We start from the raw sequence: 56,600 nt of genomic DNA on the forward strand, positions 1-56,600 counted from the left end.
CCGACCCGCTCACTCGTCGTCCCCGGTGAGGGGCTGGTCCGAGGGGGCGATGATGCGGGCGGTCAGGTCGGGGTCGGCCATCTCCGCGTCGAACGGGAACATCGGGCGGCGGATGCGGTGGTGGCCCAGGCGCACGAGGTCCTGGTCGACGCCGCCGGGGGTGAGCGCCATCTTCCAGTCGGCGGACATGTCGTAGAGCTCGGGCTCCAGGTAGCCGATCTTGACGATGACGACGTCCGCGCCGCGCGGGTCGAGCGCCAGGTCGGTGAAGTCGTGCTCGTGGTGGTACGGCTTGCGCAGCGCGGTGATGATCACGTGCACGCTGCCGACCCGCAGGACGACCTCGGTCTGGGCGTCGCGGTCGCCGTGGCGCACCGCGTGGACGACACCGGTCATGGTCAGCGGTCCGGAGTGGCGGTCGTCGACCTCGGCGCCCGCGGTCACCGTCACGGTCGCGCCGACGCCGGCCTCGACCGCGGCGCGCACCGCCGAAGGACCGGGCACGGACGCGTAGATGACGGTCGGGCCGTCGGCCTCGCGGAACTCCGGCCGGGCCAGCAGCTGGGTGAGCCCCCAGGTGACGTCGCCGGCGCCGCCGGCGGTGGGGTTGTCACCGGTGTCGCTGATGAAGTACGGGCGCGCCGAGGAGGCCAGGGCCTCGTCGAGGCACTCGGCGAGCGTCCCGGTGGGGGCGACGAACTCGAAGTCGCGCCGGGCCTCCCAGAAGCCGCGGGCCAGCCGCTCCGCGCCCTGGGCCACGGCCTCCTCCGAGGTGCCGGTGACCGCCACGACCGCGCGGTTGCGCGGCTCGTCGGCCCAGGCGTAGCCGACCCAGATCGCCGCGTCGATCACGCCGTCCATCGCCTCCACCTCTTCCACGGCCGCGTAGACGCTCTTGGCCGGCTCGATCCGGGTGGAGGTCTGCTCGCCGGCCAGCAGCACCGGCACCGGCACCCACGCCTTGACCGGGCGGGGCGCGCCCGCGACGAGGAGGTCCACCAGGTTGCGGACGGCCCGCTCCTTGGTCTCCATGTGGTCCTCGTGCGGGGCCATCCGGTAGCAGGTGATGAGGTCGCTGCGGTGCGCCAGCTCGCGCGAGACGTTGCCGTGCAGGTCCATGGAGGTGGACACGATCACGTCGGGGCCGACGGTCTCCCGGATCCGGGCCAGCAGGAGGGCCTCGGCGTCGTCGATGCCCTCGACCGTCATCGCGCCGTGGATGTCGTACCAGAGGCCGTCGAGGCGGGGCATGGCGGCCAGCCGCTCGATGAGCTCGTCGGAGAGCTCCGCGAACGCCTCGGCGGTGACCATGCCGCCGGGCAGCGACTTGCCGACGAGCGCGCCGTGCCACTCGGCGGCCTCGCGCAGCGGCGCGCCCTTGTCGAGGAAGGGGTAGCGGCCCATGACCTCGTCGCCGCGCGACGGGTGGAAGGCCGGTGCCTTGGTGCGGGCGGGCGAGAACGTCGACGACTCGATGCCGAGGCCGGCGATGGCGATCACGGGGCGGGCGACGGCGGTGCGGGGTTGCGACATGGCTCCTCCAGCGGGTGGTCGGTGAACGGGTGGGGCGGTCGGCGTGGGGGCGTGCCGCATGGGGGCGGTCGGCGTGGGGGTATGCGGCGTGGGGTGGGGGTGCGGAGTGGGACGGGCGGTTCCCGGGGCCCGCCGAAGGGGTTCAGACGCCGCCGGGTACGGGGCCGCGCTGCCCGGCGGGCAGCGGCGGGCCGGACGGGCCGGGTCGGCCGCGTCGTGCAGGGCCCGCGCGACGGCGCGCTGGAGAGCGAACAGGCCGGCGCCGAACAGGCCGGCGTCGGCGCCGAGGCTGGCCCGCTCGATGGCCAGGTGCTCGGTCACCAGGGGATGGCAGCCCTCGTAGAGCTGGCTGCGGACGGCCGCCACGAAGGGCTCCAGAGTGGAGAGGATGCCCCCGAGGTAGACGGCGTCGGGGTTGAAGAAGTTGACGTTCGCGGCGAGCACCGTGCCCAGGTAGCTGCCGGCCTGCCGTACCGCCCGGGTGGCCAGCGGGTCGGCGTCCGAGACCAGCCGTACGACGTCGTCCAGCTCCGCCACCGGGGCGCCGCGCTCGCGCAGGACGCGGACGAGCGAGGCGCCGGAGGCGACCGTCTCCAGGCAGCCGGTGTTGCCGCAGGAGCACGGGGTGTCGCCCGCCTCGGCGATCCGGACGTGGGTGATGTCGCCGGCCGCCCCCGTGGCGCCGCGGTAGAGCTTTCCGTCGGCGATGATGCCGGTGCCGATCGCGGACCCGATCTTGACCATGATCGACTGGCGGCGCTCGGCCGGCTGGACGGCGTGCTCGCCGACGGCCATGCAGTTCGCGTCGTTCTCCACCGCCGCCGGGACCCCGAACCGCTCCTGGAGCCAGCCGGCCACCGGGAAACGGTTCCAACCGGGCATCCGGGAGGGCAGGGTGACCGCGCCGGACTGCACGTCCACCGGGCCGGGTAGCGAGAACCCGATCCCGCGCAGCCGGTCCCGGCCGTGGCGCTCGGCCAGCTCCTCCAGCGTCCGCGCGAGCTGCGGGAGCGCCGCCTCGGGGCCGTCGGCGATCATGAACGGCACGGTGGCCACGTCGGTCAGCTCACCGCCGGGCAGGACCACGCCCACCCGCGCGTGCCGGCCGCCGAGGTCGGCGGCGACGGCGAACTCGTCCCGGGTGCCGATCCGCAGCACCTTGCGCGGGCGGCCGCCGGTGGAGGCCCGGGTGCCCTGCTCGGCGACCAGACCGCGGCCGACCAACTGGTTGACCGTGAGCGAGATGGTCGACGGGGAGGCACCCAGAAGATTGGCGAGTTCGGTGCGCGAGGTCCCCTGGCCGGAGGCGATGAGTTCCAGGACGCGCTCGGCGAGAGAGGCTGAGCCCTTGGCGCCGTTGCGCTGTACGGGACTTACGTCGGGCATGGACGGACTTACTTCCGACAAAGGGCGGGTGGATGGCCAAGACAGTACGCCCGGATCACGGAGCAAGGAAGTGGCGCACGCCACACCGACCCTCCGCCGTACCCCCGGAAACCCCGTAACCACGGCGTTTTCGGGGCCCGGACCGGTGTCGGCCGACCTTTCTTCGAAACGGCAGAAACATATTTGTTATCCAGGAAGGTTTGTTTTTTCGGCGGCGGAGGCCGTTGACTGTTCGGCACACCGCCCCTCGACGTTTCCCGTGCTCAACGGGCCCAGCGGTCGTCCGCGGTCGTCCCATCCTGAGGAGAATCATGTTCCCTGTTCGCACGGCGGACCACCGCCGCTGGGCTCTCGCTGCCGGCGCCACGATCGCCGCAGGTGCCCTGCTCGCAGGCTGCGGTGGAGCCGGCAGCTCGTCCTCGGCGTCGTCCGACTCGATCAACTACGCGCTCCCGGCGAACTTCACGCCGAACTGGATCCTGCCGATCGGAACGCCGGCCCACCTCAACACCAACAATGTGTCCATCGCGGCATCGTTGTGGGAGCCACTCGTCGCGTACGACGGGTCCACCGGCACCGTCGGCTGGAACAAGTCGTCGTCCATAGCCACCGCCGCGGACTTCGCGAAGGACGGCAAGAGCGTCGACATCACGCTCGGGAACCGGAAGTGGAGCGACGGCAAGCCGATCACTTCGCGGGACGTGCAGTTCTGGTTCAACCTCATCAAGGCCAACAAGGACCAGTGGGCGGGTTACAGCGAGGGCAAGGCGCCCGACAACTGGACCTCTTTCAAGGTCGTTGACGACCAGCACTTCACCATCACGTTCGACAAGTCCTACAACTCCCAGTGGATGCTGGCGAACGAGCTCAGCAACATCACGCCGATGCCGCAGCACGTGTGGGACAAGACCAGCGCCTCGGCCGCCGTCTCCGACGCCGACCTGACCACCGCGGGCGCCAAGCAGGTCTGGACCTTCCTCAACACGGCCGCGAAGAGCATCTCGAAGTACGCGTCGGACCCGCTGTGGAAGACCGTCAGCGGCCCGTACACCGTCAAGTCGTTCTCGACCGCCGGCAAGGTCGTGCTCACCGCCAACGCCAAGTACGACGGCGGCGAGAAGGCGCACATCTCCACGGTCAACCTGCTGCCGTTCACCACGACCGACGCCGAGGAGAACGCGCTGCGCTCCGGCCAGGTCGACTACGGCTACATCAACTCCACCGACCTGGACCAGAAGTCGTCCTTCACCTCGCAGGGCTACACGGTCAAGCCGTGGACCGGCTGGGCGATCACGTACATGCCCTACAACTTCAACGACCCGAAGATGGGCGCCGTCTTCAAGCAGCTCTACGCCCGCCAGGCCGTCCAGGAGTCCATCGACCAGGACAGCCTGACCAAGGTCATCTTCAACGGCACCGCGGTCGCCGGCTACGGCCCGATCCCGCAGGCGCAGTCCTCCGACTTCGTCTCGCAGGAGCAGAAGGACAACCCGTACCCCTTCTCCAACGCCAAGGCGAAGGCCCTGCTGACCAGCCACGGCTGGACCGAGCAGAACGGCACCATGGTCTGCGCGCAGCCCGGTACCGGCGCCTCGCAGTGCGGCGCGGGCATCGACAAGGGCACCAAGTTCCAGATGCAGGTGCTCTCGCAGTCCGGCTCGACCGTCACCGACAACATGATGAGCGCCGTCCAGTCCTCGCTGGCCAAGAGCGGCATCAACTTCACCATCAAGACCGCGCCGGTCAACTCGGTGCTGTCGCAGACCCCGCAGTGCACCTCGGACCAGTCGAGCTGCAACTGGCAGCTGTCCTTCTTCGGCACCGCCGGCAGCTGGTACTTCCCGGCCTACCCGACCGGTGACTCGCTCTTCGAGACCAAGGGCGGCTCCAACTTCGGCAGCTACTCCAACCCCGACATCGACAAGCTGATCAACGAGACGACCACCTCGTCCTCCACCGACGCCGTCCAGCAGTACAGCGCGGCGCTGGCCAAGGACCTGCCGGTGGTCTGGCTGCCGGAGCCGGACTACCAGATCTCGGTCATCAAGAACGGCCTCGGCGGCTTCGCGCAGGACTCCCTCGCCAACTTCCACCCGGCCCAGTGGCAGTGGACCGGTAAGTAAGCCCGCACGGCACCGGTGCCTCCCGCACCGGTACCGCCCGCGCCAGCGCCGTCCGCCCGCGGAACTGATCCGAACCGTTCGGGAAGCCCATGAACACCTTTCTCTACCTGACCAGGCGCGTCCTCCAAGCAGTCGTGGTGATCCTCATCGTGACCGTGGCGACGTTCTGCCTGCTCCACGCGCTGCCCGGAGGTCCCGCACGCGGAATCCTCGGCCCGCAGGCCACCGCCCAGCAGATCGCGACGTTCAACCACCAGCAGAGCCTGGACAAGCCGCTGCCGGTGCAGTACTTCGCCTACCTGGGCCGACTGCTCCACGGTGACCTCGGGAGCTCCTACACGCTCAACGAGCCGGTGTCGCAGCTCATCACCGAGCGCCTGCCGAAGACCCTCGTCCTGACCGTGCTGTCCGCGGTGATCGGGCTGGTCATCGCCATCCCGCTCGGCATGTGGCAGGCGGTGCGGCGCAACAAGCCGATCGACTACCTCATCACCACGCTGAGCTTCATCGCCTACTCCACCCCGGTGTACTTCCTCGGCCTGATGCTGGTGCTCCTCTTCAGCCACGTCCTGCCCTGGTTCCCGGCGCAGGCACCGCAGGGCGACTCCCTCGCCAGCGTCTTCTCCGACCCGGCCGGGCTGGTGCTGCCGGTGGTCGCCGGCGCCGCGTCCATCGTGGCCGTCTTCAGCCGCTACATGCGCGGCGCGACCCTGGAGAACCTCTCCGAGGACTACGTCAGGACCGCCCGGGCCGGCGGATCACGGCGCGGCGCCATCCTGCGCCGCCACGTGTTCCGCAACTCCCTCACCCCGGTCGTGGCGATGCTGGGCTACTACGTGCCGGTCCTCTTCGGCGGCGCGCTCGTGGTCGAGCAGCTCTTCAACTACCCCGGCATGGGACTGCTGTTCTGGACCGCCGCGCAGTCCTCGGACTACCCGGTGCTGCTCGGCTGCGTCCTGGTCATCTCGGTCGCCACCGTGGTCGGCACGCTCCTCGCCGACATCGTCCAGCGGTTCATCGACCCCCGAGTGAAGGAAGGCCGCGCATGAGTGCCGTACTCCAGTCCGGCCCGTCGGCCGGAGCCGGCGTCGACGGGGGCGGCGTCTCCGGACTGCGCCTGTCGGTCCGGAGGTTCACCCGCAACCGGCTGGCCGTCATCGGCCTCGCCGTGGTCGTCCTCTTCTTCCTGTTCTGCTTCGTCGGCCCGCTGCTGTACTCCACCGACCAGACGCACACCGCGCTGACCCAGGCGAACCTGGGCCCGAGCGGCTCGCACTGGCTCGGCACCGACGCCGTCGGCCACGACGAGCTCGGACGCCTGATGTACGGCGGCAAGGTCTCGCTCGTCGTGGGCCTGGCCGCGGGCGTCCTGGCCACCGTGATCGGCACCCTGTGGGGCGCCACCGCCGGTTACGCCGGCGGCTGGATCGACGCGGTCATGATGCGCGTCGTCGACGCGGGCATCGCCATCCCGGCGCTCTTCATCCTGCTGGTGGTCTCGGCCATCTCCACCCCGGGCGTCACCGGCCTCATCGTCATCCTCGGCCTGGTGTCGTGGCTGGTGCCCTCCCGCCTGGTGCGCGCTGAGACGCTGACCCTGAAGAACCGCGACTACGTCCACACCCTGCGGGCCATCGGCGGCGGCCACTCCCGGGCGATCGGCCGGCACATCCTGCCCAACTCGGTCTCCACGATCGTGGTCGCCGCGACCTTCCAGGTCGCCGACGCGATCCTGCTCGTGGCGTACGTGTCCTACCTGGGCCTCGGCCTGCAGCCGCCCAAGACCGACTGGGGCGGCATGCTCTCGGCCGGCCTCACCGCCACGTACTCCGGCCGCTGGTGGCTCATCGTGCCGCCGGGCCTCGCCGTCATCCTCGTCGTGTGCGCGTTCAACGCGATCGGCGACGGGCTCCGTGACGCTTTCGACGTGAGGGGACGCGGATGACCACCGACGACCGCACCACCGCCGCCGCCACGGCGGACTCGATCCTCCGCCTGGAGGACCTGGGCGTCACGTTCTCCTCCGAGACCGGCGACGTGCACGCCGTACGAGGGGTCTCCCTCCACGTGCGGCCCGGCGAGACGCTCGCACTGGTCGGCGAGTCCGGCTCGGGCAAGTCCACCGCGGCGCTGGCCGCGATCGGCCTGCTCCCGGAGAACGCCCGCGCCACCGGCCGGGCGCTGCTCGGCGAGACCGACGTCGTCGGCGCCTCCGAGGCCCAGCTCGTGAGCCTGCGCGGCCGCACCGTCTCCATGGTCTTCCAGGAGCCGGCCACCGCCCTCGACCCGCTCACCCGGGTCGGCGCGCAGATCGCCGAGGTGATCCGCAACCACCGCCAGGTCTCGGCCAAGGAGGCCGAGCTGATGGCCGTCGACCTGCTGCGCAAGGTCGGCATCCCCGATCCGGAGAGCCGCGTCGCGGCCTTCCCGTTCGAGATGTCGGGCGGCCAGCGGCAGCGCGTCGTCATCGCGATGGCGATCGCCAACGACCCGGCCCTGCTCATCGCCGACGAGCCGACCACCGCGCTCGACGTCACCGTGCAGGCCGAGATCCTCGACCTGCTGCGCAAGCTCGCCGTCGACGCGGGCACCGGCGTGCTGCTCGTCACCCACAACATGGGCGTCGTCGCGGACTTCGCCGACCGGGTCGCGGTCATGCTGCACGGCGAGATCGTGGAGACCGGGCCGGTCGAGCAGGTCCTGAAGCGGCCGACGCACGAGTACACGCAGCGGCTGCTCGCCGCGGTGCCGCGGCTGGCCGTGGCACCGTCCGGCTCCACGCCCGGCGACGGTGCCGGCGCCGGTGACGGCGCCGACGCCGTGCCCCGGCCGCGCTACGGCTCCCGGGCCAAGACCCAGACCGCGACGGCGGCCGGGACCGCGACCGCGGCCTCCGGCGACGGCGAGCGCGTGGTGGACCTGAAGGACATCTCCGTGGTGTTCGGCCGCCGCCGCGGCGCCGTCCGCGCACTGGACGGCGTGTCCCTGCACGTCCGCCCCGGCGAGACCGTCGGCCTGGTGGGGGAGTCCGGCTCCGGCAAGTCCACCGCGGCCCGGGTGGCGCTCGGCCTGATCCCGCCGACCTCCGGCACGGTCACGCTCTTCGGCTCCGACCTGCGCCGCACCGGCGCCCGCGCCCGCCGCACCCTGCGATCGGGCATCGGCGTCGTCCTCCAGGACCCGGTGGCGTCCCTCGACGCGCGGATGACGGTGCAGGAGTGCATCGCCGAACCGCTGCGCGTGCACCGCCGCGGCATGTCCGCGAAGGAGCGCCATGACCGGGTCGCCGAGCTCCTCGAACGTGTCCGGCTGCCCCGCGAGTTCGCCCGCCGCGCCCCCCGGGAGCTCTCCGGCGGCCAGCGCCAGCGGGTCAGCCTGGCCCGGGCCCTGGCCCTGGCGCCGCGGCTGCTGGTCGCGGATGAACCCACCAGCGCCCTCGACGTCAGCGTCCAGGAGGCGGTGCTGGAGGTGATCACCGAGCTGCAGGAGGAGCTGGGCTTCGCCTGCCTGTTCGTCTCGCACGACCTCGCGGTGGTGCAGCACTTCGCCGAGCGGGTCGTCGTCATGCGGTCGGGCCGGATCGAGGAGCAGGGCGGCACCATGGAGACGCTGCTGCACCCGGGCACCGACTACACCCGGCGCCTGCTGGGGGCGGTTCCCGTCCCGGACCCGGTGCTCCAGCGGGAGCGCCGGGCGGCCCGCCACGCCGCTGCCGCCGCCGCTGCCGGATCGGGGGCGCAGGCGTGACCTCCACCCCCGGACCCTCCGGCCCGTTGCCCGACGTCCTGGCCGGCGTGGACATCGGAGGGACCACGACGCAGGTCGTGCTCTGCTCCGACGACCTCACCGTCCTGGACCGTGTGGAACGCCCCACCCCCGCCCGCGAGGGCGGCCAGGCGATGATCGACACCGTGCTCGACGGTCTCCGGCAGCTGCTCGACCGGGTCCCGGCCCGTCTGGTCGGCGTCGGGGTCGGCGCCGCCGGAGTGGTCGACGCCGAGACCGGCCGCATCCTGGTGGCCAGCGACTCCTTCACCGGCTGGGCCGGGTTCGCCGTGACCTCCGCCCTGGAGGCGGCCCTCGGCGTGCCCGCGTTCCTCGACAACGACGTGAACGCGTTCCTGCGCGGCGAGGCCGCCAAGGGCGCCGTCGCCGGGGAGCCGCACGCCCTCGGGATGACCCTGGGCACCGGTGTCGGCGGCGCGCTGTGGATGAACGGCACCCTCGTCGACGGGCCGCACGGCGCCGCCGGCGAGATCGGCCACATCCCCGGCTTCGGCGACATCCCCTGCTCCTGCGGGGGCCGCGGCCACCTGGAGACGCTCGCCTCCGGCCGCTCGCTCGCCGCCCGGTACGCGGAGCGCACCGGCCGGACCACCGACGCCCGCGGGGTCGCCCAGGCGGCCGGGCAGGGCGACCCGGACGCCCTCGCCGTCCTCACCGCGGCCGGGGCGGCGATCGCCCGGGCCGTCCTCATCACGGCGGGGCTGATCGACGTCACCACCGTGGTCATCGGCGGCGGCGTCAGCCGCGCCTGGCCGCTGCTGGAGCCGGCGATCCGCGCGGCCCTGACGGCGGAGCCGCCGGTGAGCGGACTGCCGATCCGGCTCGTGCCCGCCCAGCTCGGGAGCGACGCCGTCGCCGTCGGCGCGGCGTCCCGGGCCCGGACGGAGCTCTGCGCCATGGCGGTGTGACCGCGCAGTGAACTGCCGTCCGCGACCGGGCCCGTGCCCGGTCGCGGACGGGTCGAGCGACGGCGGGAGGCCGTCGCCCCTGGCGGCGTCCGAGCCGCGGCCCGTCGCGCGAAGGCGCGTCGGCGGGAACCGCGGGGCCGAACACGCCCGTCGCCGTGTGCCCCCCTCCGGCATGCGGCAGCAGGGGCGGCACAGCCTCCCGCCGTCTCATCACCACTGCCCCCGCCCGGCAGCAGCGTGTGGAGCCGCCGGAGCCGCGGGGCGCGTGAGCGCCTCTGCCGGGACATCGAAGGGCTCACGGGGGGCGGAACGAGGGCCCGCCGGCGGCCTCTCAGTCGAGGCAGAACTCGTTGCCCTCGATGTCCCGCATGACGATGCACGAGTCGGTGCCGTCATACAGCAGCCGCACGCGTACCGCGCCGAGGGGGAGAAGGCGCGCGCACTCGGCCTCCAGCGCGGCGAGCCGCTCCTCTCCCACGAGCCCGGTGCCGACCCGCACGTCGAGATGGACCCGGTTCTTGACGACCTTGGCCTCGGGAACCCGCTGGAAGAACAGCCGCGGGCCCACCCCCGAGGGATCGACGCAGGCGAACGCCGACCCCTGGCGCTCCGGCGGCAGCGAGCGGTCGAAGTCGTCCCAGGTGGCGAACCCCTTCGGCGGCGGCGGTACGACATACCCCAACACCTCGCACCAGAAACGGGCGACGCGCTCGGGGTCCGCGCAGTCGAAGGTGACCTGGAACTGCCTGATCGACGTCATCGGCCAACCATAGTGGCGCGGGTGCGCGCCGAGACCTGAACGTCCGGCCGTGCCGGTCCAGGGCGCGCGGGGCGGCGGCGGCCGTTTCCCGTTCTCCGCGCCCTCCGATGTCACAGCGGGCGCCGCCGCGTCGTCTCCGGTGGTGGCGGGGGCGACAGCGATCGGGAGGGTGATGGGCGTGCGGGTGCTCGCGGCGGGCGGAGCCGGCGTGCTGAGGCGGTGGCCGGATCCGCGGCCGGAGCCGCCGGGCGCGGCACCGGTGGTTCGGACGGCGGCCTCGGCCCCGCCGGATATGATGGTGCGTCAGATCAGTGGCCGCCTGCTGGCGGTGCCGGTGGGAACGGGAGCGCCGGCCGGGCCGTCGGCGGGGGAGGAGCCGGCATGAGCAGGACCGAGGAGTTCGAGGAGCTGCGCCCGCTGCTGTTCGCCATCGCGTACCGCATCCTCGGCAGTGTCAGCGAGGCCGAGGACGCGGTCCAGGAGGCGTGGCTGCGCTGGGACGCCTCCTCGACGCGGCCCGCCTCGGCCAAGGCGTTCCTGTCGGCCGTGGTCACCCGGATCTCGATCGACGTGCTGCGCTCGGCCCGGGTCCGCCGGGAGGAGTACGTCGGGCCGTGGTTCCCCGAACCGCTGCTGACCGACCCCTACGAGGACCCGGAGCGGTCGGCGGAGCTGGCCGACTCGGTGTCGATGGCCGCCCTGCTGCTGCTGGAGCGGCTCAGCCCGCTGGAGCGGGCGGTGTTCGTGCTGCGGGAGGTGTTCGCCTTCGGCTTCCCGGACGTGTCGGCGGCGGTGGGGCGTTCGGAGGGCGCGTGCCGCCAGCTGGCGGTACGGGCGCGCCGCCACATGGAGAAGGGCCGGCCCCGCTTCGAGGCCGACCGCAGGGTGCGCGAGGAGCTCGCCGGGCGGTTCTTCGACGCCTTCCGCGAGGGCGACGTCGACGGGCTGCTGGAGCTTCTGGCCGCCGACGTCCACATGGTCGGCGACGGGGGCGGCAAGGCCCCGCAGTTCGCCGAGCGGATCACCGGCGCCGCCAAGGTGGCCTCGCTGCTGGCCGCACTCGTTCCGCCGTTCGTCCGGATCGGCGGCCTCGTGGAGCCCCGCGTGGTGAACGGGCAGCCCGGCGCGGTCTTCCGCGACCGGGACGGCAGGATCGTCAACACCCTGGCGCTCGACATCCTCGACGGGCGGATCCAGACGATCCGCTCGGTGATCAACCCCGACAAGCTCGCGCACATGGGTCCGGTGGCGGACGCCTGGGCGGTACTGCGCGAGACGCAGCGAGCGCTGCGGAAGGCGGAATGACCCGGACCGACCCACCCGGGGAAGCCCCGCTTCCGAGGCACCCGCGACGGCCGGGCACGGGCCGGGACGAGGCGGCTTCGGGGAGCGTGCGGGGACGCGGGTCGGGCGCGGGTGCGGTAGGTTGGGCCCGCGCGGGGCCGTACGACGGCCCGGGCGCGCGGGCGGCCCGCCCTGGTCGGCCGCACCGGAACGCGAGGCGAGGAGGTGGGACCGATCAACCGCAGTGCCCGACTCCCGCTCCCCGGCCGCCGCGCGGCCTGACCGGCCCGCCGCAGGACCGCCGGGGAAGCACCCACCGCTTCCCGGAAGGCACCATGCCGCAGCACCCTCTCCCGCCCGCCCCCGGCTCCGACCGGCCGGGCGCGCAGCCCTTCCCCCTCGAACCGGCGACCGCCCCCGCCGTACCGGCGGCGCCACAACCCCGGCCGGCGCCCGGCCCGAGCCCCGCACCTCGCCGCGCCGCCCGCACCCGGAGGCGGTCCGGTGGAGCCGCCCGCCGACCTGGTGGCCGCGCTGCGGGCGGCGGGGTGCGTCTTCGCCGAGGAGGAGGCGCAGGTCGTCTGCGCCACCACCGCCGACCCGGGTGAGCGCGCCGCCATGGTCCGGCGGCGGGCCGCCGGGGTCCCGCTGGAACACGTCGTCGGCTGGGCGGAGTTCGCCGGCCTGCGGATCGGCGTGGAGCCGGGCGTCTTCGTACCGCGGCGGCGCTCCGAGTTCCTGGCCGAGCAGGCCGTGTCGCTGCTGCCGGCCGGGAGCGGCGCCGTCGTCCTGGACCTGTGCTGCGGAACGGGCGCGATCGGCGCCGCGCTGGCCGCCCACGGCGACCGGGTGGAGGCGCACGCCTGCGACCTCGACCCGGCGGCGGTCGCCTGCGCCGCCCGCAACCTCGCCGCCGCCGGCGGGCGGGTGTACCGGGGCGACCTGTTCGGCGCGCTGCCGCCGGCCCTGCGCGGCCGGTTCCACGTCATCGCCGCGAACGTCCCCTACGTGCCCACCGGCGACATCGCGCTGCTGCCCGCCGAGGCCCGCGAGCACGAGGCCCGCCTCGCTCTCGACGGCGGCGGCGACGGCCTCGACGTGCTGCGCCGGGTGGCCGCCGAGGCGGCGGCCTGGCTTGCGCCCGGCGGCAGCGTGCTGTCCGAGACCAGCCCGGAGCAGGCGCCTGCGGCACTGGCCGCGCTGCGCGGCGCGGGCCTGGCCGCCCGCCGTGCGGCCGACGAGGACCGCGGCGCGCTCGTCGTCATCGGAACCCGGCGGCCCTGAGCCGGCCCCGAACCGGCCCTGAACCGGCGATGTCCGGTGGCCCGGCCGGGAAGGCCGGACCACCGGACAGCCGGGGCCGTGCGGGCGTGCGCGGGAGGGGCGTGCGGGGGGCGTTCGGACCGGGGCGGGGCGTCAGTCCGCCGGCTGCTCCGGACCGGCGTCGGCCGCGCGCAGGCCGGAGGTCCACTTCGCCTCGATGTCGCCGTACTTCCACACCATCAGCGCGACGGCCCACGTCAGTATGAACAGGCCCACGATCACGTACCCGACGGTGTTGAGGTCCAGGCCGCCCACCCAGTCCCAGAACGCCCCGTGCAGGTGCGCCTTGTCGGCGACCAGGCCGAGGAGTTCGACGGTGCCGATGATGAGCGCGACGGCCACGGACAGGCCGGTGATCGTCAGGTTGTAGTAGACCTTCCGGACCGGCTGGGAGAACGCCCACTCGTAGGCGAAGTTCATGAAGGAGCCGTCGATGGTGTCCAGCAGGCACATTCCGGCGGCGAAGAGCACCGGCAGGCACAGGATCGCGTACCAGGGCAGCCCGGACGCGGCGCCGGAGCCGGCCAGCACCAGCAGCGCGATCTCGGTGGCGGTATCGAAGCCGAGGCCGAAGAGCAGTCCCAGCGGGTACATCTGCCAGGGCTTGGTGACCGACTTCATCACCCGGCCCAGCAGCCGGTTCATCAGGCCGCGGTTGTTGAGGTGCTCCTCCAGCGCGGCCTCGTCGTAGAAGCCCTCGCGCATCCGCCGGAACAGCTTCCAGATCCCGCCGAGGATCAGCAGGTTGATGATCGCGATGGCGTACAGGAACGCACCCGAGACGGTGGTGCCGATCCAGCCGGTGACGTCGTGCAGCGTGGAGCCGTCGTCCTGCACCGGGCCGGCCAGGGACTTGACGCCGAACGACAGCAGCAGCGACAGGCCGAAGACGATGCTGGAGTGGCCGAGGGAGAACCAGAAGCCGACGGACAGCGGCCGCTTGCCCTCGTGCATGAGCTTGCGGGTGGTGTTGTCGATCGCGGCGATGTGGTCGGCGTCGAAGGCGTGGCGCATGCCCAGGGTGTAGGCGGTCAGGCCGATGCCGACGCCGAAGGTCTTGGTGCCCATCGCGTAGTGGTTGGGCGCGACGATGGCGACGAGCGTGAACCAGCCGATCACGTGGAGCGCCACGATGAAGGCGGCCATCCCGCCGAGCCTGCTCCACTCCGCCCGGGACATCGAGCCCTTGATCCGGTGCCATCGGGTCCCGGCCGGGGCCGGGGCGTCCAGAGTGGAGGTCATCGACGAGTCCTTCACGGTGGGGGCGGCCTCCTGATGCGGGCCATTGCTTGTTGCAATCTACTCGCAATAAGACCCGGACGTCACCCGGGGACCCCCTTTCACCTGGGGCGACCCGGAGTCACTCGGAGGTGGGGGCAGCGCGCGGGTGCACGTTGAGGGCGCGTGGGCGTCGCGGGGCCCGGGCGGCCGCGCGTGCGGAGCAGGTGCCGGCGGGTGAAGGGGGAAGCGAGGGGGAAGGCCACCCGGCCGCCCGCGCGGCGGCGGGCCGCCGCCACCGCGGCGCGAGGGGCGCGGCGCCTGCCCGCGGGGCAGCCGCCGGGAGCCCCCTCGCTGCCGGGGCGCGGAGGAGGGCGGCGCGCGGCGGTCAGACCGGGCGGGACGGCACCCGGTCCAGCGCGCAGTCACCGCACAGGGAGCCCGAACGGCCGGGGGCGGCCCGGTAGATCAGGCAGCAGGAGCGGCGCCGGAAGCCCCCGGCGCCGTCCCGCCCGCTGACGGCCGCGAGTGCCGGCGCGGCCAGCAGCAGCCCACCCAGCCGCCGGGCCCGCCGGGCCGCGTCCGGCCGGCCCGCGCCCTCGGCGGCCAGCCGGGCCGCGGAGTGCACCGCGGAGGCGGTGTTGCCCCACAGGACGTGCGGGGAGGCGCCCAGCGCGGCCGCCGCCCCGACCAGCTCGCGCACGGGCCCGTCCAGCAGCCGGGCGGTGAGCGCCGACGCGAGCCCGGCCAGCCGGTCGTCCCCGCCGGCCGGGCCGGTGCCGTCGGGTCCGGCCGGACCGTCCGGCTCCGGCGGTACGGGGCGGGCGCCCGCGGCGGGCCGGGGGAGCGACAGGGGGAACGGCCCGCCGAGCCGCGGGAGCCAGTACAGGTCCGCCAGCCGCAGCCCCTCGGCCGGCAGCGCGGCCTCCAGCGCGGCGAGCGCGACGTAGGGGGCCACCACGCGCGCGGCCAGGCCCAGATGCGCCACCGACGCGGCCACCCGCGGTTCCACGGCCGCCACCGGCTGCCCGCCGCCCGCCGCGAGCGCCTGCCGGACGGTGGCGACCCGCTCCGCGAGCGCGACGGCGCCGTCCCCGGCCAGCTCCGCCATCGACCGCCACGGCGGCCCGGGCGGTTCCTCCGGCGGGTGGACCTCGGCCGCGAAGAACGGCCCGAGCCCGGCGAGCACCGCCCCCGCTTCCGGGTACGGCGACGGCGGGCGGCCCCGGTCCGAACCGGGGCCGCCCGCCGTCGCCGTACCGGGTTCCGAGCTCACGCTCCGACCGGGTCCGCCGCCGGGACCGGCCCGGCGGAGCGCGCCGCCGGCGCCAGCACCCGCTCGGCCAGCGGCCCGAAGACCAGCGCGATCGCGCCCCACATCAGCAGCTGCGCGCCCACCGAGTACAGCCGGAAGGTGAACAGCACGTCGGCCGGGAAGCCCGGGTAGACGATCCGGCCCGCGGGGTCGGTCAGCGGCTGCGGCGTCTCCGTGGCGTGGTCGCCGAACTCCTCGCGGTTGACGGCGAGGTGGCCCAGCGACGGCAGCACCGCCATGATCACGCCGATGGCGACCACGAAGAAGGCCCCCGCCAGCAGCGTGGCGTTCCAGGTGCCGAAGCGGGCCTGGAGGCGCCGGCCGAGCCACGCCGTCAGCCCGAGCAGGGCGACGGAGCACACCACCATGACCAGGTACAGGCCGGTGCGGGCCTTGATGGTGTCCTCGTGGCCGATCGCCGGCGGGTTCGCCGGGTACTTCAGGAACGGCACCAGGTAGAACCCGAGGAAGCCCGCGCCGGCCACCAGCAGGGCCAGCGTGCGCGGCCGTACCCGGCCGACCCGGCCCAGGCACACCGCGTAGACCACGGCGAACAGGGCGCCCATGGCCATGCCGAAGAACACCAGCCCGACGCCGACTCCGACGTCGGCCTGCACGGTGCGGCTGAACAGGTCCGGCCCGGGCGCCTCGGGCGTCAGGCCCGCGGCGCGGTCGAGGGCGGCCTGCGCCGCGTCCCGGGCGTTCTCGTAGTCGATCGCCTTGGCGATCTGGGGCTCGGCGAAGATCCGCGCGAAGACGAACGCGAGCAGCCCGCCGACCGCGCCGGCGATGACGCCGCGCAGGATGAGTCGTTTCTCCATGTCGTGTTGTCCGTCGATCCGAAGCGGTGACGGAACGTCAGTGGCAGGGGAAACCGAGGAAGTGCCGCGCGTCGTGCACGAACTCGTGGATGTGCATGTCCCTGCCGAACACGGAGACGGCGCCCTGGTCGACGCCGATGAAGTAGTAGAAGGCCAGGGCCAGTACGGCGGTGCCGACCAGCCACAGCACGGCCTTGGAGACCGGCATGACGACGGGGGTGGCGGAGTCCGCGGACTGCGCGGCGGACGGAGCGGAGACAGAGCTCACGGTGGGCCTCCTTGAGGGATACAGCGTCCCTGGAACGATGGGGCGATGTGACAGGCGAGTGTCTGACTCGTCCTTCCGCGGCTGACCGCGGGACGGACTCACAGTGGCGCGACCGCGCCGGAGTTGCACCGGCTTCCTCACACCATCACAGCCAAGGAGCCTACGGGGTCGCGAACTCGCACGTCAACGCGCGGGACGGGGGCCGCAGGAGCCAGCGGGGGCGCGCGCCACGCCGCGACAGCGCCCCTTGCGCGCCCCTTGGGCCTGTTCGGGACGTCTTTTCAGCCGTCTTCCGGCCGAGACGACGGTGTGCCGGGGTTCCAGGACGACCCCGGCCGGGGTGCCGTCCCGGCCCGGTATCCGACGCCCGACGCCCACGCGCCGCCCCCAGGGCCGCCACGGACCTGTGCTTCCGGCGTGGCGGCGGGCGTCAGGGCGGTACGGGCTCCGGAGCGTCCGGCGCCCACCCCGGCGGTGTCCCTCCCGCGCGCCGGGCGGCGGGAACTGGCCGAACCGTCGCGCTCCGGCGCGTTGGCGGCGCCCACCGGAGGCGCGAACCGGCGGAACAGGGCATGATGGGAGGGATGCCCCTGGGGAGGTGTGTGCCCATGGACTACCCCGAACTCTACGAGCTGGTCTTCCAGGCGCCCGCGGTCGAGGACGACGTCGTCGTGGTGCACAGGACCGAGGCCTCCGGAGCCGGCGGCTACCCCGTCTACGAGGACGACACCGGCATCGTCCGCGCCGAGATCACGCCCGAGGGCGAGGTGCGGATGATGGCCAGCGGCGGCCACCAGGAGCCGGTGCCGCCGCTCGCGGTCCGCCGCCGCTGAACCCGCCGGTCCAGCCGGTCCGTGCCGGTCCGTGCCGATCCCTGAAGGTCCTTGAAGGTCCCTTTCCCCTCCACCTGACGCGGACGCGCCCCCCTCACCGGGGGCGCGTCCGCGTCTCGGGCAGCCCGCCGAGGACGGCCGGCTGCCCGCGACCGCCTCCGCGACCGCCTCCGTGGCCGCCGCCGCGACGTCCCGGCGGCGCGGGCCGGCGCAGCCGTTCAGGCCAGCGCGTGCCCCCGCAGGAGCAGCAGCACCACCGACGCGGCGGCCATCGCGATGGTCGCCAGGAACGGCACCCGGCCGCGGGCTCGGACGGCGCCCGGCACCACAGTGGCCACGGCCGCCGCGCCGGTCACGGCGAGCGCGGCCCAGCCGGCGGCGCCGGGCGGGCCGGGCGGGCCGAGGACGAGGACCGCGGCGGCGCCCAGCAGCGGCACCGGGGCCAGCAGGAGGCAGCGCCGGCGGCCCAGCCGCTGGGGCAGGCCGCGCACCCCGGCGGCGAGATCGGCCTCGATGTCCGGCAGCACGTTGGTGACGTGGGCGCCCGCGCCGAGCAGCGCCCCGGCGGCGAGCGCCCAGACCGGCGGGGCCGGACGGCCGGGCAGGCCGAGCGCCACGAACGCGGGGAGCAGCCCGAATCCGACGGCGTAGGGCAGCCAGGACCAGACCGTGCGCTTCAGGCCCGCGTTGTACGCCCACGCGGCCGCCACCCCGGCCAGGTGCGCGGCCCCCGCCGCCGGGCCGAAGGCCAGCGAGGCGGCCACGCAGACGACGAGCGCCGCGCCCGTGGCGAGCCGCGCGGTCCGCGGCCCGGGCACACCGGCCACCAGCGGCTTGTCCGTACGCCCGGCGGCAGCGTCCCGCGGCAGGTCCAGGAGGTCGTTGCTCCAGCCGACGGACGCCTGCCCGGCCGCCACCGCGACCGCCACCGCCGCGCACCCGGCGGCGGTCTGCCCCGACGCGGCGGCGAGCGCGGCCACCAGGACGGTCACCGCTGCCGTCGGCTCCGGGTGGCAGGCCCGGACCAGCCCGCGGACCGCCGCCCCGGCCGTCGGACGGCAGCCCCGCACCAGCCGACCGGCCGCGCCGTCCGTCCGTGCATCCACACCGGCCGACCCCCCGGCCGGCACCCCGCTGTCCGGGTTCGCGCTGTCCCGGTCCGGACCGCCCGGCACGGCAGCGCCCGGCGCGCCGGGGCCGGGAGCCCTCGCCGCACCGGACGCCGGCGCCGACCCGTCAGCCGACCCGTCAGCCGGCGGCGGCGCGCTGGTCCGCCCGACGCCGGTCCGCCCGACGTTCGCCGGCTCGATGCCCGTCAGCTCGACGGCCGGAATGCCGGCGGTACCGCCCTGGTCGCTGGACACCCGCCCGACTGTAGGGGCGCGATCGGGCTCAGGGCGGCGCGGCGCGGCGCGCGTCCACCCGATGTGACGGGTTGGCGGCTATTGGTGGACTTCGTCCCTATGCTGGCCGGATGAGTCGGATCGCTGGCGTGCACGCGGCCCTGCCGCGCCACCGCTACGGGCAGCACGAGATCAGGGACGCGCTGGCGGAGATGGCGGGGGTCGGAGCGGCGGGCGGGGAGGGGCGCGGGCTGCTGGACCGGATGCACGCCGCCTCCGCCGTGCGCAGCCGGCATCTGGCGCTGCCGCTGGAGCGGTACGCCGCGCTCGGCGGCTTCGGCGCGGCCAACCGGGCCTACCTCGCCGCGGCGTTGGAGCTGGGCGAGGCCGCGGCGCGCGGGGCGCTCGCCGAGTCCGGTGTGCCCGCGCGGGACGTGGAGCTGGTGGTGTCCACGTCGGTGACGGGCCTGGCGGTGCCGTCGATCGAGGCCCGGCTGGCGGGCCGGCTGGGACTGCGGCCGGACGTCAAGCGGGTGCCGGTCTTCGGGCTGGGGTGCGTGGCCGGGGCCGCCGGCCTGGCCCGGGTGCACGACTACCTGGCGGGCCGGCCCCGGGCGGCCGCGCTGCTGCTGTCGGTGGAGCTGTGCTCGCTGACGGTGCAGCGCGCCGACACCTCCGTGCCGAACCTGGTGGCCGGCGCGCTCTTCGGCGACGGCGCCGGCGCGGTGCTGGCGGTCGGCGCCGAGCATCCGGCTGCCGAAGCGGCCGTCGGCCCACGGGTGGTGGCCACCCGCAGCCGCCTGTACCCCGGCACCGAGCCGATGTTGGGCTGGGAGGTCGGCGACGGCGGCTTCCGGATCGTGCTGGGCGGCGATCTGCCCGACACCCTGGTCGGTCATCTCGGCCCGGAGGTGCGGGACTTCCTCGACGACCACACGCTGAAGACGGCGGACGTCACCGGCTGGATCTGCCACCCGGGCGGTCCGAAGGTGCTGGAGGCGGTCCGGGCCGCGCTCGATCTGCCCGCGCGGGCACTGGAGTTGTCCTGGCGCTCGCTCGCCGAGGTCGGCAACCTCTCCTCCGCGTCGGTGCTGCACATCCTGCGCGACACCCTCGACCTGGCCCGGCCGCTGTCCGGGAGCCCGGGGCTGATGCTGTCCGTGGGCCCCGGGCTCAGCTCCGAACTCCTCCTGCTGCGCTGGTAGGCCGCGATGACCCTCCCACCTACCGCCGTCCACGTCCCGGAGCCCCACGCCGCCTCCTGGCCCGCGACCGCCTACACCGTGCTGGTGCTGCTCGTCGCCGCCGAGCGGCTGGCCGAGCTGGTGGTGGCGCGGCGCAACGCCGCCTGGAGCACCGCCCGCGGCGGCACCGAGTACGGTCGCGGCCACTACCCGGTGATGGTCGCCCTGCACACCGGGCTGCTGGCCGGGTGCCTGGCCGAGACCTGGTGGGGGGGACGGGCGTTCGTCCCCGCGCTCGGCGGGCCGATGCTGCTGCTCGCGCTCGGCGCGCAGGCGCTGCGGTGGTGGTGCGTGCGGGTGCTGGGGCCGCGCTGGAACACCCGGGTGATCGTGGTGCCGGGGCTGCCACTGGTCGAGGGCGGCCCGTACCGGCTGATGGACCACCCCAACTACCTCGCGGTGCTCCTTGAGGGTCTCGCGCTGCCGCTGGTGCTCGGGTGCTGGATCACCGCGCTGTGCTTCACACCGCTGAACCTGGCGCTGCTCGCCGTCCGGCTGCGCTGCGAGAACGCCGCGCTGCGTGCCGGCCCGGCCCTCGCGGCCCCGGTGGCGGCGCCGTGATCGACCTGCTGGTGGCCGGCGGCGGCCCGGCCGGACTGGCCACCGCGATCCACGCCGCCCGGGCCGGGCTGGAGGTGGTGGTGGCCGAGCCGCGCCCCGGCCCGGTGGACAAGGCCTGCGGCGAGGGCCTGATGCCGGGGGCGGTCGCGGCGCTGGCCGAGCTCGGCGTGCCGGTCGGCGGCCGGCCGCTGCGCGGCATCCGGTACGTGGACGGCCGGCACCAGGCCGAGGCGCGCTTCCGCGCCGGGCCGGGGCGCGGGGTGCGCCGTACCGAACTGCACGCCGCGCTCGCCGAACGGGCCGCGCGGCTGGGCGTTCCGGTGCTGCCGCTGCGGGTGGGCGAGGTGCGGCAGGAGCCGGACCGGGTGCACGCCGCCGGGATCACCGCCCGCTACCTCGCGGCCGCCGACGGGCTGCACTCCCCGCTCCGGCGCGCCCTGGGCCTGACCGGGCCGCCGGGCCGCGGGCCTGCCCGCTACGGCCTGCGGCGGCACTTCGCGGTGGCCCCGTGGACGGACTGCGTGGAGGTGCACTGGTCCGGCCGCTCGGAGGCGTACGTGACCCCGGTCGGGCCGGGGCTGGTCGGCGTGGCGCTGCTGACCAGCGAACGGGCGCCCTTCGACCGCCAGCTCGCCGCCTTCCCGGAGCTGGCCGCGCGGCTGCCGGTGCCCGCCGACCCCCGCGCGCGGCGCCGGCCCGTTGCGGCAGCCGGTACGCGGCCGGGCGCTGGGACGGGTACTGCTGGTCGGGGACGCGGCCGGCTACGTCGACGCGCTCACCGGCGAGGGCGTCTCGCTCGCGCTGCGGGCCGCCGCCCACCTGGTGCGCTGCGTGCTCGCCGGCCGGCCCGAGGAGTACGACCGCGCCTGGCGGGCGATGTCGCGGCGCCACCGCGCGCTGACCGCCGGGCTGCTGCGGGCGCGCGCGAACCCGCTGCTGGCCGCGCGGATCGTGCCGGCGGCGGCCCGGCTGCCGGCGCTCTTCGGCGCGATGGTCAACGGCCTGGCCTGAGCACGCCCGGCGCCGCACCGTCCGGCACCGGACGGCGCGGTCCGACGAGGGCCGCTCCAGGCGGTCGCGCGCGGCGCCGTACCCGGGCCGTCAGGTTCAGGTGGTGGACAGGCCCGGCACGGAGTCCCCGTTCAGCGCCCACAGCGCGGCCGTGTACCAGAGCAGCGCGATGCCGACGACCAGCAGCGACCCCACGGCCGGCAGCAGCCAGCCGGGCAGCCTGCGGGAGCGCACCACCAGCACCTTGGCCACGAACGCGCCGTAGAACGCGCAGCCCGCGACGGAGTGGATCACCACCCGCGGGCTGGTGGTCTCGACGCCGTACGTGACCAGGCAGTGGTACGCGATCGGCAGGGAGAACAGGACGGTGAGGAACCCCAGGGCGCGGTGCCCCAGCCGGACCGGGCGGGTGCCGCCGCGCAGGCCGGGCAGCCGGCCGTACATCCACAGGGCGAGGCCGAGTTGGACCAGGGCCAGGCAGAGCAGGGCGCTGCCGAGGCGGGCCTTGAGCGTCACCGCGCCGGTGCCGTGCTGCCCGTACAGGCCGGTGTTGTAGTCGGGGGTCAGGTTGCGGCCCGCGAGGTAGATGCCGACGCCGACGGCGACCGGCACCAGGACGCCGAGGGCGACCGCCACCGCGCGCGCCGCGGGAGGGCGGCGCGGCGGTCGGGCGGCGCTGTGCGACCCGGTCAGCTCGTGACCTGCTTGCCCTTGGGGTTCACGACGTACCACAGGGCGCCGAACTGGTTGACGCCCTGCCCGGTGGTCTTGCCGGCCTTGCCGCCGTCGCCGACGTAGTAGTAGAGCGGGTGGCCGTTGTAGGTCACCTGCTTGAGGCCGGCTGAGCGCTGGGTGATGCCCAGGAGCTTCTTGTCGGCGCCCTTGCCGGCCTTGGCGTCGTTGACGGTCAGCAGCGCCGGCCAGGCCACGGCGCAGGCGCCGGTGCAGGTGGACTTGTTCTTCTTGTCGGCCACGAAGAGGTAGAGGGTGCGGCCCTTGGCGTCCACGAGGATGGTGCCGAGGTTGCCCACGGACTTCGTGGCCACGGTGGCCTGGGTCGGGATCGAGATCTTGTCGGCGGCCGGGGTGGCTTCCTGCCCCGAGGCGGTGGAGGTGGTGGAGGCGGTCGGAGTCGACGATCCGCTCGCGGAGGAGGAGCTACTGCCCGAACAGCCGGTCAGCAGCGTGGCCAGCAGGGTGACGGCGGCACACGAGGCCGTCGCGAGGGTGCGTTTCATCACAGCTCCGAAGGTGGGCGCAAGTGGGGGGTCCCAGCCTCCCTCCGCGCCCCCGCCGTACCCGGGTACGCCACACGCGGACGCCGCCGTGACCAGGCAGGATCAGCCAAGCGGCCCAGCGCCCGCGCGCCCCGGCGGGCTCCGGGCGCGGCGGCGCCACCCGGCCCGGACCCCCGGAGCCTCTCCGCGGACGACAGGGCCGGCGGGCCCCGGACCCCGGGGGCGCCGCTCAGCCCTGACGGGTGGAGCCGCTGTCCCCGCCGTCGATCAGCAGCGCCCGGTCGCGGGCGGCCAGCACCGACGCCGACAGGCTCGCGATGTCGTACGCCCCGTGGTGGCGGCGGCCGTTGACGAAGAAGGTCGGGGTGCCCGACACGGTGCTCAGGTCCGCCGACTCCACGTCCCGCGCCACCCGCGCGGCGCCCCTGCGGTTCTTCAGCGCGTGCTTGAACGTGTCCACGTCCAGGCCGACATCGGTGGCGTGCCGCAGCAGGTCGCGCAGCGTCAGCTCCTCCTGACGGGAGATCAGCAGGTCCCGCATCTCCCAGAACCGGCCCTGGAGCGCCGCCGCCTCGGCCGCCTCCGCGGCGAGCTGCGCGTGCGGGTGCACGTCCGTCAGCGGCAGGTGCCGCCACACGTACCGGATGTCGCCGAAGTCAGCCAGCAGCTCGCGCACCACGTCCTCGGCCTGGCCGCAGTACGGGCACTCGAAGTCGCCGTACTCCACCACCGTCACCGGCGCGTCCAGCGGGCCGCGGATGTGGTCCCGCCCGGGGTCCACCGGCTCGGCCAGGTCCACCACGCCCGCCGCCGTGCCCAGCAGCGCCTTCGCCCGCCGCGCGGGCGGCAGCCACGAGGTCGCCAGCGCCACCGCCGAGGTGCTCAGCATCGCGAAGACGACCGCGCTGAGCACGCCGATCTTCGCCTCGTCCAGCTGCTGCCCGTGGAAGGCGAGGGTCGCGATCAGCAGCGAGACGGTGAAGCCGATCCCGGCGATGGTGCCGCCGCCGGCGACCGCCGCCCACCCCACCGGCGGCCGGGTCCGGCCCCGGCTCGCCACCGTGGCCAGCGCCGTGGAACCGAGGATGCCGATCGGCTTGCCGGCACCGTAGGCCAGCAGGATGCCCAGCGTCACCGGCGAGGTGAAGGCGTGCGAGAGCAGCCCGCCGTCGATCCGGATGCCCGCGTTGGCCAGCGCGAACAGCGGCACGATCACGTAGCTGCTCCACGGGTGCCACAGCCGCTGCAGCCGGTCGTTGGGGGACAGCGCCGAGGCGATGCCCAGCCGCGCCTCCCGCTCCAGCTCCGCCGTCGGCTGCTCCCGGAAGGAGCGGAACAGGCCCGTCGCCCGCTCCAGCGCCTCCCGCGGCGCCGGGTACGCGAACGCCGTCAGGCCGATCAGCAGGCCGACCACCACCGGGTCCACCCCCGAGTGGACGAACGCCACCCACGCCGTGATCCCCAGCAGCGCGTACACCCCGCCCCGGCGGACGTCGGCCCGCCGCGCCACCAGGCAGGCCGCCAGCGCCGCGACGCCGACCGCCAGCGGCGTCCACACGATGCGGTCGCTGTAGGCGACGGCGATCACCGCGAGCGCCACGAAGTCGTCTACCACGGCCACGGTGAGGATGAACGTGTGCAGCCGGCGCGGGAAGCGCGAACCCAGCAGCGCCAGCATGCCGAGCGCGAACGCCGTGTCGGTGGACATCGCCGCACCCCAGCCGTGGCCGGAGGAACGGCCCGCGTTCACCGCCAGGTAGAGGACCACCGGCACCACCATGCCGCTCACCCCGGCCAGCAGCGGCAGCGCGATCCGGCGCCGGTCGCGCAGCTCTCCCATGTCGAACTCGCGCCTGGCCTCCAAGCCGACGACCAGGAAGAACAGCGTCATCAGGCCGCTGTTCACCCACTCGCGCAGGTCCATGTCGACGCCGTGCCCGCCCAGCCGCACCGACAGCCGGGTGGCCCACACCTCGGTGTAGTCGCCGGGCGCCGCGTTGGCCCACACCAGCGCCGCGACCGTGGCGGCCAGCAGTACGGCGGCGCTGCCGGTCTCGGTACGGATGTACGCCCACGGCGTCGCCGTACTCTCCCGGTCGCGCTCGCTGCGGTCCGTGAAAGGAGCCGTGAAGCCCCGGAACATCCAGCCTCCCACCATGTCGCGGACCCTGGCCGGACCCGCACCGCACCCCGGCTTCTCCAGCGGGCGGTGGACCCGATCATGCCAGGGCGCCGGGCGCGGCCGCCCGTCGGAGACACCGTGGCGCGCCCCGCGGAAAGCGACGCCGCGGAGACGGAACCGCGCCGCCGCCGCGCGCGTATTCCGTAGCGACCGTCGGAGATCCCGCGGCGCGCGCCGGTGGGAGGATGGTCACGGTCGGAAACTCGCACAACCACGACGACAAGGGGGCAGCCGCGAATGGCACGTGACGACGCCGTGGTCGGCTGCACGGGGGAGCTGCTCATCGCCACCCGGGGCCCGGCCGGTCCCGGTGAGGTCCTGGTGAGGGTGCGCGGCGGCTCGGAGACCTTTCTCGCCTGGTCGGACGAACCCCTGCCCAGGGGGACGACCGTGCTGGTGGTCGAGTCCCGCGGCAGCCGCCAGGTGGACGTCATCAAGTGGGTCGACCCCTTGGACGCCCTGGCCGGCTGAGCGGCGCAACTGAAGGAGAAGAAGAGGATGTTGGGTTACCGCGTGCCCGCCCCTGATGAGGCGATGCTCATCTCGGGCGGTCGGCGAGGGCTTGGCGGAGCGCCGTTCCGCGTCGTGACGGGGCACGGCAAGTTCGTGCTGCCGGTCTTCCGCAAGACCCGCTTCCTGACCCTGGCGATGTGCGAGGCCGAGGTCGCTGAGCGGTGCGTCACCCGGCAGGGCATCGGGCTCACGGTCAAGGCGGTGATCGCCTTCAAGGTCGGCAACGACCACGAGAGCATCGTCAACGCCGGCCAGCGCTTCCTGTCCGACCAGGACCAGATGGCGATCCTCACCGGGCGGATCTTCGCCGGGCACCTGAGGTCCATCATCGGCTCCATGACGGTCGAGGAGATCGTCACCGAGCGGCAGAAGCTCGCGATGGAGGTGCTGGAGACCTCCAAGGCGGAGATGGCCAAGATCGGGCTGATCGTGGACTCGCTCCAGATCCAGTCCATCGACGACGGGGACACCGGCTACATCGACGCGATGTCCGCGCCGCACAAGGCCGCGATCCAGCGGCAGGCGCAGATCGCCCAGGCGCAGGCCACCCAGGCGTCGGTGGAGGCCCAGCAGGTCGCGGCCCGCAACCAGGCCGAGTACGCCCGGCAGACCGCCGTGGTGCAGGCCGAGTACAACGCCCAGGTGGACCGCGCCCAGGCAGAGGCCGCCCAGGCCGGTCCGCTGGCCCAGGCGCACGCGCAGCAGGAGGTGCTGGCCGCGCAGACCGAACTGGCGCTGCGCGCGGCCGAGCTGCGCCAGCAGCAGCTGGTCGCGGAGATCGTCAAGCCCGCCGAGGCCGAGGCCGAGCGGATCCGGGTGCTGGCCGTCGCCGAGGCGGAGCGGATGCGCATCCAGGCCGAGGCGTCGGCCTCGCACAACCGGATCGCGCTGGACCGGATGCTCATCGAGCAGCTGCCGCAGATTGTCAAGGAGGCGTCGGCGGGTCTGGCCGGCGCCAACCTCAACGTCCTCAACGGCGCCGACGGCCTCGGTGAGCTGGCCGCCGGCCTGGTCAGCCAGGGCCTGAGCATCCTGGACTCGGTCCGCGCCAACCTCGGCGACTCCGGTGGCGGTACCGGCGCCGAGGTCGCCCTGCGGGAGCGCGAGGCCAAGGGCGGCAGCGGCTCCGGGCGCATCGACATCGGCTGACCCGGAACGCGGGAGCGCGTAAACGCGGGAACGCCGGTGCGGGCCGGTCCGGACACGGGCCGGCCCGTTCGCCATCCGTCGCCGTCCGCGCTCGCGCCGACCGCGCCCACAGGCGGTCGGGAAGCCGACGCGGAGCCGGCTCAGCCGGCCGCGGCCCGGGCGCCCGGGACGGCGGACGCCGCCGAGTCCGCAGGGCCGTCCGGGCGGGACGGCACTGCCGCCCGCGCGCCCTGGCGCACCCGGGCCCGGTAGCCGGCCACCTTCGCGAGGTTGCCGCACCGCTCCATCGAGCACCAGCGCCGGCGCCGCGCCTGCGAGTCGTCCACGAAGAGCAGCGAGCACGCCGGGTGGCCGCACTCCTTCACCCGGGCCAGGTCCGGCCCGCCCAGCAGCAGCACCCCGTCCCGCGCCACCGTCGCCAGTGCCGCCACCGCCTCGTCCCGCTGCTGCCACCGCACCCCCGGCGCCCCCGCGGCGAAAGCCAGCTGCGGCACGAGGTCCGGCCGGGCCGCGGCCCGGTTGAGCGCCGCGACGTCCGCCCGCGCGTACGAGGAGCCCTCCGTCGCGGCGCGCACCAGCCGGTACAGCGCCTCCCGCAGCGCCCGGGCCCGGGCCAGTTCGGCGCTGCCGACCCGCGGCAGCCCGGCCTCGGGGGCCAGCAGTCCGGCCGCCGCGAACCAGCGCGCCAGCGCCGCCGTGTCCGGCAGGCCCTCCACCGGGTCGGTGTGCCGCCGGCCCAGGGTCGCCGCGAAGTCCAGGCACACCCGGCCGCCGACGAAGGCGAATTCACCCCCGCCGCTGTCCGCCGACGCGTCCGCTGCCATCCCCCGACCGTAGCATGTGACACCTTTTCAGACGGTGTCGACCGGCTCCGCGCTCCTCCCCGTTCGGCCGTGCCGCACCCTCCCGTACGGCGCTACCGCCGGTAGCATCTCCGGCCCCGTCCACCTCGCCCGCCCGCCTCCACCGCGCCCCGCGAGGGCCGCCGCCGCAGGTCGCGGGCCCTTCCGGCCGGCCGCCGCGGGCGGCGGGTGCCGCCGCGCTCCGCTGGCGCGGCATCCGCCACCGGGGTACTACAGAAAGTGCGAAGCGGCGCCGCGCGGGCAGGCGCAGTGATCGGAACACCACCCGACCCACTGGAAGGGACGGACACCGTGGCACGACCGAAGATCCTCGTGGTGGGCGCCGGCTTCGCCGGAGTGGGCTGCGTACGGCGGATGGAGCGCAGACTCGACGCCGGCGAGGCCGACATCGCCCTGGTCACGCCCACCTCCTACCAGCTCTACCTGCCGCTGCTGCCACAGGTCGCCTCCGGCGTCCTGACCCCGCAGTCGATCGCGGTGTCCCTGCGCCGCAGCCAGAAGCACCGCACCCGCATCATTCCCGGCGGTGCGATCGGCGTCGACACCAAGGCGAAGGTGTGCGTCGTCCGGAAGATCACCGGCGAGATCGTCAACGAACCGTACGACTACCTGGTGCTCTCCCCGGGCAGCATCACCCGCACCTTCGACATCCCGGGCCTGGTCGACCACGCGCGCGGCATGAAGACCCTCGCCGAGGCGGCCTACGTCCGCGACCACGTCATCGCCCAGCTCGACCTCGCCGACGCCAGCCAGGACCCGGCCGAGCGCGCCTCCCGGCTGCAGTTCGTGGTGGTCGGCGGCGGCTACGCCGGGACCGAGACCGCGGCCTGCCTCCAGCGGCTGACCACCAACGCCGTCAAGCGCTATCCGCACCTGGACCCGTCCGAGATCAAGTGGCACCTGATCGACATCGCGCCCAAGCTGATGCCCGAGCTGGGCGACAAGCTCGGCCTGAGCGCCCTGAAGATCCTGCGCGACCGCGGCATCGACATCTCCCTCGGCGTGTCCGTGGCCAAGGCCGGGGCGGAGGAGGTCACCTTCACCGACGGCCGGGTGCTGCCCTGCCGGACGCTGATCTGGACGGCCGGCGTCGTCGCCAGCCCGCTGGTGGGGACCCTGGACGCCGAGACCGTCCGCGGCCGCCTCGCGGTGACCGCCCAGATGACCGTCCCCGGGCACGACGGCGTCTTCGCGCTCGGCGACGCCGCCGCCGTCCCGGACCTGGCCAAGGACGACGAGGGCGCCATCTGCCCGCCCACCGCGCAGCACGCGATGCGCCAAGGCCGCCGGGTCGCCGACAACGTCATCGCCACCCTCCGCGAGCAGCCGCTCCAGCCCTACATCCACAAGGACCTCGGCCTGGTCGTCGACCTGGGCGGCGCCGACGCCGTCTCCAAGCCGATGGGCGTCGAGCTGCGCGGCCTGCCGGCGCAGGCGGTGGCCCGCGGCTACCACTGGTCGGCGCTGCGCACCAACGTCGCCAAGACCCGGGTGCTGACCAACTGGCTGCTCAACGCGGCGGCCGGCGACGACTTCGTACGCACCGGCTTCCAGGCCCGCCGGCCCGCCACGCTGCGCGACTTCGAGTACACCGACGCCTACCTCACCCCCGAACAGATCCGCGAGCACGCCCAGGGCGGGCAGTTCCTGAAGAAGTGACCGGCGTCCTCCGCGCGGGTCGGCGGGGCCCGAGCCCACCGGCGCCGCCGTGCCCGGACCCACCCCGGGCCCGCGCACCCGGCGCCGGATGGCATGATCGGAGCGTGGCAGACCGCATCATCGCCGCCTGTGACGGCGCCTCCAAAGGAAACCCGGACCGGCCGCGTGGGCGTGGGTGACGGCCGGCGGGTCGGGCGAGCCCGACCGCTGGGAGGCGGGGCCGCTCGGCACCGCGACCAACAACGTCGCCGAGCTCACCGCGCTGGAGCGGCTGCTGTCGTCGGTGGACCCCGGCGTGCCGCTGGAGGTCCGGATGGACTCCCAGTACGCGATGAACGCCGTCACCAAGTGGCTGCCCGGCTGGAAGCGCAAGGGCTGGAAGACCACCGCCGGCAAGCCCGTGGCCAACCAGGAGCTGGTGGTGCGCATCGACGAGCTGCTGGCCGGCCGCAGCGTGGAGTTCCGCTACGTCCCCGCCCACCAGGTCGACGGCGACCGGCTCAACGACTTCGCCGACCGCGCCGCCAGCCAGGCCGCCGTCGTCCAGCAGCCCGCGGGCAGCGCGCTGGACTCGCCGGAGCCGCCGCCGGCCCCCGCGAGCAGCCGCAAACCCGCGAAGGCGCCGCGGTCCGGCACCGCCACCGGCACCGCGCCCGGCGGCGCCTCGGGCTCGGTGCGGACCGCGTCCGGGCCGCCGCGCACCCTCAAGGCCAAGTTCCCGGGGCGGTGCCGCTGCGGGCGCGCCTACGCGGTCGGCGAGCCCATCACCAAGAACGCCGACGGCTGGGGCCACCCGGACTGCCGCTGAGCCGGACCGCGGCCGGCCGGCTCACGCCTCGGGCTCCTCGGGCCCGTCCGCGGCCGCCCGGACCGCCCCGGGGCGCCGGAAGCGCAGCAGCAGCATCGCCGCGTCGTCCCGCAGCGGCCCGTCCGACCAGCGGATCAGGTCGGCCCGCAGCGTCTCCAGCGCCCGCTGCGGGTCCCCGTCGGCCAGCAGGTGCGCCCGCTCGCCCAGGGGGTAGAACACGCCTGCCGCGTCCCGCGTCTCGGTGACGCCGTCGGTGTAGAGCAGCAGCTGGTCGCCGGGCCCGAACCGCACCTCGAACGGCACCGCCGGCTCGGCCCGGTGCACGCCCAGGCCCAGCGGCAGCGAGTGCTCGGGCGGCTCGGGGAAGTCCACCGCCCCGTCGGGGCGCACGATCATCGGCGGCGGATGGCCGAAGTTCAGCACCCGGGTGCCCTGCCCGGGGGAGATCTCGGCCATGATCGCGGTGACGAACTTCTCGCCGCTCAACGCCCGGTCCGCCGCCCGCTGCACCCGCTCGCCCACCCCCTCCAGGGCCTTCTCGTCGTGCGCGGCCTCCCGGAACGCGCCCAGCACCACGGAGGCGGTCTCCACCGCCTCCAGGCCCTTGCCCTGGACGTCCCCGACGACCACCCGCACGCCGGCCGGCGACGGCACCACCTCGTAGAGGTCGCCGCCGATCCGCGCCTCCGCGACCGCCGAGGTGTACGACACCGCGGCCCGCAGGTGGCCGGCGCTGCGCGGCACCGGGCGCAGCAGCACCCGCTGGGCCACCTCCGCGATCGAGCGGACGTTCGCCAGCTCGGCCTCCCGGCGCTGCCGGGTGACCGCCGCGATCACGCCCGCGACCGTCACCCCGACCACGGCGCCGATCGCCGCGAAGCCCCGCCGCTCCTCGAACAGCCCGTCGACCACGCCCAGCACGCACACCACCGCCACCGCGAGCAGCCCGATCACGGCGGTGCGCACCCAGGAGCCGACCAGCCCGGCGAAGGCCGGGCCCAGGGCGACCAGCGGCAGCAGGCCGACGCTCTGCCCGGCGACGCCGTCCACCACCGCGACCAGCGCCATCACCACGTACGGCAGGACGGACAGCAGCAGCGGCGCGGACGGCGGCTGCCGGGCGCGGGTGCCGTCGAGGCCGCCCGCGGCGCCGCGCGGATACGGGCCCTCGGGCCGCCCCGGGGCGAGGCGGCGGCCGGGCAGGCGACGCAGCACGGTGGAACGGCTCCCTTCGGTCGGCGGCGCGGGGCCCAGGAGCGGAGCCCCGGAACCCACGCCGCGGACGGCGGGCGCCGGTTCCAGGCAATCATCCGGCCCGGTGGCCTGAACCCGCCGTTACCGCTTTGAGGCCACCGTCAAAGCTTTCCACGGCCTCGCCCGGACGGCTCCCGCTCGTATTCGGCCAGGCGTTCGGTGGGTAACCCCCGTGGCGCGTCGCGCGGTCCGCGGGCGGGGGCCGGCACCGCCGCGTCAGGACGGGGGGTTGCCCGTGGTGCCCGCCGCGAGGGGCGTGACGGTGAACGTGCCGGCGCAGACGGTCACCTGCCCGTCGGCGGTGAGCGCCTGCCGGCTGCCCGGCGGGTAGACCCTGACCTTCACCGACGCCGGCAGGCAGGTACCCATCCGGTTGGCGGTGTGGATGGTGTCGCTGGCCGCGGCGCCCGGCGCGAGGACGACGGGGGAGTAGGCGCGCGGGTCGCGGTCGGCGGGCTGTCCGATCTGCCTGCCGTCCGCGTCCAGCAGCGACACCCCCGGATAGCCGTCGACATGGCAGGAGGTGCCGCTGGTGTTGGTCAGCACCAGGTAGCGGTAGAGCTGGCCCGCCCCCGCGTCGCCGTCGCCCAGGGCCGCGCTCAGCTGCCCGGCCGCGCACATCGGTGTCCCTTCCGATGGCGACGGCGAGCCGCTGGGGGAGGTCCTCGGCGGCGGCGAGGGGGTCGGCGTGCCCCCGGCGGCGGTCCCCGCACCGGTGGAGGGGGCGGCCGTGACGGGGGCGGTTCGGGGGCGCCGGACGGCGTGGAAGCGGGAGCGGAAGGGGGCGTGGACGCGGGTGCGGGGAGGGAGGACACCCGGCTGCTCGCCGGCGGCGCCACCGCGTGGCCGTCGCCGCCCGGCGCGAGCGTCCCGGCGGCGTACAGCGTCACGGCGGCGACCGCCGTGACCGTGCCGACGCCCGCCGCCGCCCGCAGCCGCCGGCGCCGCGCCGCCGGCCCCGGACGCGCTCGAAGGCGCCCGGCGGCGGCGCCAGGTAGCCCGGCGCGGGGCGCAGCACCCGCTCCAGCGGGTCGGCGCCGTCGGCAGGCCCCTCGGCGCCCTCGAAACCCAGTCGGCCGAACCGGCCCAGGCGGTCCAGCCGCTCCAGGTGCTCCTGGCCGCCGTACCCGACGGCAGCGCCCGCGGCACCGGGGCCCGCCGGGTCCTCCGCGCCCTCCGGAGCGTTCGCGCCGCCCGCGCCCGGCGGGTCACCGCCGAGGCCCGCGGGGCGGCCGTCCGCGTCGTCGAAGCCGCCCGCGGGGTCAGGAAATCCGGTCATGCTGCTCCCCGAGCTTGGCGCGCAGCAGCTCCCGTGCCGCGTGCAGGTCGGCCTTGACGGTGCCCTCCCGGCGTCCCAGCAGTGCCGCCACCTCCCGTAGCGGCAGGTCGGCGTAGTAGTACAGCAGTGCGGGCGCGCGCAGCCGCTCCGGCAGTGACTGCACCAGTATCCGCACCGTCGGGTCGGCCGTCTCCGGCCGGCCGCGCACCTGCTCCTCCGTGGTCGCGCGGCGCAGCGCCCGCCGTTCGCGCTCCAGCCTGCGCCAGTGGTCGCGCACCAGGTTGGCCGCGGTGACGTACAGGAACCCGGCCGGCTCCTCCACCTTCGTCCAGCGGGCCCACAGGCGGGTGAACGACTCGGCGGCGATCTCGTGCGCCGTCCCGTCGTCGTCCACCAGCCCGCGCACCCAGCCGGCCAGCCGCGGGTACAGCGCCGCGAACAGCTCCGAGGCGGCTCGCTCTTGAGACCGGATGGCCCTTCCCCTCACTCGTCCCGCTCGTCCTCGCCGGCCCGGCGCCACCGGACCGCGCGGGGCGGCTCACGACCCGGAGACCAGCGAGGCGTAGACGATCACGTTGTCCGGGTAGCCGCCGCCCCCGCTGATCCGGGTGCCCCCGCAGGTGATGAGACGCAACTCCGGGCGGTCCACGTTCCCGTACACCTCCGCCGTGGGGAAGTGGGCCTTGGAGACGGTCTGCACCCGGTTGACGGAGAAGAGCGCGACCGAGCCGTCCGCGCGCGTCACCGACACCCGGTCGCCCGGCCGCATCCGGTCCAGGCGGAGGAACACCCCGTCCCCGTACCGGCCCACGGTCACGTGGCCGAGCAGCACCGAGGGGCCGAGCTGCCCGGGTGTCGGCGAGCCCTCGTACCAGCCGGCCGGGGCGTGCGCCTCGATCGGCGGCACCCCCACCGTGCCGTCGGCGGCCAGCCCGAGGGACATGACGGGGGTGTCGACCCCGATCGCGGGGATCCGCAGGCGGCTGGGCAGGGACCGGGCCATCGGTGCCGCGGCCGCGGCACCCCCGGACCCGGCGGAGCCGCCGAACCCCCGGAAGCGGACGGGGCCGTGGCGGCCGGCGCCGTCGCCGAGACGGCCGGCGAGCCGGCGCCGGCCGGGTGCGGCCCGCACCCGCACAGCGCCGCCAGGCCGGCCGCGGCGAGCACGGCGCCCGCCCGGCCGGCCCGGCCGCGCGGGCGTCGGCCCGGGCCGGCCGCGCCGCTCAACGGCCGGCCCGCGCCCCGCGGCGGCGCGCCACCGCGAGGCCCGCGCCGCCGAGCAGCAGGACGCCCGCTCCGGCCGCCGCGTACAGCCCGGTGTCGGAGCCGCCGGAGCCGGTTGCCGCCAGCCCGGTGTCGGGGGCGCCCGAGGGCACCGCCGAGATCTGGGCGCCGCCGGCGGTCCCGGTGCCGCCCGTCACGGTCGCGGACGCCGTCGGAGCCGCCGTGGGGCTGGCGCTGGGACCGCTGTTGCCGGGCGGGTTGCCGTCGTCGCCGGCGGCGAGCGGGGTGACGGTGAAGGTGCCCGAGCAGATCGCCACGGCGCCGGAGACCGTGGTGGAGGCGGTGTTGCCCGGCGGGTAGACCTTGACCTTCACCGAGTCCGGCAGGCAGCTGCCGATGCGGTTGGCGGTGTGGATGGTGTCGCTGGCCGCGGCGCCGGGCGCCAGGACGACGGGGGAGTACGTGCGCGGGTCGCGGTCGGCGGGCTGACCGATCTGCCTGCCGCTCGCGTCCAGCAGCGACACGCCCGGGTATCCGGTGAGGTGGCAGGTCGTCGAGCCGGTGTTGGTGAACACCAGCGTGTGGTAAAGCTGTCCGGCGCCCGCGTCGCTGCCGCCGAGCGAGACCGACAGCTGGGACGTGGCGCACATCGGGGTGGCGGAGGCGTCCGCCACCGGTGTGCCGGCCACCGCCGGCGCGGCGCCCAGCGCCGCGACCACGACTGCCGCGGCGCCCGCGGCCCATGAACCCTTGTACATGTCCTGACGTCCTTTCAGGAGGGTTTCCCGAGTCCCGGGTTCGGCCGTCGAGAGGCCGGACCGCCGGGGGCCGGGGGAGCTCCGGACCGTGCCGTCCGGGACTCGCAGCAGAGACGCCCCGGCCGCCCGCTTGGTTGTAAAGAAATGTCAAAGTCCTGGCCGTGTGCCGCCCCCGGTCCCAACCGTCCCGCTGACCTGCCGACTTCGGGATTCCGCGGAGCCTTCACTACGATCCTGTGATGATCATCCGAAAGCTCCTGGCCGTCGGGTCGGCCTGCGGCGTGCTCGCCGCACTGGCCTGCGGCCTCCTCCCGACGAGCGCCGCCGCCGACGAGCCGTCCCCGGCCGTCGGCACCCCCAAGGTGGAACTGGTCCTGGACGTCAGCGGCTCCATGAAGGCCCAGGACATAGACGGGCAGTCGCGGATGTCCGCGGCCAAGCAGGCCTTCGACGACGTCCTGGACTCCGTCCCCCAGGGTGTCGACCTCGGCATACGCACGCTGGGCGCCGACTACCCGGGCAACGACAAGAAGATCGGCTGCAAGGACACCAGGCAGCTGTACCCCGTGGGCGCCCTCAACCGCGACCAGGCCAAGGCCGCCGTCGCCACCCTCCAGCCCACCGGCTGGACCCCCATCGGGCCCGCCCTCCTCGGCGCGGCCGACGACCTCAAGGGCGGCGACGGCAGCCGCCGGCTGGTGCTGATCACCGACGGCGAGGACACCTGCGCCGCCAACCCCTGCGACGTCGCCCGGCAGATCGCGGCCCAGGGCATCGGCCTGACCATCGACACCCTCGGCCTCATCCCCGACGCCAGCACCCGCAACCAGCTCAGCTGCATCGCCGAGGCCACCGGCGGCACCTACACCACCGTCCAGCACCGCCAGCAGCTGACCACCCGCGTCAAGCAGCTCGTCAACCGCAGCACCGACACCGTGGTCACGCCCACCGCCACCCAGGGCACCGACAGCTGCGCGAACGCCCCGCTGCTCAAGCAGGGCCTCTACAGCGACCGCGAGACCTTCTCCGAGAACCGCTGGTACCGCGTCGACGTCGACCCGGGCGAGGAGCTGCGCGCCTCCGCCACCGTCTCCGACGACCGCGCCGTCAACACCGACTACGGCGTCCTGCTGCGCGCCGTCACCCGGCACGGACGGGAGATCGTCCGCGACGACGAGTCCGGCACCGGCCGCACCGACGCCGTCTCCGCCGGCATCCGCTACCCCAAGCCGGAGGCCGACGACGACACGCCGGCCGAGGAGGTCTGCCTGCAGATCGGCAACTCCTTCTCCGCGCCCGCGAGCGTCAAGACCGCACCCGGCCTGCCCGTCGAGCTGTCCATCGACCTCGTGCCCAGCCCGAGCCAGCCCTCCGACGTCGCCTTCCACGGCCTGGGCCGCGGCTGGTGGCTGCTGGGCCTGCTCGGCCTCACCGGCGCCGTCGCCGGACTGCTCACCGGCTGGACCACCCGCTGGCGCCTGAACACCGGGAGGACCCGCTGATGCGCACCGCACGCCTGCTCGGAGCGGCCGCGCTGCTCGCCGCGACCGCCCTCGGCGGCCTCACCGCGTCCGCCGCCGCGGACGACACGCCGACGGACACGCCCACCGACACCGCCACCGCCACGCCCGGCGCGGACGCCCCGCCCACCGAGGCCGGGACCGACTTCCGCACAGCGACCGTCGTCCAGCAGGGCGTCCAGGCCACCGCCAGCGCCTCCGCCGGCGACTACCTGTACTGGCAGTTCCCCGCCGACACCGGCGAGAACGTCACCGTCCACGCCACCGTCACCTTCCCGACCTCCGCCACCCGGCACGGCCCGTCCACCTGGCAGGTCGACGTCTACGACGGCCTGCGGCGGCACCAGGCGTGCCGCTACGGCGTGCAGACGGCGACGGTCGGCACCGGGGCGTCCACCGTCGACCTCGCCTGCCACCTGCGGACCATCCGCTCCTGGTCCGAGCCCTGGTCGAACGACCCGCTGCGCGGCGCCTACTACGTGCGGCTGACCGTCCTGGACCTGCCCTCCACCGACCTCGGCCAGCCCATCGCCGCGGCCATGAAGGCCACCTCCGACGGCACCGCCGGCCGCCAGGCGGTGGACGGCTCGGTCGCCCCCGTCGTCACCGCGAACGGCCCCCACCTGGCGCCCTCCGGCGGCTGGGCCGGCACCTGGTGGTCGCCGCGCTGGCTGTGGACGGCCGGCGGCGGACTGCTCGCCGTCGCCTTCGCGCTGGGCGCCCACCGGCTCGCCCGGGGCCCGCTGACCGGCCGCGCGGCGTACCGGTCCCCGGCCCCCGACGGGTACGGCGACCGGCCGCGCCCGCCGGCCGGGTACGGAGAGCAGGGCCGCGCGCCGGGCGGATACGGGGAGCAGGGCCGCCCGCCGGGCGGCTACGACGACCGTCCGCGTCCGCCCGCCGGCTACGGCGACTGACCGCGCCGCCCGGGTCCCGCGGCGGCCCTGACCGCGGCCGCGGGCCCGGGCCGGTGCGACGCGCGCCGGAGAGCGGGAGCGCCATGCCGGCGGCCCCGTTCTCCGGCAGGGCCCCGTCCTCCGGGCGGAACCGGCGTGTCTCGGGCAGGGCCGGCAGGGCACGCGGCACACCCCCGCGGCCGACCACCCCGAAGCGTCACCAGCCGGGTGCACCGGGTAACCTCTCGCCCTGGGTGGAGACGGCGGGAAGGACCGCCGGCCGCCGCCCGGCGCGGAACGCCCGCGGGCGCGTCCGCGACGTCCCGTCGTCCGCCCGGCACGGAACGGACAACCGCGGAAAGTCGTAGGAATGACCGCGCCGCGCCGGGGAAGGGGACGCCATGCAACCTGTCGAAGCCCGCCGTCGACCCGGCCCCGAACGAAACGGCACCCTGTGACCCCCCAGCAGCAGCCCGTCCCCGCCGCCCCTGACGAGCCGGCCGCCGACGTGCCCCGCGGCGCCCCGTGCTGGGCCAACCTCACGGCCCGCGATCTGGAGGCGGCGGAGAAGTTCTACGGCTCCGTCCTCGGATGGGAGTTCCGCAACACCACCCTCGGCGACCACTTCGCCGTCGCGCTGAGCAACGGCCGGCCGGTGGCGGGCATCGGCGCCGTCGCCGTGGACATGCAGATCGCCGTGGGCTGGACCCCGATCTTCTTCGTCCCCCAGGTGGACGACGCGGCCGCGCGCATCCGCGAGCGCAGCGCCACCGTGGCGCTCGGACCGGTCGCCTTCGCCTCCGGCCGCGCGCTGATCGCCGCCGACCGCGACGGAGCCGTCTTCGGCGTCTGGGACGGCCGCCTCCCGCAGGGCTGGGAGTCCTACCACGACCAGGGCCCGGTCATCGTGCGGCTGCGCACCCGCGACGCCTTCGAGGCCGCCATCTTCTACGGCGGCGTGCTGGCCTGGGCCGACGGCAGCGCGGACGGCTGCACCGTCGACTACGAGCACGACGAGGTCGTGGTGCGCAGCGGCGCCGGCGTGGTGGCCCGGCTCAGCTCCGGCGCGGTGGAGGCGGCGCCCGACCCGCGCGTCCGCCCGCACTGGGACGTCCAGTTCACCGTCCCCGACATCGACGCCTGCGTCGACGCCGCGCGCGGCCTGGGCGGCGCCCTCATCGACCGCGGCCGCGACAGCGTCTGGGAGCACGCCGAGCTGCGCGACCCCGACGGCGGCCTCTTCACCATCGTCACCCTGCTGGCGGACCCCTCTGCGGAGGACCCGGCGGACGCCTGACCCCGGACCGGCCCGCCGCCTGACCCCCCGACCGGCCCGCCGCCCGGCCGGGGGCCCGCTCCTTCCGCCCGGGCTGAACGGTCCCACGGGACCCGGGGGCCCGGGGCCCCGGGCAGGGCCCGCCCCGCGGTCACGGCCCTGTACGGCGCCGTGACCCGGTGGCAGGGTGCCCTCTGCCGCCACCTCCCCCGGACCGAGGAGCACGCCCATGGCCTTCCGCCCGCTTCCCGCCTCCACGCCGGCCGCCGAGGGCGTCGACGCCCGGCGGGTCGGCGCGTTCCTCGACGCCCTGGAGGGCAGCGGGCACACCCTCCCGCGCGGACTGGTGGTCCTGCGCCACGGCAGGGTCGTCGCCCAGGGCACGTGGGCCCCCCGGACACCCGAGCGGCCCCAGCTGCTGTACTCCCTCAGCAAGAGCTTCACCTCCGCCGCCGCCGGACTCGCGGTGGCCGACGGGCTGCTGGACCTGGACGCCACCGTCCTGTCGTACTTCCCCGAACTCGACTCCCGGGTCGTCGATCCGCGCGGCCGCGCCATGCTGGTACGGCACATCGCCGCCATGGCCAGCGGCCACACCGGTGAGACCTGGGGCACCGCGCGGGCCGACCGGGAGGAGCCGGTACGGGGCTTCCTGAACCAGCCGCCGCAGCGCGAACCCGGGACGGTCTTCGCGTACAACCAGTCGAACACCTACACCCTGGGCGCGATCGTGCAGCGCCTGGCCGGCACCACCCTCCTCGGATACCTGCGCCCCCGGCTGCTGGACCCGCTCGGCATCGGCCCGGCGGCGTGGGAGGCCGACCCGCTCGGCCGCGAACTCGGCTTCTCCGGCCTCTACGCCACCACCGACGCGGTGGCCCGCCTCGGCCAGCTCCACCTCGCGGCCGGCCGGTGGGAGGGCCGTGAACTGCTGCCGCCCGCCTGGGTCGCGGAGGCCACCCGCCGCCACGTCGCCAACGGCACGGCCCCCGACTCGGACTGGGAGCAGGGCTACGGCTTCCAGTTCTGGATGTCCCGCCACGGCTACCGCGGCGACGGCGCCTACGGGCAGTTCTGCCTCGTCCTGCCCGAGCAGGACGCCGTGGTGGCCCTCACCAGCGAGAGCACCGACATGCGGGCACTGCTCGCCCTCGTCTGGGAGCACCTGCTGCCCGCCTTCACGCCGCAGGGCGGCGCGCCGCCGGCCGCGGCGGCCCGCGACGGCGACGACGAGGAGCTGCGCGCCCGCCTGGCGGCCCTGGCGCTCCCGCCCGGCCCCGGCGCCGCCGCCCCCGTCGAGCCGGCCGAGGACTGGGCGGCGGCGCCCTTCTCCGGCGCCGGCGACACGGCCGCCCGCGCGCTCGGCGTCACCGCCGCCCGCCTCGCCGCCGTCCCCGGCGGCTGGGAGCTGCTCCTGGAGACCCCGGAGGGGAAGACCGCGCTGCGCCACGACCGGCCCGGCCCGCACGGCTGGAGCACCGCCGAGCGCCCCTCGGCGCCCGTGCCGCTGGCGTTCGGCGGCGGCTGGACGGGTCCGGGCGCCTTCACCGCGACCCTGCTGCCGCTGGAGGTCCCGCACAGCATGACCGTCACCCTCGACCTGTCCGACCGCACGCTGGCCGTCCGCCCCCGCACCATCCCGCTGCACGGCACCCGGCTGGCCGTCTACGGCGCGCCGCTGCGCGAGGACCGGGAGATCGGCGGACACGCGGTGTGAGATGCGGCGGGCGACCGGCGTTCGCTAGGGTGTGACGCGAGTCACGTATGACTCCGGGAGATAGCGGGTACGTGGCGGTTCACGTCTTGAGCGCTCCGTGGTTGCGTACTCCTGACGTTCTCATATCGCTGACGCGGCGTTAACCGCCGCGTGTCCGGCCCGTCAAGCGGGCTGTTCCGGAGGGTGGTATTCAGTGAATCGGCACGAGTTCCTGCGGGGCCTGCACCGAGTGACGGCCACGCGCAACTACCTTGAGATCGGGGTCAACGACGGACGGAGCCTCACCCTGTCCCAGGTGCCCAGCATCGGCATCGACCCCGCCTTCAAGGTGAACGTCGAGCTGCGTGCGGACATCCACCTCGTGAAGGCGACCAGCGACGACTTCTTCGCCACCAAGGACCCGCTGGGCCACCTCAAGAGCGCCCGCAACCCGGTGAAGAACGCGCGCAAGGGCCGCCCGCTGTTCGCCCACTACCGCGGCGGCACGACCCTCGACCTCGCCTTCATCGACGGCATGCACCTCTTCGAGTACGCGCTGCGCGACTTCATGAACGTCGAGCGCTTCTCCCGCTGGGACTCCGTGATCGTCCTGGACGACATGCTGCCGCGCGACATCGACGAGGCGGCCCGCGACCGGCACACCGACGCCTGGACCGGCGACGTCTACAAGCTCATCCCCGTACTCGCCAAGTACCGCCCGGAGCTGACGGTCGTGCCGGTCGACACCGAGCCCACCGGCGTGCTGCTCATCCTGGGCGCCGACCCCGGCAGCACGGTGCTCAAGGACCACTACGACGAGATCGTGCAGGAGTGGGTGGTCCCGGACCCGCAGAAGGTCCCCGAGGGCATCCTCAGCCGCGTCGACGCCGTCTCCCCCGAGATGCTCCTGCGCGGCGGCTTCTGGACCGACCTGGTCCGCAACCGCAACCGCCGTGCCGCGCGGACCCGTTACGACGCCCTGCGCGGCCAGGTGAACGCGGCACTCGGCCGCTCCTGACCCGTTCCGGTGAGGGCCGCGCCGGGTCCGCGCGGCCGGTCCTCCCAGGGCCGGTGCCGCGCCGGTCCGGCACACCGTCCACCGCGATCCGCGCCCCCAACTCGACCTACCGCGGGCCCCGGAGCTCAGGGTGGCCGCGCAACTCGGCGGCCTCCAGCCGGAGTCCGGGGCGCCACTCCAGACCCGCCGGGCAGCCGCCGGGCCGCCTCCTCCCCGGCGGTGCCCCGGTAGCAGGGGTCGAGGACCGGCGCCGCCGCGTCCCGCGCGGGCACGACCGGGCCGTGCGCGTGTGCCCCGGTGCAGTCGCCAGGCGCGTCGCGGCGGTCCGCCTCGGCCAGCGCGACCAGTGCCATGCGCGAGGCCACCCCGAAGTCCTCCGGCTCGCAGAAGCTGTCGGGGTAGCAGAAGGTCGATCACGCCAGCGTCCCCGCGCAGCCGCAGCCGCAGCCGCAGCCGCAGCCGCAGCCGCACCGAGCCGAACCGCGGCGCCCCTCCGACGGGGCTGCGCCGGCGGTCCAGGGCTCCGTGCACCGGGCGGGTGCTCGGGCGGCGCGGTGTCGCAGATCCCGCCGAACATCCGGCTCTCCCGGCGCCACCGGCCGCCGCCGGGGAACGCGGTCAGGCCGCCGCCGTCCCCGTCGTGAACCGCGACCGGTGGACGCCGTCGGCGGCCGTCGCGTCCAGGACCGGCCTTCGCGTCCAGGACCGCCCGGCCGCCGCGGACCCGGCACGGGTGGAAGGTGAGCGTCACCCGCAGCGCCGGACCGACCGGCGCGCCGGTCGAGCGCTCCTCGACATGGCGCAGCGCGGGGTGTACCAGAAGGCGTCGGGGCCGCGGTCAGTCATCCCGGCAGCACGCGGGGGCCGCCGGGATGACTGACCGCGGCCATGGACTCATGAGTCGGCCGGAGACGGTGGCCGACGGCCGGACGGCGCCGTCTCCGCCCTCCGGGGCGGTCGGCGCCGCCCGGGTTCAGCCGGTCGGCCGGGCGGTCAGCGTCCACGCCAGCGAGGAGGCGAACAGCGTGGTGCCAGCGCCGCCCCGGGGGTGGACGTGGTCGATCCACAGCAGGTCCAGGTGCGGGGCGACGGCGTCGTACCAGTCGTCCACCAGCACCTCGGGATGGTCGTGCTGGTACGTGCGCACCACCGAGTTGACGCTGTGCTGCCAGGTGAACGGCCCGCGCACCGTCATCAGCACCATGCGGCGCCCGCCGATCACCGAGCGGACGTGGTCGAGCACGTCCGGCCCGAACTCCGCGTTGGTGCCGAGCGCCAGCACCACCGTGCCCCGCAGCCGCCCCTGCGCCAGCAACTGCGCGCAGATGTCCGGCGCGTCCTCCATCATCCGGCCCACCTTGGCGTGCACGTCGATGCCGGGCAGCAGCCGGTGCAGGTCCTGGTCGGAGCCGAGCGACACCGAGTCCCCGATCAGCGTCACGTCGCCGCCGTCCACCCCGTCCACCCCGGCGTCGCCGCTCGACCCGCTCGCCGTTTCGGCCCCTGCCGCCGACGCCGACGCCGACGGGGGCGGCCCGGACCGGGACCCGGCCGACGGGGAGGGCGAGGCCGAGGGTGCCGTCGGGGCCGGGGAGCGGGGCCTGCCGTCGTCGGCCAGCCTCGCCTCGTACCGCGCTGCCGCCCGCAACTGCGACTGGAGCGCGCTCGGCGCCGACACCGGGCTGAGTACCAGCGCCGCCGCGGCCACCACCATCCCCGCGGACGCCAGCGGCACCCCGGCCGCCGGCCGCAGGCCCCGCTCGGCCAGCGTCCTGAGCCGCAGCGCCACCGGCCGCTGCACGAGCTGCCGCCCGGCCACCGCCAGCGGCAGCGGCGCCACCAGCTCCACCGCCCGGAGCGCCGCCCCCGACGCCGGCGCCAGCGCGTTCAGGGCCACCACGACCGGCCAGTGCCACAGGTACAACCCGTACGAGTGGCGGCCCAGCGCCCGCAGCGGCCGGGCGTCCAGCAGCCGCACCGGCGCCCCCACCCCGCACCCCGCACACACCGCGGTGGTCGCCACCGCCACCACCGCGAAGCCCCACCCGTACATCACCGCGTCGCTCGGCCCCAGGAACGCCACCACCGCCAGCGTGACGAGACCGGCCCGCACCACCGTCAGGCCCCGCCGGGGCAGGTGCCCGGCCACCCACGCCAGCGCGGGCAGCAGCAGTGCGGCCGCGCACCCCGCCAGCAGCGCCCCGCTGTGCGTGTCGGTCCCGAAGTACGCCCGCGCCACGCCCGAGGTGCCGTGGCCCACGACCCGCATCCGCCACAGCGACGCCGCCGCCCCCGCGGCGGCCGCCACGCCGAGCACCGCCCGCAGCGCCGGCCGCCGCCGGCCCCTGGCCAGCGGCAGCAGCACCGCCAGCAGCAGCGGCCACACCACGTAGAACTGCTCCTCCACCCCGAGCGACCACAGGTGCTGGAGCAGTGGAGGGGTGCCCAGGTGGTGGAAGTAGTCGTCGCCCTCGTGGATCTGCCACCAGTTGTTGGCGAAGCCCAGCGAGGACGCGGCGTCCCCGCGCAGGCCGTTGCCGACACCCGTGCCGTCCCCCGCCGTGAGCCGGGCGGCCACGCCGCAGGCGACCAGCACCAGCAGCAGCTCCGGCAGCAGCCGCACCGCCCGGCGGCGCCAGAAGCCGCCCAGGGCGATGCGCCCGTCACGGAGCTGCTCGGCCAGCAGCAGGTGGGTGATGAGGAAGCCGCTGATGCCGAAGAACACGTCCACGCCCACGTAGCCGCCCGGCAGCCACCCGGGGGCCACGTGATAGGTGATCACAGCGGCGACGGCCAGCGCCCGCAGCCCGTCGAGTCCGGCCAGCCGCCCCGCTCCGGCGCCGCGCTCCCGCGCGGGGCCTCGGCCGCCCCGCCCCGGGCCCGGTGCTGCCGGGTTCGGCCGGCTGCCCGCCGCCGGCCCGGGGGAGCCCCGCGGCCACGTCCGTCCGCTGTGCTTCCGGCACGGAAGACCTCCTCGTCGACGAGTCCGTGCCACACCGTAGGAAGGTCGGCACCCCGGGACGGCGGAGGCGGGACCGGATGGAGGCGCAGAGCACCCAAAATTCCCCCGATCATCTGATGAGCGATCCCTCGGACGGCGGTGCGGAGGAGCGGGGCGCCGCTGCCGAGAGTGCGGGAATGGGCGGGCGACCTCGCGCGTTGACGAAAGCGAAAATGAAAACCGTGGCAAGTAGAACGAGAGAGGGGTGGCCGCGATGGCCCGCAGCGAGCAGCGCCCGGTGGTGAAGCTCCGTTCCACCGCCGGCACCGGACACACGTACGTGACCCGCAAGAACCGGCGCAACGACCCCGACCGCCTGGAACTCCAGAAGTACGACCCGGTGGCCCGCGAGCACGTGCTCTTCCGCGAGGAGCGCTGACGCTGACCAGGGGCCCGGCCGGGCCGGACGGGCCCGACCGCCCGCTACCCACCGGGACGGTTCGACCGCCGGCGTCCCCGCCGGGTCCCCGCCTCATGCGGCGGCCCGGGGGCGGACGAGGAGAGGAGAAGACATGAGGAAGGCCATCCACCCCGAGACGCGCCTGGTCGTGTTCCGCGACAAGGCCGCCGACAGCGCGTTCCTGACCCGCTCCACCGCCACCAGCGACACCACCGTGGTGTGGGAGGACGGCAGGACGTACCCGGTGATCGACGTGCAGACCTCGTCGGCCAGCCACCCGTTCTACACGGGCAGGTCGCGCGTCCTGGACACCGCCGGCCGCGTCGAGCGCTTCGAGCGCCGCTACGGCCGCACGGCCTCCTGAAGCCGCGCCCGCACCGGGGACGCCCCGGTCGGGACCGGGGGCCCGCGGCGGGAAACCCCGCCGCGGGCCCTCCGCGCGTCCGCCCGTCCGCCTGTACAGCCCGTCCGGGCGGCGGCACGTCCGGACCGGCGGTACGGGCCGCTCCCCGCCGCCGGCCACGCCGCTGCTCCGGACCGCCGCCGGGCGCGGGCGTAGGCTGCTGAGCATGGATGCCGCCGCCACTCCCACGGGCGCGTCGCCCTCATCGACAGCCGCCGTCGCGGCACCCCGGGGCCGCGACGCCCCGGCGACCCGCACCGACGCCGCCCGGCAGGCGGAGGCGGGACTGGACGAGATCGCCCGCCTGCTGTCGGCGGGCGGCGCGGCCGTGCTGACCGGGGCGGGCCTGTCGACGGAGTCGGGCATCCCCGACTACCGCGGCGAGACGGGCCGCCGCAGGCGCGGGTCCCCGATGACCTACCAGGAGTTCACCGCCGCCGAGGAGAACCGGCGGCGCTACTGGGCCCGCAGCTTCCTCGGCTGGCCGGCGATCACCGCGGCGCGGCCGAACGCCGGCCACCGCGCCGTGGCCCGGCTCGCGGCGGCCGGCCTGGTGACGGGCGTCGTCACCCAGAACGTCGACGGACTGCACCTCGCCGCCGGCACGTCCGACGCCGTCGAACTGCACGGCAGCCTGCACCACGTCCTCTGCCTGGACTGCGGCACCAGCAGCCCCCGCACCCGCCTCCAGCACCGTCTCAGGGCCGCCAACCCGGACTTCGCCGAGGTGGCCGCGCACGTCAACGCCGACGGTGACGCCGAACTGCCCGAGGCGGCCGTCGCCGGGTTCCGCACCGCGGCCTGCGAGGCCTGCGGGACCGGGACCCTCAAACCCGACGTGGTGTTCTTCGGCGAGACAGTGCCGCCGCAGCGGGTCGCCCGCTGCTACGAACTGGTGGACGCCGCGCCCGCGCTGCTGGTGCTCGGCTCCTCGCTCACGGTCATGTCCGGGCTGCGCTTCGTCCGGCACGCGGCACGCCGCGGCAAGCCGGTGGCGGTGGTGAACCAGGGCGCGACCCGCGGCGACGGGCTCGCCTCGGCCCTGGTGAACCTGCCGCTGGGGGCGGCGCTCACCGAACTCGCGGCACGCTCGGGCGCCTGACCCCGCTGGCCGCCCCCGGGGCCTGACCCCGTCGCCCGCCCCGGGCCTGACCTTGCCCGGCCTCGGCGGCACAGCCCGCCGCCACGCGCCCGAGCGTGCCGCCGGATCGGACCCCGGTACCCGACTCGGGCCGCCGGGCGAGGAAGACGAACTCCGGCCGGTTCCGGTCCGGGGCCTCCCGGACGTCCTCCACCAGGTGCCCGTGCGCCGCCAGGCCGGCCTCGACCTCGGCCCGCTCACGGAACCCAGCGTCGAGTCCGAGGTCGGCACCTGCCCGTCCGCCGCGAACACGTACGTCCAGCGGAACGTCACCAGCGGCAGGTCGACCTCGACCAGATCCACCCAGCTCTCGACGGCGCCGACGCCGGGCACGTGCACCACCGCCGTGGACGCCGCGCGGTTCCGCTCCTCCCAGCCCCGCCGGGCCGGATCGCGGGTCTCCAAGACCAGGTACCCGCCGGGCCGCAGCGCCGCGTACATCCCGTGCAGCACCGCGTCCCAGGCCGCACGCTCCAAGGGCCTGGGCGGCGTTCCCCGTCATCGTCGCGAGGTCCACGGGCGGCGGCGGCCGCGCCGTCCCGCCCCCGGTGATCCACCGGGCCCGCTCCGCTCCGGGCTTCGCGCGGGCCACGTCGAGGGAGGCCCCGGCCCGTCCACGCCCACGACCTCGACGCCCCGGCCGGCCGGCAGCAGCACCGGCACGCCCGTCCCGCACCCGATGTCGAGCCCCCGGCGGGCGTGCTTCTTCTGGGTGATCCGCAGGTAGGCGTCCAGGTCGGCTCGGCCGGATTCGAACGGGACGTGGAGGGCGGCGGGCCGCGGCTGCCGGAAACCCTCGTTGGCCCTGCGGGCGAGGACAGGCGGGTACGGCCGCCGCGCGCAGCGGATTCCGACCCGCTGCCGGGGCCGGCGGTACGGACGCCGGACGCCGGACGCCGGACGCCGGACGCCGGACTCTCCTGTATAGCGCGAGCTGTTGGGCGCCGCGCCGTGGACCGCTCGTTCGCCGCGGTGCCCGGCCGCGCTCGGTAGGTTCGGGGAGCCGGGGCGTCGGGGCCCCGGGGTGCAGCGACGGCGGGAGGATCGGCGTGCTGGGGCAAGTGGGCGGCGAGGACCGGTGGATCAGGCGGCTGGGACCGCCCCGGGAGGGCGCGCCGCGTCTGGTGTGCTTCCCCTTCGCCGGCGGTTCGGCGGGGTACTTCCGGCCGCTGGCCGTGGAGTTGGGGCCGGACGTCGAGCTGCTGGCCGTGCAGTACCCGGGCCGCCAGGACCGCCTGCGCGAGCCCGCCCTGGACGACATCGGGTCCCTCGCGGAGCGGATCCGCGAGGCCATGGCGCCCTGGACCGACCGCCCGTACGCGTTCCTGGGCCACAGCATGGGCGCGCTCGTCGCCTTCGAGACCGCGCGCCGGATGGGCCCGAGGGCCCGTGCGCGCTGCTGGCGTCGGCGCGGTCCGCACCCTGCGTGCACCGCCCCGGCACGGTGCACCTGCGGGACGACGCCGGGCTCCTCGCGCAACTGCGCGCGCTGGGCGGGGCCGACGAGGAGGTCCTGCGCGACGCGGACCTGATGGGGCTGCTCCTGCCGGCGATCCGGGCGGACTACCGCGCCGTCGAGACCTACCGGCCCTCCGAGGTGCCGGCTGTCCTGGACGTCCCGGTGACCGCGCTGGCGGGCCGGGAGGACCCGGCGGTCGAGGTGGCCGAGATGGACGCCTGGCGCCACCACACCTCAGCCGCCTTCCGCCTGCACACCTTTCCCGGCGGCCACTTCTACCTCCACCAGCGCGTGGCCGAGGTCGCGGCGGTCGTCGCCGGAGCGCTCCCGCGTGTCGCTTTCTAGGCCGCGCCGGACCCGCCGCAGGCCAGTGGTGAAGCCGCCGGTCAGTGGTGGAACAGGCGCAGGCCCGTCCACACCAGGGTGATGCCGAGCTCCCGGCAGGCCGCCTCCACGTCTCCGGAGCGGATCGAGCCGCCCGGCTCGGCGACGCGGGTCACCCCGTGCCGGTGGGCGTGGTCGATGTTGTCGCGGAACGGCAGGAAGCCGTCCGAGGCGAAGGACACGTCGGTCAGCCGCGCCAGCCACTCCGAACGGTCCCGGGCGGTCAGCTCCGGCGCGGGCCCGGTCAGCGCGTCGGCGAACCGGGCGCTCTCGTCCGCCGTCAGATCCCCCTCGACGAAGCGGATCTGCCAGTTGATCCGGTCCTGGGCCCGCACGCCCGGCGCGAACTCCAGAGCCCGTACCGCGGGGTGGCGGCGCAGCCACCACGTGTCCGTCTTGGCGCCCGCCAGCCGGGTGCAGTCCACTCGCGACTGCTGGCCCGCGCCGATGCCCAGGGTGAGCCCGTCGCGCACGTAGCACACCGAGTTCGACTGGGTGTGGCGCAGCACCGACAGTCCCAGCAGCAGGTCTCGCACCGCCTCCGGCGGCAGCGCGCCGCCCGTGGCCACCTTCAGGACCTCCGGCGAGATCTCCACCTGGTCGCGGTCCTGCTCCAGCCGGACGCCGAAGACGTCTCTGACCTCGGTGGCCGGCGCGACGAACGCCGGGTCGGCCTCCAGCACCAGGAAGGCCCCCTTCTTCTTCCGGCTGAGCCGCTCGACCGTGCCCGGCTCGTAGCCCGGGGCGATGACCCCGTCGCACACCATCCCGGCCAGCAGCTCGGCCAGTTGGGCGTCGACCGGGTGGGACAGGGCCACGAAGTCGCCGTAGGACGACTTGGGGTCGGCGTCCCGGGCCCGCAGGTAGGCGCTGGCGATCCCGCTCAACTCCGCGCCCGCGACGCCGTGGAGGCCTGCCGTCACCTCGTCCAGTTCCCCGGCGAGAGCGGCACCGGCGGGGGAGACGTGCTTGAACGAGGCGGCCGCCGGCCGCCCCAGCGTGGCGCTCGCCTCCCTGACCAGCTGCCAGCCGTTCAGCGCGTCGAGCACGTTGATGTAGGACGGTGCTCCGTTCACCACCCGGAACGGCAGCCCGCCCGGACCGGACGGCCGCGCGGTCGCCTTCATCTGCTGCGGATTGATTCCGTATCGCATGTCCATGCCCATGGGAGCGCGCCTCTCAGCGGGTGCGGTCGGTCGGCGTCGCTGTCGGCGCCGCGCGGATACGCGATGGGGGTGGAACCCGGCCCTGACGCTCCCGGGTGACCGGGTGACCGGGCGACGTCGGGCGGCCAGGGCCGGTTGCGGGGTCACCGCAGCAGGTCCTCGGCGGCGGTGGCAGGCGGCCGGTGGGCGCCGCCGGTCCGCCGCGGTGATCATCGCGCGTACGGACGATGATCGTACCGTCCCGTCAGGCGCCCTCCCCGTCCTGCCGGGCGGCACGTGAAGGCGCCGTATCCGCCGTGCGGGCAGGGCGGCCTGACGGTTGTTCGGAACACCGTCGGCCGGGCCGCGGCCGCGCGCGGGAGGCGGCCCGGGTCCGGCGGCGGTGGTTCAGGCGTCGAGTGCCTGGACTGCGGCGTGGGCGAAGGAGTGGTCCTGCTGCGGAGCGCCGCCGCCGACGCCGAGGGAGCCGACGAGCCGGCCGTCGCGCCGCACGGGGACACCGCCGGCGATGAAGAGCAGGGGCCGGTCCAGGGCGGTGGGCAGGGTGTGGAAGGGGTTGCCGGGCTGCACGGCGTCGACGAGGTCGGCCGTGGGCGCGTTCAGCTGGAGCGCGGTGTACGCCTTGCGGGTGCTGGTCTCGCCGGCGATGAGGACGGCCCGGTCGTCGCGGCGGAAGGCGAGCAGGTGGCCGCCGGCGTCCAGGACGCTGACGGCGACGGGGACGCCGGCCGCTTCGGCGGCCGAGCGGGCCTGGTCGATCAGGAACTCGGCGTCGCCGATGCCGAGCGGGACGACGGCGGTGGCGGGCGCGGCGGAAGTGCTGGGGGCGGTCATGGTGATGGTCTCCGTGTGGTGCTGTGGCCCGCGGGCCTGGAGCCGGCGGGTGAGGGTCGGGGCGCGCCCGCGGAGCCCGCGGCGCACCGTCCGGAGGGGGCCGGTGCGCACGGGGAGCGGCCTGCGCGCTTCACGAGAGTAATTGCAAGCGCCGCCTATTTCAAACGCGCATAACGCGCTCTTGCAATCATGTGCCGCTGCCGCTGCCGCTGCCGCTGCCGCTGCCGCTGCCGCTGCCCCTGCCGCTGCCCGAGCCATGGGCCGTGCGGGGTGCCCGGCCGGGTGCCGTGCGAGGACGCCGTGCGAGGACGCCGTGCGGGCGAGTGGCGCGCCTCCGACCGAGCGTCGGCGTTTCGGCCACCGGGCCCCCGCCGGACGGCTCATGCGGCACAAGGGTCCGTGCATCCAGCAGTTTCCAGAACCCCAGTGGACCCGATGCCGGGAATCGACCGAAAGACGTGTGTTCGAAAGCCGACCCGTGTCGTTGAGCACGACGCCGCAGCCGCCATCGTCACGGGAGAGCAAGGTTGACAACGGACGAAGCACGCCATGACGCGAAGCAGAGCGCGCCGGACCCGCCGGCCGGCTCCGCGCCTCCGACCCCGGACACCGGCTCCGCGCCGCCGGCCCCGGCGCCGAGCCCGGCAGCGGGACCCCGGAGGAGGACTACGGGATCGAACTGGGCTGGGACAGCGCGGACAGGACCTTGCGCGACGCGTCGGTGGCCATGATCTCCGGGCGGCTGCCAGGGCTGCTGAAGGACGCGTTCGCGCTGGCGTGGCGGGTCGACCGCGGCACGGTGGTCGCGCTGACGGTGAGCCAGGCGGTGGCGGGCGCCCTGCAGGCGGGCGGCCTGTTGGCCACCACGCGGGCGATCGGCCTTCTGATCGGTTCGGGCGCCATCACCTCCCGGCTGCACCAGGCCCTGCCGTCGCTGCTGGGCCTGGGCGCGGTCCTGACGCTGCGAGCCCTGCTCGGGGTGGGCGTCGCGGCGCTGTCGCGGCGGGTCGCCCCCCAACTGTCGGCCGAGGCACAGTCGATGCTGCTGGCCGCCACCAGCTCGGCGGAGCTGGTCGCCTTCGAGCACGCGGGGTTCTCGGACCGGTACGACGCCGCCGACCGCGGCGCCAACGAGGCGTCCAACCTGGTCTCCGGAACCCAGGACCTGGTGGCGGCGGCCGCGTCCCTCATCGCCGCCTCGCTGGTCGTCACCGTCCTCCACCCGCTGCTGCTGCCGCTGCTCGCGCTCGGCATCGTGCCCCGCTGGATCGCACTGGTCCGCGGCCTCCACGTCGAGTACACGTCCTACCGGGCCAGTACCTCGGACCGGCGGATGATGGGCGCGCTGTCCTGGTACCTCACCGACAAGTACCCGGCCGACCAGATCCGGGCCGGTACGATGACCGGCCCGCTGACGCGGCGCTACCGGCACCACGCCGGCCTGGTGCGGGCGCGGGAGCGGGCGGCGGCCTGGCAGTCGGCGAAGGTCGCCGTGGCCGGCTCGGCCGTGTCCGGGCTGACCACGCTGCTGCTGTGGGCCGGGCTGGTACTGCTGCTGGTCGACCACCGGATGTCGCTCGCGCACGCCGGCGCGGCGGTCATCGCGCTGCAGACGGTGAGCACCGCGCTGTGGGGGATGGTCGTGGCGGCCTCCCGGCTCTACCGCACCGGCGCCTACCTCGCGGACTGGCGCTCCTTCCTCGACGAGGTCGGCGGCCACCAGATGGCCCGCGGCGCGGCGGTGCCCGCCGGCACGACGGTTTTCCGTGCCGAGGGAGTCTCCTTCACCTACCCCGGCTCCGAACGGCCGGCCCTGTCCGGTGTGGACTTCGAGGTCCGCCAGGGGGAGATCGTCGGCCTCGTCGGCATGAACGGCTCCGGCAAGACGACCCTGTCGAAACTGATGTCAGGGCTGCTGCTCGCCGACGGCGGACGCGTCACGTGGGACGGCGTCGACGTCCAGGACTTCGACCCCGGCGCGCTGTGGAAGCAGGTCTCCTACGTCCCCCAGAGCTACGCCCGCTTCCCGTTGACGTTCGAGGAGAACATCACCCTCGGCCAGCCGCACGGAGGAGGCACACGGGCCGTACTGGACGCCGCCCGCTCGGCCGGTGCCGACGTTGTCATCCCGAAGCTCAAGAACGGCCTCAACACCATGATGGCCAGGGTGTTCTGGGGCGGCAGCGACCTCTCGGGAGGCGAGTGGCAGCGGGTCGCGCTGGCCCGCGCCTTCTACCGCGAGGGCCGGCTGCTGGTGATGGACGAACCGACCAGCGCCCTCGACGCCGAAGGCGAGTACAAGATCATCACCGGGCTGCGCCGCCAGTCGCAGGGGCGGGCGACCGTGCTGGTCACCCACCGCCTGACGTGCCTGCGCCACGTGGACCGGGTCGTCGTCCTCAACACCGGGCGCGTCGTCGAACAGGGCACGCTGGACGAACTCCTCGCCCTCGACGGAGGGGAGCTGGCCGCGCTCTGGGCCCTCCAGCACAGCGACGGGCAGGCCGCCGGCGGGACGGCGCCCGGGACCACTCCTGCCGGGGCCTCCGCCGGGCCGTCCGCCGGAGCGCCGGCCGTGCCGCCTGCCGTGCCGCCTGCCGTGCCGCCTGCCGGCCCGGCCGGCGGGCCGACGGATGAGCCGTCCGTCGGCCCGGTGGACGAGCCGGCCGCCGACGACGCCGCGGAACTGGCGGCGTATCTGGCGGCCCATCCCGCCCCCGCGGCGAACGCCGACGCCCTGATCACCGACGAGCGAGGCCGGGTGCTGCTGGTCGACCCCGCCTACAAGGACGGCTGGGACCTGCCCGGCGGCATGATCGAGGACGAGGCCCCGGCCGACGGACTCCTGCGCGAAGTCCGCGAGGAACTCGGCCTCACCGTGGAGCTGGGCCGGCTGCTGGTGGTGGACACCGTGCCGCGGGAGGTCTTCGGACGCACCATGATCTCGCTCATCTACGCCGTCCGGACCCGCGAGCCGGTCGACACCGCCAGGCTGCGCCTCCAGGAGGACGAACTGTCCGCCGCGGCGTTCTTCCCGCCCGACGAGGCCGTCGCCATGCTGCCCGAACCCCTCGGGCGCCGGCTGCGCGGCGCCCTGGAGGCAGCCCGCGGCGCCCACGTCGCGGTGCTGACCGACGGCCACGCCACGCCCACCGGACCGCACGACTACTACGCCCAGGCACCGGCGCCGCTGATGGCCGCCACGGTCGTCGTCACCGACACCGCCGGCCGGGTGCTGGTCCTGGAACCGACGTACAAGGACCACCTGGAGCTGCCGGGCGGCATGGTCGAGGCGCAGGAGTCAGCCGCCGAGGGCGCCGCCCGGGAGCTGTGGGAGGAGCTCGGGCTGCGCGCACCGGTCGGCCCCGCGCGCGTGGTGGACAGCTCCGCCGCCCGAGCCCGGCACGGGCGGGCGCTGACCTGCCTGGTGTACGTGCTCGACCCGCTCACCCCGGAGGCGGTGGCGGGCCTGCGCCTCGACCCGGGCGAGATCCGCGAGGGCTTCTGGCTGAGCCGTGAGGAGGCCGGCCGGCGGCTGCCCCGCCGGCTGGCGGCCAGGCTGGACGCCGCTCTCGCGGCCCACGCGGCGGGCACCACCGTCAACCTGGCCGAGGACACCTGGAAGGAGCCGCCCTCCCCGCCGCCGGCCCCGCGCACCCCGGCGACCGGCGGCACCTCCGTCCGGCCCGAACCCGCTCCGTGACCGCCCCGCCGCGGCCCCACGGCCCCACGGCGTCGCCGCGCCCTCGGGGCCGCGGCGGGGCGGCGACCCCGCGCGCCCGGCACGGAGGGGAGCCGTGTGCCCGCTCCCACCGACCGGCACCGCCCAGCCGACCGCACCGGACAGCCGCCCCATGGCCACCTCAGACGTGACGAAGGACGTAGAAGGACGTAGAGGCACCCCCGCAGCCCCAGCGACACCCACCTGGCACCTGCTGACGAGAGGCTCCTCCATGCCACCGGCCCGATCCGCCATCCGTGACCTCGTCCACGTGTACCGCGACCGCCATCCCACGGAGCGCGACGCCCTCCAGCCGCTGCCGGCATCACTGCACATGGACCCCGGCCCTGATCCGACCTGCCGGACGACGCGGCCCGCACCCATCACGTGCGGCGCCGTCGTGGTCGACCGCGCGCTGCGCGTCCTGCACGTCGAGCCCTCAGCCGGCGGCCCGCGCCTCGCCCCCGGCGGCCGTGTCGAAACCGGCGACACCACACTCCGCCAGGCCGCACTGCGCGAGCTCCACGAGGCGACCGGCATCCCGCCCGGCGCCCTGTGCCCGCCCCGCGGCTGCTCGCCGTGCCGATCGACATCGACATCGACGACAGCGACACCCGCGCCGACGCCGCCGAAGGCGACGCCCCCCAGCAGCACTTCGCCGTCCGCTTCGTGTTCTGCCTCGCGGACACCGTGACACCCGGGGACACCGCGACCCTCGCGGACGCCGCGCCCCCGAGACCGTGCCGCGGACCGGGGAGGTCACCGGGGTCCTCTGGGCCGAACCCGGCGACCTGGCCGCGCTGATGGCGCCCCAGGACACCCGCCGAGCCCCGGCGGCCCTCGCCGCGCGAAGCCGTCCGGGCGCGGCAGCCCCGGAGAACGGACGCCCCGCGCGGAGCGGCGGCGGGTATCCCCCGGCACCACACCGACCTGCTCCGCGCCCGACCCCCCGGGCCGGCCGGTGACCACCACGCCGGTCTCCTCGCCCCGGCCCCCGAACGGCACGCCCCCGAAGCCCCCCGCGACCCTGGAGTTCCCCGTGACCGACCGGCCGTTCGACCTCCTCCACCGGGCCCGACTCGACGGTGTCGAGCGCCCTGCCGCCAGCGTCCTGCTCACCGACCGGGCCGGCGCGGTCCTGCTCGTACGCCGATCCGCGGGCACGCGGCTGGCCGGCCTGTGGGAACTGCCCGGCGGCGGCGTCGAGGCCGGCGAGGACGCCGTGTCCGCCGCCCGGCGCGAACTCGCCGAGGAGACCGGCATCACCGCCGCCCGGATCACCGCCTACCTCGGCCACGACGACTACGTGAACGCCCGGCACGTGCGCGTCCGCGAGTTCACCTTCGCCGCCGTACTCGACCAGCCGCAGCCGGTCACTCTCAGCCCGGAGCACGACGACCACCGCTGGGTCCCTCCCGGCGAGTTCACCGGCACCGCCTCCGGCACCGGCACCGCCTCCGGCACCGGCACCGCATCCGGCACCGGCACCGCATCCGGCACCGGCACTGCCTCCGGCACCGGCACCGGTGAGTTCCCCGGAAAGCTCACCGACCACGAGGCCGCCCTGATCCGCCGCCACACCGCCCCCTCCCCGGCGCCCGCCGGATACCTCCCCCTGCCCGCCTACCTGGCCACCATCCCCGCGGCCCCGGTGTGGGGCGCGATCTTCTTCACCACCGCCGACGGCCGCGCGGTGATGCTGCGCTCCGCCAACCCGGCCAAGGGCCTTCAGTACCCGGGCGGAGACGCGGAGTTCACCGACACGACACCTCTGCACACCGCGGTCCGCGAGGCGTTCGAGGAGACCGGCATCCTGCTGGCACCGGACCCGGAACGGCTGCCCCTGCTGGCCAGCGTCGTCGAGCGGCCCCGTGACGGCTGGCCGATGAAGACCGGCTTCGTCCACTGGGGCGGAGCGCTGACCGAGCGGCAGATCGCGGACATCCGCCTGGACCCGCGCGAGCACGACGCCGTCGTCACCTGCTCCCCGGCGGACCTTCGCCGTCACGCCGGCCCCCACCGCGCCGCGCTGACCCTCGCCGTCCTGGACGCGGTGCGCACCGGCGTCCCCGCCCACATCGTCCGGTGACCCGAGGCCGTACGGCAGAGTACGCGGCGTAGGCCGGCCCCGCAGCGGCGGTCGGCACCGGCACTTCGAGAGGAACACCCCATGGATCTCCGACTGGACGGACGGCGGGCCGTGGTCACCGGCGGGAGCAGGGGCATCGGGCTGGCCGTCGCGAAGGCGCTGGCCGCGGAGGGGGCCAGGGTGGCGCTGGTCGCCCGGGGACAGGAGGCGCTGGAGGCCGCGGTGGCGGAGGTTCCCGGTGCGGTGGCGGTGAGCGCGGACACCGGGGACGACGCGTCGGTGGCGGCCATGGCGCGGCGGGTGGAGGAGCTTCTGGGCGGGGTGGACATCCTCGTCAACGCGGCCGCCACACCCAGCTCCGGACGGTTCGAGGAGAGCGAGCTGGAGGCCGAGGTCAACGTCAAGGTACGCGGCTACCTGCGCACCGCCCGGGCGTTCGCCCCGGGCATGACCGCCGCGGGCTGGGGCCGGATCATCAACATCAGCGGCCTGGCGGCCCGGCAGAGCGGTTCGCTCGTCGGTTCGGTGCGCAACGTGGCGGTGGCGGCGCTGACCAAGAGCCTCGCCGACGAACTCGGCCCGCACGGGGTCAACGTGGTCGTCGTCCACCCGGGCCTGACCCGTACGGAGAAGACCCCCAGGACACTCGCCGCCATGGCGGCCGCCCGGGGGGTGGAACCGGACGAGGTCGAGCGGGCCGCGGCAGCCGGCATCTCCATCGGCCGACTCGTCACCGCGGAGGAGGTCGCCTCGGTGGTGGCCTTCCTGGCCAGCCCGCTCAGCGTGGCGATCAACGGCGACGCGATCGCCGCCGGCGGAGGTGCGAAGGGGGCCATCCACTACTGACCGGCGCCATCAACTACTGGCCACAGGACACCTCCAGGACACCGGGCGTACGGCTCCCGGCGGCGGCCGGTGACCGGTGGCCGGTAGCCGGGCGATCCCGGCGGGC

General features: G+C 75.3%; 46 protein-coding genes, 6 pseudogenes and 1 riboswitch (1 of these 53 running past the window's edge). Of the genes and pseudogenes, 29 read left to right on the plus strand and 23 right to left on the minus strand.

Annotated elements, in window-relative coordinates; translation table 11 throughout:
- The 3 genes and pseudogenes from BS72_RS31230 to BS72_RS34975 all read right to left on the minus strand — a co-directional run.
- Positions 1 to 13 carry the 5' portion of a copper homeostasis protein CutC gene (locus BS72_RS31230; RefSeq protein ID WP_051951877.1) on the minus strand. The gene continues 806 nt to the left of window position 1, outside the view, so the window shows 13 of its 819 coding nt (coding positions 1-13); the start codon lies at positions 11 to 13; its stop codon lies beyond the left edge, outside the window.
- The gene (locus BS72_RS31235; RefSeq protein WP_037918563.1) at positions 10 to 1,533 is read right to left on the minus strand and encodes a M81 family metallopeptidase; all 1,524 of its coding nucleotides are present in this window, start codon (positions 1,531 to 1,533) and stop codon (positions 10 to 12) included. The genes BS72_RS31230 and BS72_RS31235 overlap by 4 nt, the downstream gene beginning before the upstream one ends.
- A 195-nt stretch (positions 1,534 to 1,728) precedes the next feature.
- Positions 1,729 to 2,919, minus strand: a pseudogene (locus BS72_RS34975) (ROK family protein); the annotation flags it as partial.
- 311 nt (positions 2,920 to 3,230) lie between these two features.
- Between BS72_RS34975 and BS72_RS31240 the strand changes: the two are divergent.
- The 5 genes from BS72_RS31240 to BS72_RS31260 all read left to right on the plus strand — a co-directional run bounded on the left by BS72_RS31240 (position 3,231) and on the right by BS72_RS31260 (position 9,736).
- Positions 3,231 to 5,042, plus strand: coding sequence for a peptide ABC transporter substrate-binding protein (locus tag BS72_RS31240; protein WP_037915325.1), 1,812 nt, complete (start codon positions 3,231 to 3,233; stop codon positions 5,040 to 5,042).
- A gap of 89 nt (positions 5,043 to 5,131) precedes the next feature.
- Positions 5,132 to 6,091, plus strand: coding sequence for an ABC transporter permease (locus tag BS72_RS31245; RefSeq protein WP_037915328.1), 960 nt, complete (start codon positions 5,132 to 5,134; stop codon positions 6,089 to 6,091).
- Complete coding sequence (locus tag BS72_RS31250) at positions 6,088 to 6,987, plus strand: ABC transporter permease (protein WP_037915330.1); 900 nt, start codon at positions 6,088 to 6,090, stop codon at positions 6,985 to 6,987. The genes BS72_RS31245 and BS72_RS31250 overlap by 4 nt, the downstream gene beginning before the upstream one ends.
- Complete coding sequence (locus BS72_RS31255; protein ID WP_037915333.1) at positions 6,984 to 8,789, plus strand: dipeptide ABC transporter ATP-binding protein; 1,806 nt, start codon at positions 6,984 to 6,986, stop codon at positions 8,787 to 8,789. The genes BS72_RS31250 and BS72_RS31255 overlap by 4 nt, the downstream gene beginning before the upstream one ends.
- Entirely contained in the window at positions 8,786 to 9,736 is a 951-nt protein-coding gene (locus tag BS72_RS31260; protein ID WP_078901782.1) for an ROK family protein, read from the plus strand. Before BS72_RS31255 ends, BS72_RS31260 begins: the two co-directional genes overlap by 4 nt.
- A gap of 331 nt (positions 9,737 to 10,067) precedes the next feature.
- On the opposite strand, the gene BS72_RS31265 is transcribed toward BS72_RS31260, so the two are convergent.
- Positions 10,068 to 10,496 (minus strand): VOC family protein, encoded by a 429-nt coding sequence (locus tag BS72_RS31265; RefSeq protein WP_037915334.1) that lies wholly within the window; start codon positions 10,494 to 10,496, stop codon positions 10,068 to 10,070.
- A gap of 381 nt (positions 10,497 to 10,877) precedes the next feature.
- Here BS72_RS31265 and BS72_RS31275 point away from each other — a divergent pair, with 381 nt between their 5' ends.
- Entirely contained in the window at positions 10,878 to 11,801 is a 924-nt protein-coding gene (locus BS72_RS31275) for an RNA polymerase sigma-70 factor (protein ID WP_037915339.1), read from the plus strand.
- A gap of 483 nt (positions 11,802 to 12,284) precedes the next feature.
- Positions 12,285 to 13,064, plus strand: a complete 780-nt coding sequence (locus BS72_RS31280) for a putative protein N(5)-glutamine methyltransferase (protein ID WP_037915344.1) — start codon at positions 12,285 to 12,287, stop codon at positions 13,062 to 13,064.
- Between the two features lie 132 nt (positions 13,065 to 13,196).
- Here the strand turns inward: BS72_RS31280 and nicT are convergent, their stop codons facing one another.
- The 4 genes from nicT to BS72_RS31300 form a co-directional block, all read right to left on the minus strand.
- On the minus strand, positions 13,197 to 14,282 hold the full coding sequence (gene nicT, locus BS72_RS31285; protein WP_037918568.1) for a Nickel transporter NicT: 1,086 nt from the start codon (positions 14,280 to 14,282) through the stop codon (positions 13,197 to 13,199).
- A 427-nt stretch (positions 14,283 to 14,709) separates the two neighbouring features.
- Entirely contained in the window at positions 14,710 to 15,597 is an 888-nt protein-coding gene (locus BS72_RS31290; RefSeq protein WP_107498924.1) for a (2Fe-2S)-binding protein, read from the minus strand.
- Positions 15,594 to 16,457, minus strand: coding sequence for a CbtA family protein (locus BS72_RS31295; RefSeq protein WP_037915346.1), 864 nt, complete (start codon positions 16,455 to 16,457; stop codon positions 15,594 to 15,596). Before BS72_RS31295 ends, BS72_RS31290 begins: the two co-directional genes overlap by 4 nt.
- Positions 16,458 to 16,494: 37 nt before the next feature.
- Positions 16,495 to 16,725, minus strand: coding sequence for a CbtB domain-containing protein (locus BS72_RS31300; RefSeq protein WP_407639036.1), 231 nt, complete (start codon positions 16,723 to 16,725; stop codon positions 16,495 to 16,497).
- Positions 16,726 to 16,761: 36 nt separating this feature from the next.
- A riboswitch (cobalamin riboswitch) is annotated at positions 16,762 to 16,904 on the minus strand.
- A 429-nt stretch (positions 16,905 to 17,333) separates the two neighbouring features.
- Between BS72_RS31300 and BS72_RS31305 the strand changes: the two genes are divergently transcribed.
- Entirely contained in the window at positions 17,334 to 17,558 is a 225-nt protein-coding gene (locus BS72_RS31305) for a DUF6296 family protein (RefSeq protein WP_037915349.1), read from the plus strand.
- A 218-nt stretch (positions 17,559 to 17,776) separates the two neighbouring features.
- Here BS72_RS31305 and BS72_RS31310 read toward each other — a convergent pair whose 3' ends face one another.
- Entirely contained in the window at positions 17,777 to 18,922 is a 1,146-nt protein-coding gene (locus tag BS72_RS31310) for a UbiA family prenyltransferase (RefSeq protein ID WP_232792596.1), read from the minus strand.
- A gap of 110 nt (positions 18,923 to 19,032) precedes the next feature.
- Here BS72_RS31310 and BS72_RS31315 point away from each other — a divergent pair, with 110 nt between their 5' ends.
- The 3 genes and pseudogenes from BS72_RS31315 (at position 19,033) to BS72_RS31325 (ending at position 21,717) form a co-directional block, all read left to right on the plus strand.
- On the plus strand, positions 19,033 to 20,106 hold the full coding sequence (locus BS72_RS31315) for a type III polyketide synthase (RefSeq protein ID WP_037915353.1): 1,074 nt from the start codon (positions 19,033 to 19,035) through the stop codon (positions 20,104 to 20,106).
- Between the two features lie 6 nt (positions 20,107 to 20,112).
- Positions 20,113 to 20,706 (plus strand): isoprenylcysteine carboxyl methyltransferase family protein, encoded by a 594-nt coding sequence (locus BS72_RS31320; protein WP_078901783.1) that lies wholly within the window; start codon positions 20,113 to 20,115, stop codon positions 20,704 to 20,706.
- A pseudogene (locus BS72_RS31325) lies at positions 20,703 to 21,717 on the plus strand (NAD(P)/FAD-dependent oxidoreductase). Before BS72_RS31320 ends, BS72_RS31325 begins: the two are co-directional and overlap by 4 nt.
- A gap of 96 nt (positions 21,718 to 21,813) precedes the next feature.
- Here the strand turns inward: BS72_RS31325 and BS72_RS31330 are convergent.
- The 3 genes from BS72_RS31330 to nhaA form a co-directional block, all read right to left on the minus strand.
- The gene (locus BS72_RS31330; protein WP_051951878.1) at positions 21,814 to 22,353 is read right to left on the minus strand and encodes a DUF6529 family protein; all 540 of its coding nucleotides are present in this window, start codon (positions 22,351 to 22,353) and stop codon (positions 21,814 to 21,816) included.
- A gap of 53 nt (positions 22,354 to 22,406) precedes the next feature.
- Positions 22,407 to 22,955 (minus strand): COG4315 family predicted lipoprotein, encoded by a 549-nt coding sequence (locus tag BS72_RS31335; RefSeq protein WP_037915355.1) that lies wholly within the window; start codon positions 22,953 to 22,955, stop codon positions 22,407 to 22,409.
- Positions 22,956 to 23,184: 229 nt separating this feature from the next.
- A complete protein-coding gene (gene nhaA / locus BS72_RS31340; protein WP_107498925.1) occupies positions 23,185 to 25,113 on the minus strand; it encodes a Na+/H+ antiporter NhaA in 1,929 nt (642 codons plus the stop codon).
- A gap of 261 nt (positions 25,114 to 25,374) precedes the next feature.
- Between nhaA and BS72_RS31345 the strand changes: the two genes are divergently transcribed.
- Both BS72_RS31345 and BS72_RS31350 read left to right on the plus strand, forming a co-directional pair.
- Complete coding sequence (locus tag BS72_RS31345; RefSeq protein WP_037915357.1) at positions 25,375 to 25,608, plus strand: hypothetical protein; 234 nt, start codon at positions 25,375 to 25,377, stop codon at positions 25,606 to 25,608.
- Between the two features lie 27 nt (positions 25,609 to 25,635).
- The gene (locus BS72_RS31350; protein WP_037915360.1) at positions 25,636 to 26,799 is read left to right on the plus strand and encodes an SPFH domain-containing protein; all 1,164 of its coding nucleotides are present in this window, start codon (positions 25,636 to 25,638) and stop codon (positions 26,797 to 26,799) included.
- A 140-nt stretch (positions 26,800 to 26,939) separates the two neighbouring features.
- On the opposite strand, the gene BS72_RS31355 is transcribed toward BS72_RS31350, so the two are convergent.
- Positions 26,940 to 27,623 (minus strand): CGNR zinc finger domain-containing protein, encoded by a 684-nt coding sequence (locus tag BS72_RS31355; RefSeq protein ID WP_063836172.1) that lies wholly within the window; start codon positions 27,621 to 27,623, stop codon positions 26,940 to 26,942.
- Positions 27,624 to 27,953: 330 nt separating this feature from the next.
- Here BS72_RS31355 and BS72_RS31360 point away from each other — a divergent pair, with 330 nt between their 5' ends.
- Both BS72_RS31360 and BS72_RS31365 read left to right on the plus strand, forming a co-directional pair.
- Positions 27,954 to 29,321 carry an NAD(P)/FAD-dependent oxidoreductase gene (locus tag BS72_RS31360; RefSeq protein WP_037915362.1) on the plus strand — a complete coding sequence of 456 codons (1,368 nt, stop codon included), beginning with the start codon at positions 27,954 to 27,956 and terminating at the stop codon, positions 29,319 to 29,321.
- Between the two features lie 104 nt (positions 29,322 to 29,425).
- Positions 29,426 to 30,129: pseudogene (locus tag BS72_RS31365) on the plus strand (ribonuclease H family protein).
- A 21-nt stretch (positions 30,130 to 30,150) separates the two neighbouring features.
- Here the strand turns inward: BS72_RS31365 and BS72_RS31370 are convergent.
- The 6 genes from BS72_RS31370 to BS72_RS32935 form a co-directional block, all read right to left on the minus strand.
- Entirely contained in the window at positions 30,151 to 31,197 is a 1,047-nt protein-coding gene (locus BS72_RS31370) for a PP2C family protein-serine/threonine phosphatase (RefSeq protein ID WP_051952083.1), read from the minus strand.
- Between the two features lie 402 nt (positions 31,198 to 31,599).
- Positions 31,600 to 32,004 carry a DUF4232 domain-containing protein gene (locus BS72_RS31375; RefSeq protein ID WP_051951881.1) on the minus strand — a complete coding sequence of 135 codons (405 nt, stop codon included), beginning with the start codon at positions 32,002 to 32,004 and terminating at the stop codon, positions 31,600 to 31,602.
- Positions 32,005 to 32,269: 265 nt separating this feature from the next.
- Entirely contained in the window at positions 32,270 to 32,662 is a 393-nt protein-coding gene (locus BS72_RS32930; RefSeq protein WP_051951882.1) for a hypothetical protein, read from the minus strand.
- Positions 32,646 to 33,149: an RNA polymerase sigma factor gene (locus tag BS72_RS31380; protein ID WP_232792597.1), complete on the minus strand. Its 504-nt coding sequence runs from the start codon at positions 33,147 to 33,149 to the stop codon at positions 32,646 to 32,648. The genes BS72_RS32930 and BS72_RS31380 overlap by 17 nt, the downstream gene beginning before the upstream one ends.
- A 51-nt stretch (positions 33,150 to 33,200) precedes the next feature.
- On the minus strand, positions 33,201 to 33,794 hold the full coding sequence (locus BS72_RS31385; protein ID WP_232792598.1) for a class F sortase: 594 nt from the start codon (positions 33,792 to 33,794) through the stop codon (positions 33,201 to 33,203).
- 91 nt (positions 33,795 to 33,885) lie between these two features.
- Positions 33,886 to 34,644, minus strand: coding sequence for a DUF4232 domain-containing protein (locus BS72_RS32935; protein ID WP_051951883.1), 759 nt, complete (start codon positions 34,642 to 34,644; stop codon positions 33,886 to 33,888).
- A gap of 239 nt (positions 34,645 to 34,883) precedes the next feature.
- Between BS72_RS32935 and BS72_RS31395 the strand changes: the two genes are divergently transcribed.
- The 5 genes from BS72_RS31395 (at position 34,884) to BS72_RS31415 (ending at position 41,050) form a co-directional block, all read left to right on the plus strand.
- Positions 34,884 to 36,146 (plus strand): VWA domain-containing protein, encoded by a 1,263-nt coding sequence (locus BS72_RS31395; RefSeq protein ID WP_037915365.1) that lies wholly within the window; start codon positions 34,884 to 34,886, stop codon positions 36,144 to 36,146.
- Positions 36,146 to 37,081 (plus strand): hypothetical protein, encoded by a 936-nt coding sequence (locus BS72_RS31400; RefSeq protein WP_063836173.1) that lies wholly within the window; start codon positions 36,146 to 36,148, stop codon positions 37,079 to 37,081. The genes BS72_RS31395 and BS72_RS31400 overlap by 1 nt, the downstream gene beginning before the upstream one ends.
- A 433-nt stretch (positions 37,082 to 37,514) precedes the next feature.
- The gene (locus tag BS72_RS36915; protein ID WP_051951884.1) at positions 37,515 to 38,357 is read left to right on the plus strand and encodes a VOC family protein; all 843 of its coding nucleotides are present in this window, start codon (positions 37,515 to 37,517) and stop codon (positions 38,355 to 38,357) included.
- A 208-nt stretch (positions 38,358 to 38,565) separates the two neighbouring features.
- A complete protein-coding gene (locus BS72_RS31410) occupies positions 38,566 to 40,053 on the plus strand; it encodes a serine hydrolase domain-containing protein (RefSeq protein ID WP_051951885.1) in 1,488 nt (495 codons plus the stop codon).
- A 193-nt stretch (positions 40,054 to 40,246) separates the two neighbouring features.
- Positions 40,247 to 41,050: a class I SAM-dependent methyltransferase gene (locus tag BS72_RS31415; protein WP_037915368.1), complete on the plus strand. Its 804-nt coding sequence runs from the start codon at positions 40,247 to 40,249 to the stop codon at positions 41,048 to 41,050.
- Positions 41,051 to 42,023: 973 nt separating this feature from the next.
- Here BS72_RS31415 and BS72_RS31420 read toward each other — a convergent pair.
- Entirely contained in the window at positions 42,024 to 44,327 is a 2,304-nt protein-coding gene (locus BS72_RS31420) for an acyltransferase family protein (RefSeq protein WP_322942576.1), read from the minus strand.
- Between BS72_RS31420 and rpmG the strand changes: the two genes are divergently transcribed.
- The 3 genes from rpmG (at position 44,266) to BS72_RS31430 (ending at position 45,956) form a co-directional block, all read left to right on the plus strand.
- Positions 44,266 to 44,430, plus strand: a complete 165-nt coding sequence (gene rpmG, locus BS72_RS32940) for a 50S ribosomal protein L33 (RefSeq protein WP_051952084.1) — start codon at positions 44,266 to 44,268, stop codon at positions 44,428 to 44,430. The two genes, BS72_RS31420 and rpmG, sit on opposite strands and share 62 nt — an antisense overlap.
- Positions 44,431 to 44,563: 133 nt before the next feature.
- On the plus strand, positions 44,564 to 44,815 hold the full coding sequence (locus BS72_RS31425) for a type B 50S ribosomal protein L31 (protein ID WP_037915370.1): 252 nt from the start codon (positions 44,564 to 44,566) through the stop codon (positions 44,813 to 44,815).
- Between the two features lie 205 nt (positions 44,816 to 45,020).
- Positions 45,021 to 45,956, plus strand: coding sequence for an NAD-dependent protein deacetylase (locus BS72_RS31430; protein ID WP_078901786.1), 936 nt, complete (start codon positions 45,021 to 45,023; stop codon positions 45,954 to 45,956).
- A gap of 127 nt (positions 45,957 to 46,083) precedes the next feature.
- Here BS72_RS31430 and BS72_RS39025 read toward each other — a convergent pair.
- A pseudogene (locus BS72_RS39025) lies at positions 46,084 to 46,844 on the minus strand (class I SAM-dependent methyltransferase); the annotation flags it as partial.
- Positions 46,845 to 47,170: 326 nt separating this feature from the next.
- Between BS72_RS39025 and BS72_RS31440 the strand changes: the two are divergent.
- Positions 47,171 to 47,799 (plus strand): annotated as a pseudogene (locus BS72_RS31440) (thioesterase II family protein).
- A gap of 41 nt (positions 47,800 to 47,840) precedes the next feature.
- Here BS72_RS31440 and BS72_RS31445 read toward each other — a convergent pair.
- Both BS72_RS31445 and BS72_RS31450 read right to left on the minus strand, forming a co-directional pair.
- Positions 47,841 to 48,992, minus strand: a complete 1,152-nt coding sequence (locus BS72_RS31445; protein WP_198545987.1) for a phosphoribosylaminoimidazolecarboxamide formyltransferase — start codon at positions 48,990 to 48,992, stop codon at positions 47,841 to 47,843.
- A 399-nt stretch (positions 48,993 to 49,391) separates the two neighbouring features.
- Positions 49,392 to 49,838 carry a GlcG/HbpS family heme-binding protein gene (locus tag BS72_RS31450; RefSeq protein ID WP_037918613.1) on the minus strand — a complete coding sequence of 149 codons (447 nt, stop codon included), beginning with the start codon at positions 49,836 to 49,838 and terminating at the stop codon, positions 49,392 to 49,394.
- 706 nt (positions 49,839 to 50,544) lie between these two features.
- Between BS72_RS31450 and BS72_RS32945 the strand changes: the two genes are divergently transcribed.
- The 5 genes and pseudogenes from BS72_RS32945 (at position 50,545) to BS72_RS31475 (ending at position 56,494) form a co-directional block, all read left to right on the plus strand.
- Positions 50,545 to 53,541, plus strand: coding sequence for an NUDIX domain-containing protein (locus BS72_RS32945; protein ID WP_157856375.1), 2,997 nt, complete (start codon positions 50,545 to 50,547; stop codon positions 53,539 to 53,541).
- Between the two features lie 352 nt (positions 53,542 to 53,893).
- Positions 53,894 to 54,076 (plus strand): annotated as a pseudogene (locus BS72_RS40125) (NUDIX hydrolase); the annotation flags it as partial.
- A 38-nt stretch (positions 54,077 to 54,114) separates the two neighbouring features.
- The gene (locus BS72_RS39030; RefSeq protein WP_037915375.1) at positions 54,115 to 54,363 is read left to right on the plus strand and encodes a hypothetical protein; all 249 of its coding nucleotides are present in this window, start codon (positions 54,115 to 54,117) and stop codon (positions 54,361 to 54,363) included.
- A gap of 235 nt (positions 54,364 to 54,598) precedes the next feature.
- Positions 54,599 to 55,648: an NUDIX domain-containing protein gene (locus tag BS72_RS39705; RefSeq protein ID WP_157856378.1), complete on the plus strand. Its 1,050-nt coding sequence runs from the start codon at positions 54,599 to 54,601 to the stop codon at positions 55,646 to 55,648.
- A gap of 81 nt (positions 55,649 to 55,729) precedes the next feature.
- Positions 55,730 to 56,494 carry an SDR family NAD(P)-dependent oxidoreductase gene (locus tag BS72_RS31475; protein ID WP_037915378.1) on the plus strand — a complete coding sequence of 255 codons (765 nt, stop codon included), beginning with the start codon at positions 55,730 to 55,732 and terminating at the stop codon, positions 56,492 to 56,494.
- Positions 56,495 to 56,600 lie beyond the last annotated feature (106 nt).

This window comes from Actinacidiphila yeochonensis CN732, assembly GCF_000745345.1.
In the GTDB taxonomy this organism is placed as follows: domain Bacteria; phylum Actinomycetota; class Actinomycetes; order Streptomycetales; family Streptomycetaceae; genus Actinacidiphila; species Actinacidiphila yeochonensis.

Excerpts from the sequence above, each read along its gene's own strand:
- BS72_RS31235 (WP_037918563.1), bottom strand. The coding sequence starts at position 1,533 with ATGTCGCAACCCCGCACCGCCGTCGCCCGCCCCGTGATCGCCATCGCC.
- rpmG (WP_051952084.1), top strand. The coding sequence starts at position 44,266 with ATGGCCCGCAGCGAGCAGCGCCCGGTGGTGAAGCTCCGTTCCACCGCC.
- BS72_RS31335 (WP_037915355.1), bottom strand. The coding sequence starts at position 22,955 with ATGAAACGCACCCTCGCGACGGCCTCGTGTGCCGCCGTCACCCTGCTG.
- BS72_RS31430 (WP_078901786.1), top strand. The coding sequence starts at position 45,021 with ATGGATGCCGCCGCCACTCCCACGGGCGCGTCGCCCTCATCGACAGCC.
- BS72_RS31350 (WP_037915360.1), top strand. The coding sequence starts at position 25,636 with ATGTTGGGTTACCGCGTGCCCGCCCCTGATGAGGCGATGCTCATCTCG.
- BS72_RS31355 (WP_063836172.1), bottom strand. The coding sequence starts at position 27,623 with ATGGCAGCGGACGCGTCGGCGGACAGCGGCGGGGGTGAATTCGCCTTC.
- BS72_RS31445 (WP_198545987.1), bottom strand. The coding sequence starts at position 48,992 with ATGCGATACGGAATCAATCCGCAGCAGATGAAGGCGACCGCGCGGCCG.
- BS72_RS31370 (WP_051952083.1), bottom strand. The coding sequence starts at position 31,197 with ATGGCGCTGGTCGCGGTGGTGGACGGCGTCGCCGGGCAGAGCGTCGGC.
- BS72_RS31320 (WP_078901783.1), top strand. The coding sequence starts at position 20,113 with ATGACCCTCCCACCTACCGCCGTCCACGTCCCGGAGCCCCACGCCGCC.
- BS72_RS32935 (WP_051951883.1), bottom strand. The coding sequence starts at position 34,644 with ATGTACAAGGGTTCATGGGCCGCGGGCGCCGCGGCAGTCGTGGTCGCG.
- BS72_RS31315 (WP_037915353.1), top strand. The coding sequence starts at position 19,033 with ATGAGTCGGATCGCTGGCGTGCACGCGGCCCTGCCGCGCCACCGCTAC.
- BS72_RS32930 (WP_051951882.1), bottom strand. The coding sequence starts at position 32,662 with ATGACCGGATTTCCTGACCCCGCGGGCGGCTTCGACGACGCGGACGGC.
- BS72_RS31450 (WP_037918613.1), bottom strand. The coding sequence starts at position 49,838 with ATGACCGCCCCCAGCACTTCCGCCGCGCCCGCCACCGCCGTCGTCCCG.
- BS72_RS31345 (WP_037915357.1), top strand. The coding sequence starts at position 25,375 with ATGGCACGTGACGACGCCGTGGTCGGCTGCACGGGGGAGCTGCTCATC.
- BS72_RS31395 (WP_037915365.1), top strand. The coding sequence starts at position 34,884 with ATGATCATCCGAAAGCTCCTGGCCGTCGGGTCGGCCTGCGGCGTGCTC.
- BS72_RS31295 (WP_037915346.1), bottom strand. The coding sequence starts at position 16,457 with ATGGAGAAACGACTCATCCTGCGCGGCGTCATCGCCGGCGCGGTCGGC.
- BS72_RS31265 (WP_037915334.1), bottom strand. The coding sequence starts at position 10,496 with ATGACGTCGATCAGGCAGTTCCAGGTCACCTTCGACTGCGCGGACCCC.
- BS72_RS31475 (WP_037915378.1), top strand. The coding sequence starts at position 55,730 with ATGGATCTCCGACTGGACGGACGGCGGGCCGTGGTCACCGGCGGGAGC.
- BS72_RS31375 (WP_051951881.1), bottom strand. The coding sequence starts at position 32,004 with ATGTGCGCGGCCGGGCAGCTGAGCGCGGCCCTGGGCGACGGCGACGCG.
- BS72_RS31245 (WP_037915328.1), top strand. The coding sequence starts at position 5,132 with ATGAACACCTTTCTCTACCTGACCAGGCGCGTCCTCCAAGCAGTCGTG.
- BS72_RS31240 (WP_037915325.1), top strand. The coding sequence starts at position 3,231 with ATGTTCCCTGTTCGCACGGCGGACCACCGCCGCTGGGCTCTCGCTGCC.
- nhaA (WP_107498925.1), bottom strand. The coding sequence starts at position 25,113 with ATGGTGGGAGGCTGGATGTTCCGGGGCTTCACGGCTCCTTTCACGGAC.
- BS72_RS31425 (WP_037915370.1), top strand. The coding sequence starts at position 44,564 with ATGAGGAAGGCCATCCACCCCGAGACGCGCCTGGTCGTGTTCCGCGAC.
- BS72_RS31255 (WP_037915333.1), top strand. The coding sequence starts at position 6,984 with ATGACCACCGACGACCGCACCACCGCCGCCGCCACGGCGGACTCGATC.
- BS72_RS31410 (WP_051951885.1), top strand. The coding sequence starts at position 38,566 with ATGGCCTTCCGCCCGCTTCCCGCCTCCACGCCGGCCGCCGAGGGCGTC.
- BS72_RS31305 (WP_037915349.1), top strand. The coding sequence starts at position 17,334 with ATGGACTACCCCGAACTCTACGAGCTGGTCTTCCAGGCGCCCGCGGTC.
- BS72_RS31275 (WP_037915339.1), top strand. The coding sequence starts at position 10,878 with ATGAGCAGGACCGAGGAGTTCGAGGAGCTGCGCCCGCTGCTGTTCGCC.
- BS72_RS31400 (WP_063836173.1), top strand. The coding sequence starts at position 36,146 with ATGCGCACCGCACGCCTGCTCGGAGCGGCCGCGCTGCTCGCCGCGACC.
- nicT (WP_037918568.1), bottom strand. The coding sequence starts at position 14,282 with ATGTCCCGGGCGGAGTGGAGCAGGCTCGGCGGGATGGCCGCCTTCATC.
- BS72_RS31250 (WP_037915330.1), top strand. The coding sequence starts at position 6,088 with ATGAGTGCCGTACTCCAGTCCGGCCCGTCGGCCGGAGCCGGCGTCGAC.